This window comes from Kribbella sp. NPDC048837 (assembly GCF_055586945.1).
The window spans coordinates 1-54,879 of record NZ_JBVJHF010000002.1 but is presented as its reverse complement, the minus strand read 5'-3'; the positions used below and the strand labels follow the sequence as shown (position 1 = coordinate 54,879).

General features: G+C 68.6%; 56 protein-coding genes, 2 tRNA genes, 1 pseudogene and 1 riboswitch (1 of these 60 only partly in view). Of the genes and pseudogenes, 23 read left to right on the top strand and 36 right to left on the bottom strand.

All coding sequences use genetic code 11. The features are described 5' to 3' along the window. The 8 genes from ACZ6O0_RS08180 to ACZ6O0_RS08145 all read right to left on the bottom strand — a co-directional run. Positions 1–364: the 5' portion of a dihydrofolate reductase family protein gene (locus tag ACZ6O0_RS08180; protein ID WP_465764139.1), read on the bottom strand. The gene continues 200 nt to the left of window position 1, outside the view; the window shows 364 of its 564 coding nt (coding positions 1–364); it begins with the start codon at positions 362–364; its stop codon lies beyond the left edge, outside the window. Between the two features lie 160 nt (positions 365–524). Continuing rightward, positions 525–655: transfer RNA gene (locus tag ACZ6O0_RS08175), tRNA-OTHER, on the bottom strand. 73 nt (positions 656–728) lie between these two features. Beyond that, positions 729–1,664, bottom strand: coding sequence for a hypothetical protein (locus ACZ6O0_RS08170; RefSeq protein WP_465764138.1), 936 nt, complete (start codon positions 1,662–1,664; stop codon positions 729–731). Then, a complete protein-coding gene (locus ACZ6O0_RS08165; protein ID WP_465764137.1) occupies positions 1,664–2,422 on the bottom strand; it encodes a hypothetical protein in 759 nt (252 codons plus the stop codon). Before ACZ6O0_RS08165 ends, ACZ6O0_RS08170 begins: the two co-directional genes overlap by 1 nt. 7 nt (positions 2,423–2,429) lie before the next feature. After that, complete coding sequence (locus ACZ6O0_RS08160; RefSeq protein ID WP_465764136.1) at positions 2,430–3,194, bottom strand: TIGR04255 family protein; 765 nt, start codon at positions 3,192–3,194, stop codon at positions 2,430–2,432. 115 nt (positions 3,195–3,309) lie between these two features. Next, positions 3,310–3,555 (bottom strand): hypothetical protein, encoded by a 246-nt coding sequence (locus ACZ6O0_RS08155; RefSeq protein ID WP_465764135.1) that lies wholly within the window; start codon positions 3,553–3,555, stop codon positions 3,310–3,312. A 1,014-nt stretch (positions 3,556–4,569) separates the two neighbouring features. Then, a complete protein-coding gene (locus ACZ6O0_RS08150; protein ID WP_465764134.1) occupies positions 4,570–5,673 on the bottom strand; it encodes a hypothetical protein in 1,104 nt (367 codons plus the stop codon). Between the two features lie 208 nt (positions 5,674–5,881). Then, a tRNA-Ser gene (locus ACZ6O0_RS08145) sits at positions 5,882–5,970 on the bottom strand. A gap of 292 nt (positions 5,971–6,262) precedes the next feature. Between ACZ6O0_RS08145 and ACZ6O0_RS08140 the strand changes: the two genes are divergently transcribed. From ACZ6O0_RS08140 to ACZ6O0_RS08130, 3 genes are all read left to right on the top strand, one after another. Next, positions 6,263–7,498, top strand: a complete 1,236-nt coding sequence (locus tag ACZ6O0_RS08140; RefSeq protein ID WP_465764133.1) for an MFS transporter — start codon at positions 6,263–6,265, stop codon at positions 7,496–7,498. Between the two features lie 74 nt (positions 7,499–7,572). Beyond that, positions 7,573–8,790, top strand: coding sequence for an MFS transporter (locus tag ACZ6O0_RS08135; RefSeq protein WP_465764132.1), 1,218 nt, complete (start codon positions 7,573–7,575; stop codon positions 8,788–8,790). 262 nt (positions 8,791–9,052) lie between these two features. After that, positions 9,053–9,649, top strand: coding sequence for a gamma carbonic anhydrase family protein (locus ACZ6O0_RS08130; protein WP_465764131.1), 597 nt, complete (start codon positions 9,053–9,055; stop codon positions 9,647–9,649). 83 nt (positions 9,650–9,732) lie between these two features. Here ACZ6O0_RS08130 and ACZ6O0_RS08125 read toward each other — a convergent pair whose 3' ends face one another. The 6 genes and pseudogenes from ACZ6O0_RS08125 to ACZ6O0_RS08100 all read right to left on the bottom strand — a co-directional run bounded on the left by ACZ6O0_RS08125 (position 9,733) and on the right by ACZ6O0_RS08100 (position 15,423). Then, entirely contained in the window at positions 9,733–10,248 is a 516-nt protein-coding gene (locus ACZ6O0_RS08125) for a sucrase ferredoxin (protein ID WP_465765568.1), read from the bottom strand. A gap of 571 nt (positions 10,249–10,819) precedes the next feature. Next, entirely contained in the window at positions 10,820–12,067 is a 1,248-nt protein-coding gene (locus ACZ6O0_RS08120; RefSeq protein WP_465764130.1) for a cupin domain-containing protein, read from the bottom strand. Beyond that, on the bottom strand, positions 12,030–12,380 hold the full coding sequence (locus ACZ6O0_RS08115; protein ID WP_465764129.1) for a hypothetical protein: 351 nt from the start codon (positions 12,378–12,380) through the stop codon (positions 12,030–12,032). The genes ACZ6O0_RS08120 and ACZ6O0_RS08115 overlap by 38 nt, the downstream gene beginning before the upstream one ends. A 3-nt stretch (positions 12,381–12,383) precedes the next feature. Next, complete coding sequence (locus tag ACZ6O0_RS08110) at positions 12,384–12,743, bottom strand: hypothetical protein (RefSeq protein ID WP_465764128.1); 360 nt, start codon at positions 12,741–12,743, stop codon at positions 12,384–12,386. Positions 12,744–13,782: 1,039 nt separating this feature from the next. Further along, a pseudogene (gene cobC, locus ACZ6O0_RS08105) lies at positions 13,783–14,559 on the bottom strand (Rv2231c family pyridoxal phosphate-dependent protein CobC); the annotation flags it as partial. 72 nt (positions 14,560–14,631) lie between these two features. Then, positions 14,632–15,423: a carbon-nitrogen hydrolase family protein gene (locus tag ACZ6O0_RS08100; RefSeq protein WP_465764127.1), complete on the bottom strand. Its 792-nt coding sequence runs from the start codon at positions 15,421–15,423 to the stop codon at positions 14,632–14,634. Positions 15,424–15,475: 52 nt separating this feature from the next. Between ACZ6O0_RS08100 and mobA the strand changes: the two genes are divergently transcribed. From mobA to ACZ6O0_RS08085, 3 genes are read left to right on the top strand one after another with little or no spacing between them, the layout of a single operon-like run. Continuing rightward, positions 15,476–16,015, top strand: a complete 540-nt coding sequence (gene mobA / locus ACZ6O0_RS08095) for a molybdenum cofactor guanylyltransferase (RefSeq protein WP_465764126.1) — start codon at positions 15,476–15,478, stop codon at positions 16,013–16,015. Positions 16,016–16,047: 32 nt separating this feature from the next. Then, the gene (locus tag ACZ6O0_RS08090) at positions 16,048–16,929 is read left to right on the top strand and encodes a phosphotransferase family protein (protein ID WP_465764125.1); all 882 of its coding nucleotides are present in this window, start codon (positions 16,048–16,050) and stop codon (positions 16,927–16,929) included. Positions 16,930–16,945: 16 nt separating this feature from the next. Beyond that, positions 16,946–17,923 (top strand): NAD(P)H-quinone oxidoreductase, encoded by a 978-nt coding sequence (locus tag ACZ6O0_RS08085; RefSeq protein ID WP_465764124.1) that lies wholly within the window; start codon positions 16,946–16,948, stop codon positions 17,921–17,923. Here the strand turns inward: ACZ6O0_RS08085 and ACZ6O0_RS08080 are convergent. Then, a complete protein-coding gene (locus tag ACZ6O0_RS08080) occupies positions 17,920–18,336 on the bottom strand; it encodes a VOC family protein (RefSeq protein WP_465764123.1) in 417 nt (138 codons plus the stop codon). The genes ACZ6O0_RS08085 and ACZ6O0_RS08080 overlap by 4 nt on opposite strands. 74 nt (positions 18,337–18,410) lie before the next feature. Here ACZ6O0_RS08080 and ACZ6O0_RS08075 point away from each other — a divergent pair, with 74 nt between their 5' ends. The 3 genes from ACZ6O0_RS08075 (at position 18,411) to ACZ6O0_RS08065 (ending at position 20,493) form a co-directional block, all read left to right on the top strand. After that, complete coding sequence (locus ACZ6O0_RS08075) at positions 18,411–18,983, top strand: TetR/AcrR family transcriptional regulator (RefSeq protein WP_465764122.1); 573 nt, start codon at positions 18,411–18,413, stop codon at positions 18,981–18,983. Between the two features lie 302 nt (positions 18,984–19,285). Continuing rightward, on the top strand, positions 19,286–19,816 hold the full coding sequence (locus ACZ6O0_RS08070; protein WP_465764121.1) for a CGNR zinc finger domain-containing protein: 531 nt from the start codon (positions 19,286–19,288) through the stop codon (positions 19,814–19,816). Between the two features lie 53 nt (positions 19,817–19,869). Then, positions 19,870–20,493 (top strand): bacterial proteasome activator family protein, encoded by a 624-nt coding sequence (locus tag ACZ6O0_RS08065; RefSeq protein WP_465764120.1) that lies wholly within the window; start codon positions 19,870–19,872, stop codon positions 20,491–20,493. Between the two features lie 4 nt (positions 20,494–20,497). Here the strand turns inward: ACZ6O0_RS08065 and ACZ6O0_RS08060 are convergent, their stop codons facing one another. Next, positions 20,498–21,316, bottom strand: coding sequence for an HAD-IIB family hydrolase (locus ACZ6O0_RS08060; protein ID WP_465764119.1), 819 nt, complete (start codon positions 21,314–21,316; stop codon positions 20,498–20,500). Positions 21,317–21,885: 569 nt separating this feature from the next. On the opposite strand from ACZ6O0_RS08060, the gene ACZ6O0_RS08055 reads away from it, so the two are divergent. Beyond that, positions 21,886–22,443, top strand: coding sequence for a WhiB family transcriptional regulator (locus ACZ6O0_RS08055; RefSeq protein WP_465764118.1), 558 nt, complete (start codon positions 21,886–21,888; stop codon positions 22,441–22,443). Positions 22,444–22,579: 136 nt separating this feature from the next. Here the strand turns inward: ACZ6O0_RS08055 and ACZ6O0_RS08050 are convergent, their stop codons facing one another. Together ACZ6O0_RS08050 and serS are read right to left on the bottom strand one after the other, a co-directional pair. Further along, positions 22,580–23,374 carry an HAD family hydrolase gene (locus tag ACZ6O0_RS08050; protein WP_465764117.1) on the bottom strand — a complete coding sequence of 265 codons (795 nt, stop codon included), beginning with the start codon at positions 23,372–23,374 and terminating at the stop codon, positions 22,580–22,582. Next, positions 23,371–24,645: a serine--tRNA ligase gene (serS, locus tag ACZ6O0_RS08045; protein WP_465764116.1), complete on the bottom strand. Its 1,275-nt coding sequence runs from the start codon at positions 24,643–24,645 to the stop codon at positions 23,371–23,373. Before serS ends, ACZ6O0_RS08050 begins: the two co-directional genes overlap by 4 nt. 252 nt (positions 24,646–24,897) lie before the next feature. On the opposite strand from serS, the gene ACZ6O0_RS08040 reads away from it, so the two are divergent. Next, a complete protein-coding gene (locus ACZ6O0_RS08040) occupies positions 24,898–26,490 on the top strand; it encodes a bifunctional phosphatase PAP2/diacylglycerol kinase family protein (RefSeq protein WP_465764115.1) in 1,593 nt (530 codons plus the stop codon). 17 nt (positions 26,491–26,507) lie between these two features. Here ACZ6O0_RS08040 and ACZ6O0_RS08035 read toward each other — a convergent pair whose 3' ends face one another. Further along, on the bottom strand, positions 26,508–26,996 hold the full coding sequence (locus tag ACZ6O0_RS08035) for a DUF4446 family protein (RefSeq protein WP_465764114.1): 489 nt from the start codon (positions 26,994–26,996) through the stop codon (positions 26,508–26,510). Between the two features lie 111 nt (positions 26,997–27,107). Here ACZ6O0_RS08035 and larB point away from each other — a divergent pair, with 111 nt between their 5' ends. Further along, positions 27,108–27,827 (top strand): nickel pincer cofactor biosynthesis protein LarB, encoded by a 720-nt coding sequence (gene larB, locus ACZ6O0_RS08030; RefSeq protein ID WP_465764113.1) that lies wholly within the window; start codon positions 27,108–27,110, stop codon positions 27,825–27,827. Continuing rightward, positions 27,824–29,065 (top strand): nickel pincer cofactor biosynthesis protein LarC, encoded by a 1,242-nt coding sequence (gene larC, locus ACZ6O0_RS08025; RefSeq protein WP_465764112.1) that lies wholly within the window; start codon positions 27,824–27,826, stop codon positions 29,063–29,065. The genes larB and larC overlap by 4 nt, the downstream gene beginning before the upstream one ends. On the opposite strand, the gene ACZ6O0_RS08020 is transcribed toward larC, so the two are convergent. From ACZ6O0_RS08020 to ACZ6O0_RS08010, 3 genes are all read right to left on the bottom strand, one after another. Then, positions 29,062–30,621, bottom strand: coding sequence for an MptA/MptB family glycosyltransferase (locus ACZ6O0_RS08020; protein WP_465764111.1), 1,560 nt, complete (start codon positions 30,619–30,621; stop codon positions 29,062–29,064). The genes larC and ACZ6O0_RS08020 overlap by 4 nt on opposite strands. Beyond that, the gene (locus ACZ6O0_RS08015; RefSeq protein WP_465764110.1) at positions 30,618–31,409 is read right to left on the bottom strand and encodes a glycosyltransferase family 2 protein; all 792 of its coding nucleotides are present in this window, start codon (positions 31,407–31,409) and stop codon (positions 30,618–30,620) included. Before ACZ6O0_RS08015 ends, ACZ6O0_RS08020 begins: the two co-directional genes overlap by 4 nt. Positions 31,410–31,492: 83 nt before the next feature. Next, positions 31,493–32,083 (bottom strand): dihydrofolate reductase family protein, encoded by a 591-nt coding sequence (locus ACZ6O0_RS08010; RefSeq protein ID WP_465764109.1) that lies wholly within the window; start codon positions 32,081–32,083, stop codon positions 31,493–31,495. A gap of 246 nt (positions 32,084–32,329) precedes the next feature. Between ACZ6O0_RS08010 and ACZ6O0_RS08005 the strand changes: the two genes are divergently transcribed. Continuing rightward, the gene (locus tag ACZ6O0_RS08005; RefSeq protein ID WP_465764108.1) at positions 32,330–33,538 is read left to right on the top strand and encodes an arginine deiminase; all 1,209 of its coding nucleotides are present in this window, start codon (positions 32,330–32,332) and stop codon (positions 33,536–33,538) included. Positions 33,539–33,778: 240 nt separating this feature from the next. Here the strand turns inward: ACZ6O0_RS08005 and ACZ6O0_RS08000 are convergent, their stop codons facing one another. From ACZ6O0_RS08000 to ACZ6O0_RS07990, 3 genes are all read right to left on the bottom strand, one after another. Continuing rightward, complete coding sequence (locus tag ACZ6O0_RS08000) at positions 33,779–34,759, bottom strand: DUF5926 family protein (RefSeq protein WP_465764107.1); 981 nt, start codon at positions 34,757–34,759, stop codon at positions 33,779–33,781. Positions 34,760–34,810: 51 nt separating this feature from the next. Continuing rightward, a complete protein-coding gene (locus tag ACZ6O0_RS07995; protein ID WP_465764106.1) occupies positions 34,811–35,200 on the bottom strand; it encodes an ATP-binding protein in 390 nt (129 codons plus the stop codon). A gap of 305 nt (positions 35,201–35,505) precedes the next feature. Next, positions 35,506–36,378 carry a glycerophosphodiester phosphodiesterase gene (locus tag ACZ6O0_RS07990; protein WP_465764105.1) on the bottom strand — a complete coding sequence of 291 codons (873 nt, stop codon included), beginning with the start codon at positions 36,376–36,378 and terminating at the stop codon, positions 35,506–35,508. Positions 36,379–36,476: 98 nt separating this feature from the next. Here ACZ6O0_RS07990 and ACZ6O0_RS07985 point away from each other — a divergent pair, with 98 nt between their 5' ends. Further along, complete coding sequence (locus ACZ6O0_RS07985) at positions 36,477–37,454, top strand: zinc-binding alcohol dehydrogenase family protein (RefSeq protein ID WP_465764104.1); 978 nt, start codon at positions 36,477–36,479, stop codon at positions 37,452–37,454. Between the two features lie 42 nt (positions 37,455–37,496). Here ACZ6O0_RS07985 and ACZ6O0_RS07980 read toward each other — a convergent pair whose 3' ends face one another. From ACZ6O0_RS07980 to ACZ6O0_RS07960, 5 genes are read right to left on the bottom strand one after another with little or no spacing between them, the layout of a single operon-like run. Next, positions 37,497–38,834 (bottom strand): LLM class flavin-dependent oxidoreductase, encoded by a 1,338-nt coding sequence (locus tag ACZ6O0_RS07980; RefSeq protein WP_465764103.1) that lies wholly within the window; start codon positions 38,832–38,834, stop codon positions 37,497–37,499. After that, a complete protein-coding gene (locus ACZ6O0_RS07975; RefSeq protein WP_465764102.1) occupies positions 38,831–39,547 on the bottom strand; it encodes an ABC transporter ATP-binding protein in 717 nt (238 codons plus the stop codon). The genes ACZ6O0_RS07980 and ACZ6O0_RS07975 overlap by 4 nt, the downstream gene beginning before the upstream one ends. Next, positions 39,523–40,362 (bottom strand): ABC transporter permease, encoded by an 840-nt coding sequence (locus ACZ6O0_RS07970; RefSeq protein WP_465764101.1) that lies wholly within the window; start codon positions 40,360–40,362, stop codon positions 39,523–39,525. The genes ACZ6O0_RS07975 and ACZ6O0_RS07970 overlap by 25 nt, the downstream gene beginning before the upstream one ends. Beyond that, positions 40,359–41,414 (bottom strand): ABC transporter substrate-binding protein, encoded by a 1,056-nt coding sequence (locus ACZ6O0_RS07965; RefSeq protein ID WP_465764100.1) that lies wholly within the window; start codon positions 41,412–41,414, stop codon positions 40,359–40,361. Before ACZ6O0_RS07965 ends, ACZ6O0_RS07970 begins: the two co-directional genes overlap by 4 nt. Further along, positions 41,407–41,976 (bottom strand): flavin reductase family protein, encoded by a 570-nt coding sequence (locus tag ACZ6O0_RS07960; RefSeq protein WP_465764099.1) that lies wholly within the window; start codon positions 41,974–41,976, stop codon positions 41,407–41,409. The genes ACZ6O0_RS07965 and ACZ6O0_RS07960 overlap by 8 nt, the downstream gene beginning before the upstream one ends. Before the next feature lie 313 nt (positions 41,977–42,289). Here ACZ6O0_RS07960 and ACZ6O0_RS07955 point away from each other — a divergent pair, with 313 nt between their 5' ends. Further along, complete coding sequence (locus ACZ6O0_RS07955) at positions 42,290–42,781, top strand: RNA polymerase sigma factor (RefSeq protein WP_465764098.1); 492 nt, start codon at positions 42,290–42,292, stop codon at positions 42,779–42,781. After that, on the top strand, positions 42,778–43,344 hold the full coding sequence (locus ACZ6O0_RS07950) for a methylated-DNA--[protein]-cysteine S-methyltransferase (protein ID WP_465764097.1): 567 nt from the start codon (positions 42,778–42,780) through the stop codon (positions 43,342–43,344). Before ACZ6O0_RS07955 ends, ACZ6O0_RS07950 begins: the two co-directional genes overlap by 4 nt. A gap of 156 nt (positions 43,345–43,500) precedes the next feature. On the opposite strand, the gene ACZ6O0_RS07945 is transcribed toward ACZ6O0_RS07950, so the two are convergent. Together ACZ6O0_RS07945 and ACZ6O0_RS07940 are read right to left on the bottom strand one after the other, a co-directional pair. Then, entirely contained in the window at positions 43,501–44,181 is a 681-nt protein-coding gene (locus ACZ6O0_RS07945) for a class I SAM-dependent methyltransferase (RefSeq protein ID WP_465764096.1), read from the bottom strand. Positions 44,182–44,198: 17 nt separating this feature from the next. Continuing rightward, a complete protein-coding gene (locus tag ACZ6O0_RS07940; protein WP_465764095.1) occupies positions 44,199–44,816 on the bottom strand; it encodes a hypothetical protein in 618 nt (205 codons plus the stop codon). Between the two features lie 86 nt (positions 44,817–44,902). Here ACZ6O0_RS07940 and ACZ6O0_RS07935 point away from each other — a divergent pair, with 86 nt between their 5' ends. The 5 genes from ACZ6O0_RS07935 to ACZ6O0_RS07915 are packed head-to-tail and all read left to right on the top strand — an operon-like array spanning position 44,903 to position 49,695. Beyond that, positions 44,903–46,831, top strand: a complete 1,929-nt coding sequence (locus tag ACZ6O0_RS07935; RefSeq protein WP_465764094.1) for a thiamine pyrophosphate-binding protein — start codon at positions 44,903–44,905, stop codon at positions 46,829–46,831. A gap of 8 nt (positions 46,832–46,839) precedes the next feature. Beyond that, positions 46,840–47,544: a flavodoxin family protein gene (locus tag ACZ6O0_RS07930; protein ID WP_465764093.1), complete on the top strand. Its 705-nt coding sequence runs from the start codon at positions 46,840–46,842 to the stop codon at positions 47,542–47,544. A gap of 29 nt (positions 47,545–47,573) precedes the next feature. Continuing rightward, positions 47,574–48,212, top strand: a complete 639-nt coding sequence (locus tag ACZ6O0_RS07925) for an RNA polymerase sigma factor (RefSeq protein WP_465764092.1) — start codon at positions 47,574–47,576, stop codon at positions 48,210–48,212. Further along, positions 48,209–48,439, top strand: coding sequence for an anti-sigma factor family protein (locus ACZ6O0_RS07920; protein ID WP_465764091.1), 231 nt, complete (start codon positions 48,209–48,211; stop codon positions 48,437–48,439). The genes ACZ6O0_RS07925 and ACZ6O0_RS07920 overlap by 4 nt, the downstream gene beginning before the upstream one ends. Before the next feature lie 38 nt (positions 48,440–48,477). Beyond that, entirely contained in the window at positions 48,478–49,695 is a 1,218-nt protein-coding gene (locus ACZ6O0_RS07915; protein WP_465764090.1) for a cation:proton antiporter, read from the top strand. Here the strand turns inward: ACZ6O0_RS07915 and ACZ6O0_RS07910 are convergent. From ACZ6O0_RS07910 to ACZ6O0_RS07895, 4 genes are all read right to left on the bottom strand, one after another. Then, the gene (locus tag ACZ6O0_RS07910; protein WP_465764089.1) at positions 49,637–50,962 is read right to left on the bottom strand and encodes a purine-cytosine permease family protein; all 1,326 of its coding nucleotides are present in this window, start codon (positions 50,960–50,962) and stop codon (positions 49,637–49,639) included. The genes ACZ6O0_RS07915 and ACZ6O0_RS07910 overlap by 59 nt on opposite strands. Continuing rightward, positions 50,956–51,071: riboswitch (TPP riboswitch) on the bottom strand. It overlaps the preceding gene by 7 nt. A 20-nt stretch (positions 51,072–51,091) precedes the next feature. Further along, positions 51,092–51,754 carry an alpha/beta fold hydrolase gene (locus ACZ6O0_RS07905; protein ID WP_465764088.1) on the bottom strand — a complete coding sequence of 221 codons (663 nt, stop codon included), beginning with the start codon at positions 51,752–51,754 and terminating at the stop codon, positions 51,092–51,094. Next, on the bottom strand, positions 51,751–52,590 hold the full coding sequence (locus ACZ6O0_RS07900) for a hypothetical protein (protein WP_465764087.1): 840 nt from the start codon (positions 52,588–52,590) through the stop codon (positions 51,751–51,753). Before ACZ6O0_RS07900 ends, ACZ6O0_RS07905 begins: the two co-directional genes overlap by 4 nt. Before the next feature lie 46 nt (positions 52,591–52,636). Beyond that, positions 52,637–53,500: a DUF3152 domain-containing protein gene (locus ACZ6O0_RS07895; protein WP_465764086.1), complete on the bottom strand. Its 864-nt coding sequence runs from the start codon at positions 53,498–53,500 to the stop codon at positions 52,637–52,639. A gap of 149 nt (positions 53,501–53,649) precedes the next feature. Between ACZ6O0_RS07895 and ACZ6O0_RS07890 the strand changes: the two genes are divergently transcribed. Continuing rightward, on the top strand, positions 53,650–54,603 hold the full coding sequence (locus tag ACZ6O0_RS07890) for a hypothetical protein (protein ID WP_465764085.1): 954 nt from the start codon (positions 53,650–53,652) through the stop codon (positions 54,601–54,603). Positions 54,604–54,879 lie beyond the last annotated feature (276 nt).

The following is a 54,879-nucleotide window of genomic DNA, read 5'->3' as shown; positions in this document are numbered from 1 at the left end:
TCATCGGCTCGCCGTCGTCGGCCTTGAGTCGGGTGATCTCCGCTACGGCGTCGCCGGTGACCAGGCGGGTGTTCCAGTCGACCTTGTCGATCGTCGAGGAGAACACCACCTTCGGCGTGTCCCGCCAGTTCCGCGCGAACTCGATCTGCGCCGGGGTGGCGTCGGGCTGCTGGTCGCCGGTCGGCCAGTGCGAACTCATCGCCTCCCACAGCCTGCGCCCGTACATGAACAGCCCGATCGCCAACTCCTGGTCGAGCCACCACTGAAACAGCTCGTCGCTCGGCGCGCCCCAGCCGATGTCGTCGCCGGGCGCGGCGACGTAGCCGTCCAGGGTCAGGTTCATGCCGTAGATCAGTTTCCGCATGGCGCCATGCCTTTCTGCCAGTCCGGCGGCCTTTCTCCGGCTGCCCGTCACCCCTACTACGAACGCCTCACTCCGGATCCGACAGGTCATCGGCAGAAATCTCACGAGGCGTCCCCGTCAGCGCCTATCCGGCAGTGGCGCTTGGTGGAGACCGCCTGAGCGGAGGGTGTGGGATTCGAACCCACGATGACGGTCACCCGCCATACCGGTTTTCAAGACCAAGTGATGTCATGGGGCGCAACTGGCCGGTGACCTGCGCAAACTCTGGACAGGCAGACGTGGTGACCCTCCACGCAGGCCCAAATAGGGCCTGTCCGGCCCGCGGTGGCATCCGACTCCCTCGGCCGGCGCCTCCAACAACCTCTCACGCGGGGCTGATGCGATCGAGGGGAAGCCTCTTGAACTGCCTGTACTCCTTGACGTTCATCTGGCCGGAGTCGAACGACTGCAGTGGCAGGAGAGTGATACCAGCATCTCCCGCCGGCCCGACCGCTTCGGTCCACCAGGCCTGCCACCAGTCGACCACATCCGACGACAAGAGTGAATCGTGGACGAGGGCGACCTGGACGGTCCGCGGGTCTAGGTGGCTATCCATTCTCACGCATACTTCAACGTCCAAATCCATCTGGGAGTACAGCAGTTCGTCGGTCTTCTGCAACTCCCGGAGGCGAATCACCAACGGCTTTTGAACAACGTCGCAAAAGAGGTCAGAGAAGGCGGGCCGCGACCGCCTCATTGCGAGGCGATCGCCGAACGCTCTTCGATCCTCTTCATCCACATGGCCAGCATATGTATTCAGGACTCCGAGGAGACCCTTCTCAACAGGAATCTCGATTCGCAGATCCGCAACCCAAAAACCTGGTTGGACTGCAGGCAAATGCCAGAGCCACTTGTTTCCACCGCGCTTCGACACTAGTTTCCGCTGGCCACTGTTGAGCGCGTCCGTCATTTCGAAGACCGGTGCGACCTGAATCCATGGGTGATTGGGTTCGCCTGCGCTTTCGATGATGTCACAGGTCTGCGAAGTAATCACATAGCGGCGGGGAGCCTGCGTGGACTCAGAGAGGACGACGACAGCCTGACCCAGCTCGTCAGCGTAGTCATGAGTTCGCTGCCAAACAGGGGCTTGGGGGCACGCGTGATAGACGAGCGGCAAGGGCCCATCGAGAGTCAGCGAATCGATCACATCGCCTTGTCTGATACTTGTGAGCTTTTCGAGCAACCCCGCCGGCCAGCCCTCTTTATCGGACAGGCCGGCGGTGATGGTCATCACCTCAGGCACTGGCACGTCATCGACCATCAGCCACGCCTCACCGGCTTCGGACTGACGCGAATCGGAGGCTTTCGACTCCGATTGGGCGGTTCAACTGCGGGCTCCTCTATGTCGTCCTCCAACGCCAGTTCAGCGAACTGACTCAGCCTTGGTGGCGTCACGAAGAGGAACTCTGACGCGCTACTTACGAGTTCTCCGATTCGTTCCTGATCACCGAGCATCTCGACAACGCTCGCGGGTTCGACAGCTTCTCCACCGGCCTGGATTGCAATCCATTGACGCGCATTATCAATGCCTATCCTGTCGATGACAGAACTTACAAGTGAGTGCACACCCAACAGATGCCGCACCGTTGCAGGGTAAGCACCTTTTGTGGCCCAGTTCGAGATGTTCCTCCGGGTGAATCCGCCAATCCTGGCAACGTCGACTCGGGTGACCCCTAGCCACTCAACCAAGTCCGTAACAACGCGCAGGATCTCAGATCCGGGTATCACCTTTGGACGCCCGGAATCCGGCTCCGAGTCAATCGCGACTTGAGCGACCAGCCAAGCTTCAGAAGAGTATCTCGCCGAGGTTGGCCGCATTATCTCTCTATGGATCACTTTCGCAGCGACCGGAGTCGCGGGGTCTGATCCATTCATCAGCGAGGCTACCGCGCTCAAAGTCGACAGGAATTTCCACCTAAGAGGGGGGACCCGTTCGGATTCGAAACTGGTACCTGGAGCGATGAAAAGCCCGAAATCATCATCGGAGGCGACGGTCGGCTGCCAATAAGCCGTGCTCATACTGAGCCTACGCGTCCGATTCGAGCGATTTCAGGTACTCGGGCCGTAGGCAGGCTTGAAAGATCTGCAGCGCAACAGTGTGCAGTCTCTCTACGTCTTTCATCACGGTTTCCCCCTCAAAGCGTCGACCACCCTCGCGGGCGCAGTCGGTGTCGATCAGGTACTCCCGACCGGTCCCCTCCGGCTGAACCCCATGCCGCAGCATGACGCTGAACTCACCGTCGCGCAACTGCACGATTGATTGCGAGAACGTAACAAGCGGCCCCAGTTTCGGGTGCTTTAGCACGCCGGCCAGATCGCCATCTAGCCGCTGCGTCCAATCGACAACACTGGCGAGTCCCTCCGTGTCGAGTTGGTCGATGAAGCGGAGACCGAGACGCTGCTCGATCTTCGGGCTAACCTCTGCCGCAACCACTTGCACGAGTTCGCCGAGCCGCTCACAGAATTCTGTCCAACCCGTGTAGCCGGTGCATTCGAGCGCAAAGAAGTTTGGCAGGAGCGCGACTGTCCATAACCCATCCGAGCTACGTAGGCGGTACCCATGCTGGGGCTCACCAGAGGTCTTGACGCCATCGGGGCCGACGTTGACCGCCAGGTCATGCACCGTGTGAGGCTCGATGACCTGATACCGCTCCTTGATCGCCGCATGTACCGCGAACCAAGGGGCCGGGTCTGTGGAGTCGATGGCTTCGTGCCGCAGCTGGCACACCACGAACTGCAAGGGAGCTCGTGCTAGCTGCGCATGCGACGGGGGAGGAAGGTCTTCGAACATGCGGCTCCTTTTTGGTGATGTGGGCATCTTGTGGGAAACTGTCCTCTTTCACTACGGTACCGTCAAGCGCCCAGCGCCTCCTGCGCTGGGCGGGTCGTCGGTGGCCCTAGGAGGCCTAGGCGCGCAGGAATGCCTCGATCCGCTCTAAGGCCTTCGCTTCCTGGCCGTCGACGATCTTGGCGTAGATCCGCAACTGCACCTCCAGCGAGTGTCCTGCCCACTCTGCGACCTGTTTCGGGTCGACTCCGCTGGCGAGCCATGACGAGACTGCGGCGTGCCTTAGGTCATATGGCCGCTGAGCCAGTCGTGACGACTTGGCGATCTCGGCTCCGAGCACATCTTGGCGGACTTGCTGCCACATAGCTTGGACCGATCGCCGCCTTTGTAGCGATCACGCTGAGCGTTCGTGGGGGGTGACGGTGACGAGTTGCACCGACACACGCGAGGTGTCCGGGCGGATCGAGGCTTAACGGTGTCGAAACCTGCGCTGGCGATGATGGCTGTTCACAGCTGCATGCCTCCGGCAGGGATGCGATCCGAGCGCGAACACACAATCAACAGACGTCCGCACCATCGTGACGGATGTGCTCGTGTGCGACAGCATTGAGCCAAGACTTCCGAAATGGGCGAGGAAGTCCGTGAGCCCGGGGAGGGCTCCGCATGGTTGAGCCTGACAGCACAAACCCGAGCCGTAGCACGCTCATGCAGCGCGTCGGTGACGCTCTCAAGCAGCATGAGGACGTGGGTGCGGTAGTTGGCGCGGCGATCGGCGTCGTTGGGTGGTCCTCGCTGTATGGGCGCTAGTTAATAGCTACGACCAGTTGGCAGCGAGTCGCGAGGAGTTGAGAACTAGCAATCAGCTCGCCTGGGACTACGACGGAGGTTCGCAATGCAGCGACTATCGCGGAGAGGTCCTTGATCTCTGGAAGGAACATTTGACAGCCGGCCAGATTCGCGCGTGGTTCTCCGACGAAGAAGGTGGACAGCACAACCCATATGCGGACACCGGAGATAATCTCGCCATTGATGACCTCGAGAGATCCTGCGGATCGATCGAAATGTTGCTATCGAACCTGCCGAAAGTGCCCCGCTCGGGATAAGTGGGGAGGCCAGCGCGCCCTAGCGCCAGGAGCCGTCTGGAGACCCCGTTGGAGCCGCCTTGCTATCGAGCGTCCGATCGCGGGTCTGATGGTGTGTGGACGACAGTCGCAGAGATTTGGCGTCATCTGATTGGGGTGTAACGGCTACTGTCTCTTTAATTCCACGAAGTCGCCGGGCCGGCGCAATTCCTCATGTTCCAGCCCACGCGACTCGGGTGATGATGGGCTGGAACATAAGAGGAATCCGTTCGGCAAACTGGGCCACGAAGATACCGCTACCCTGAGATCGACGGCGGGATCTGGCCACGCCGTAGAAGCGCTCGGCCGGCGGCAAGCGTGCTGTGGATTTGCTGTGCTGTGATGGGAATCGAGTCTTCGCCACTACGCCGCACGATGCTGATGTACCCGCCTTCTACCTTGCCGTCAACGACGGCTCCGTGCACGAGGAACGGCTTCAACTCTTCTTCCTGAGGTGGCATGGATACGACAACGAGGCCTTGGCCCGCGCCGGTCCGGACCGGCTGAATCTTGAGGCCGGCGGGGAAGGGAAAGAGCCGGTTCTCGATGGCCTGGCGATAGCGGCGGACGGTCACGGTGTCGACAGGAACAGGGTGTATGGACTTGATGAGCTCACCACCTGGAATGCTCTTGGTGGCCATCCCGATGACGACGATGCCGCCTTCCTCAGCGTTTGCGAATCGACTCACCGCTTGGGCAAGCGAAATCTGGCCCCTGGGCGAGGACAGATTGTAATGCTCTGCCTTGACGTCGAGCCACGGCCCTTCGGGTTGGCCGATGAGGAGATCTGCGCGGCCACCAAGGATGAGGTCGACCACGGTGTCGCGCGTGAGGTGACCTGTAATGGCAGCATCGAACAGCGTCTTCACGCTGTCGGCGGCGTTGTAGAACCGCTCCAGGGATTTTCCTCGCGTCGGCATTGTGAGTTGGGCTGCGTGAAAGTAGGGAGCGGAAGGGCGATTGTCGTCGGCCTGGACACCGGCCAGCCTCGCCTTAAGACGACGAAGAAGTGGTTCGACCAGCGGAGCGAGCAGGGTGCGAAACTGTGCGTCGTCGTCGAAGTATTCGTCACTTACGAGGCTGCAGCTAACTGCGAGGCGGCCGTCATCGAGCAGGATGAACGAGATGTCGTCAACGACGGCGTGTTTGGGCTCGTACTGGTCCTCAGGAGCAAGGTCAATGCACACATTCGCTGGATCGGCGTCCTCCCGCCGTGCCTTACGCAGGGCGCGGGCTAGATCGGTCGCTGTCGCCACCGCGAGGTCGTTGCGCTTGATGATCAGCGAGTAGGCCCCGTCCCAACGGCGTCGCTCGCCACCGAAGAACCACTCGTCGCGGTCATATCGGACAGTGTCAGTCACAATGAGCAGCCTTCCACAATCGGCCCAGCGCGATGATGTGTGAGGCTCGCAGCCGGGATCAGGGCCGCACTGACGCAGGCCCGCACAGGGCCCGAACAGCCGTTTCAGCCGGACCCTGCCGAACATGGCCGGACACCGAGGCAGGTCGGCCCTAGCGCGCTCCTGCGACGTTTCCGCAGGTCAGGTACCGCCTTCGATAGGTAACAGGCGGAGGGTGTGGGATTCGAACCCACGATGACGGTCACCCGCCATACCGGTTTTCAAGACCAGCGCACTCGGCCGCTATGCGAACCCTCCTGACGGCTGTGCCGCCGAGCGTCGAGGATAGCGCAGGGCAGTGGGGTGGAAGTCGAGTGCGGGGGCGGGTGGCGGCCGGTATGGTCGCGGCACAGGCGGACGGGCCGCCTGGGGTACGGACGGAGGTGAGCGCAATGTCTCGGTCGTTCGAGGACGTGGCACACACCGTCCGGTCGGCGCGCTGACCAGCGGCTGACCGGGCCATCCGGCCGGCTGTGGTGCAGCCGACCGGGTCCCGCCGGCGTCACGCCGGCAGTTCCGGTTGTTCCGTCGTGCCCTCTGGAGCTCACGCATGCGTTCTCTCGGTACGTACCTGCTGCCGTCCGCACTCGGATCCGACTTCCGCAAGATCTGGCCGGCCTCGATCATCTCCAACCTCGGCGACGGCGCCATGCTCGCCGCCGGCCCGCTCCTCGTCGCCTCGATCACGAGCGAACCGGCCGCCGTCGGCGCGGCCGCCTTCGTCCAGCAGCTGCCATGGCTGCTGTTCGCCCTGTTCAGCGGCGCACTGGTCGACCGGCTCGACCGCCGGCTGATGGTGGTTGCAGCAGACCTCTTTCGCGCCACGGTGCTCGCCGCACTCGGCGCCGCCGTACTGCTCGACGCATCGCCCCTGTGGGCGATCTATCTGTCGCTCTTCCTACTCGGTACGGCGGAAACCCTCGCCGACAACGCATCCAGTGCGTTGCTCGTGAGCGCCGTACCCAAAGCACACCTCGGTCGGGCCAACGCGCGCCTATTCGCCAGTGGGACCGTTCTGCAGCAGCTAGGCGGTCCACCGCTCGGCGCACTGCTGTTCGCAGTCGGGGCCGGGGTGCCACTGGTCTTCGATGCGATCACCTTCGCCGCTGCGGCCGCCCTGATCGCGCGGGTCGCCGTACGTCCGCCCATGCCTGAGCAATCGGGTACGGCGCTCTGGACCGAAGTGCGCGAGGGAGTCCGCTGGCTCTGGCACCACGCCGGCGTACGGACGTTGGCGTGCTCGATCCTGGTCATGAACATCACCTTCTGCGCGGCCTTCGCGACCTGGGTGCTGTTCGCCCGGGAGCGGCTCGGTCTGAGTGAGACGCAGTTCGGACTGCTCATCTCAGTCGGCGCAATCGGAGCTGTCCTCGGCATGCCGGCGTACCACCTGCTAGAACCGCGAGTCGGCTCACTGACTCTGCTGCGCGCCGGTCTGGTGATCGAGACGACGGTCCACCTGATCTTGGCGCTCACCCGGAGCCCGTGGGTCGCCGGCGCGACCATGGCGGTGTTCGGCGTCCACGCGGTGGTGTGGGGCATCGTGTCGACTACAGCTCGGCAGTTGGCGACGCCGGAGCCGCTGATGGGGCGAGTGAACAGCGTCTACTTGCTGGCCTCGGTCGGCGGGGCCGCGATCGGCTCGGCACTGGGCGGCGTACTCGCGCAGCGGTACGGACTGGCCGCGCCGTTCGCCGTTGCGTTCGTGGCGATGGTGCTGATGACAGCGGTCGCCTGGCGGCCACTTCGAAACGTCTCGGTACGCCGGGTGCCCGCAGCGGACTGAAATCGGTTGGAGCGGCTCGGAGAACGATTGCTATGTTCGTTGACGCCGAGCCGATGCGATGGGAGAGCACTGTCATGCCCACAGCCACATCCCTCGGTCTCCCGAAGGTGCGCGGGCGCGTACCACTCCTGGTCGCGCTGGCCATCGACTCGTTCGGCGGCGGGTGCGCCGGGCCGCTTCTGCTGCTCTACTTCGTCAGGGTCGCCGACGTACCACTCGGCAAGGCGGGGCTGGTGCTGACGGTCGCGACTCTCTTCTCCATCGCCGCACCGGCCGCGGTGGGTCAGGTAATCGACAGCGTGGGGCCGCGCAACCTGGTGATCGGCGCGCAGTTCGCCCAGGGCCTCGCGTTCACCGGCTTCTTCTTCGGCCGGTCGCTCTGGCTCCTCTTCCTCTGCGCGCTCGTGATGACGACCGGACAGCGGGCGTTCTGGTCCGCGATCTTCAGTCTGCTGGCTGACGTCGCGGACAAGGGCGACCGCGACAGATGGTTCGCCCTCGGCGGCATGATGCAGGCAGGAGGGTTCGCCCTCGGCGGTCTGGCGGCCGGCGCACTGCTGGCCATCGGTGGCGACACACCGTTCCTGATCGCGATGGCCCTCGACGCGATGACGTTCTTCGTGGCCGGTCTGCTTCTACTGCGGTTGCATCCGTCGCACCACGAGCAGACCAAGCACGACACCGGACCGGCTCCACTCCTGCGCGAGGACAAGCCGTTCCTGGTGCTGATCGCCGCTAACACCCTGCTGGCCCTCTGCATGATGATGTTCGGTGTCGGACTGCCTGTGTACATCGCTGAGGCACTGCCCGTATCCAAGTGGCTGGTCGGCGTCCTGTTGGCCGCGACCAGTGTGGTCCTGGCGACCGGCCAGACACTGGTCATACGGCACACCGAGCGTCGTCGTCGTACGAACGTGATGGCCATGTCTGGCGTGGCCTGGGCGGCGTGGGGCCTGCTGATGGCGTCGTTGCTGCACCTGCCGGGGGCGCTGGTGGTGCCTGTGCTCGTGCTGGCCACGGCCTTCTTCGCGTTCGCCGACGTACTGCATGCTGCGACCAACAACGCGCTGTCGGCCGCAGTGGCGCCGGTGGTCGGACGCGGGAAGTATTTGTCCTACTGGCAGTACAGCTTCACGTTCGCGAGTGTGCTGGCGCCTGCGTTCTTCGCGCAGCTCTTCGAGGTGCACCACGAGCTTCCGTGGCTGGCCGTGAGTGCTGTGGCCCTGGTGGCCAGCGTGACGATGCTCGCGCTGGGACGGGTGATCCCGCAGAGCACCGCTCAGCACGCCTGACCCACACCCTCAGGGGCAGGTTTGCCCAGTAAATCTGACGTGTCAGGATGCGTTGCGCACTGTCGAACATCTGTTCTAATGTTTTCCCAGTTCGCGGTTCTCCACCCCGGATCGTCCGGTCGACCGAGCCTCCCACCTTCGATGTGGACGGCCGCCGGGCGCCGCCGCCCGGGTTGTGAGGACCCGGGCTGTGGAGAACCCTTCACCTATCGGGTACAGCTGAGGAAAGACGAGGTGATGATCGACGGAAGGACAGCGACACATGCTGCTGGAACACCGCGGCCGCCGACCGGTCGTGCCTGAATCCGCTTACGTCGCCCCATCGGCCGTGCTCTGCGGAGCCGTCGTGCTGGCCGAGGGCAGCCGAGTCCTGCACGGTGCGGTGCTGACGGCGGAGAACGGCGAGGTCCGTCTCGGTGAGAACAGTGTGGTGATGGAGAACGCCCTGGTGCGCGGCCGGGCCGACCATCCCGCCCTGCTCGGCGACGCGGTCCTGGTAGGTCCCCATGCACACGTGAACGGCGCCACGGTCGAGGACGAAGTCTTCATCGCCACGGGCGCCGCGTTGTTCCCCGGTTCTGTCGCCGGCGCAGGCGCGGAGCTACGGATCAACAGCGTGCTGCACGTGAACTCGCGCCTGGAACCTGGCGCGGTCCTCCCGATCGGATGGATCGCGGCCGGCGACCCGGCCCAGCTCTTCTCGCCTGACCGGCACGAAGAGCTCTGGCAACTCCAGCGCGAACTGGACTTCCCCGGCACCGTGTACGGCGTACCCCGCGGCACGCCGATGCGCGACATCATGTCCCGCCAATCGACCTACTACGGCGCCCACCAGTCCGATCGCCTCCTCGAGTCGTGATCGCTGATCTCTGCTGCTCGACCCTGTGATCGCTGGGCGTGTTCCGTGATCGCTCGGCGCGTTCTTCGGCCAGGCGGTCGCCATCAACCGGTGGTGAGGTTGCGCAGTTCGAAGCGGCGTACTTGGGCAGGTGCCGTGCCCGCGCACGTCAGGCGGGCGTCGATGGTGTCGAGGTGGACCGACAGCTCGACGGTGATCGGGCCAGTGGTGGAAGCGAGCGTCACCAGCCAGCGGTGATTGGGAAGCTCCTGAACTGCTAGAGGACGGAGGTTGTCGACGGCAAGTGGTTGGCCGGCCGCACGCGCGAAGTGCTGCGCTGCTTGAACTGGTGGTGTGAACGCACCCGATCCACGGAGGAGATCGGGTACGACGGTGCCCTCGTCGTACCGCTTGGCGAGTTCGACGGCGCGGGTCACCGACACATGCCCGTAGAACAGCCCATGCGGCAGTACGACGACATTTGCCGCGAACCTGTCGCCGCCGATGTGACTGCATTCCCAGGTCCGGTCAGGGTAAGCAGCCGCCAACGCCGCAGCCACCGGCCGCCCCCGCACGGCACAACACGCGTCATGCCGCCCATGCGTGCACACCAAATACACCGGCTCGTGACTGACCGTCCCCCGGTCCGCACCCGCAAGCACATCCAGCACATGCTCATCCGCAGGCAACTCCCCCCACCGAACCGACTCCCGCCCCGGCCGGCAATCCACCACCCCCCACCGCCGCGCCGCCCCCCGATCCACCCGCCCAAACCGCCGAACCAACACCGCCCGAATCCCCAGTTCCCGACAAACCCGAGCAACCTCCACCCCCAACCCACCCGCACCCCAGACCGCCCCCACAGCACCTCCCGCGCCGACACCCCCAGCACTCCCCACGCCTGCGTACCCGATGCCGGGGCCTATCGCCTCGGCGCTCCCCTCGCGGGCAGCCTCACCGCGGGCGTTTCCTGTGCGGGGACGTTCCACGCCGAGGGCGGTTAGGGCGTTGCGGGGCCATGGCTGGTGGGACTCGATGAGGAGCCAGCGGGTGGCTGGTGGGGCGGAGGCGACGAGGGAGTCGCCGCGGAGGTCTGCCAGGGCGGCGCAGCCCGTCTCCGGTCGGTAGCCGCCTTCAGTACCCGCCACGCCTACTCACCTTAGTGATGCCCGCCCAGCCAGTCCGGGATGTTCACGAGGTGGTCGCGACCAGGACCGCCTCGGTGAGGAGGCGGCGTACTAGGACTAGTTGGTCGGGTTCGTCGAGGCCGGGGAGGGCGCCTACTTTGCAGTCGGTGCCGGAGCACAGTTCGGTGACCGCGTCGGCGGTGACGGCTGGCAGCGTGATGGTGCGGTCTGGGAGTTGGAGGACTACGGGGTCGCCGGGGATTACTCGGCAGCGGAGGCCGGTGCGGAGGCGGACCGTCGTACCGACTGCCAGGGAAGTGATGGAGGCTGCGTGGGCGAGGGGGGACAGCGGGGCTGGGCGGTTGCCGGACCAGGTGCGGCGTCTGAGGCGGGCGGCGAGGGCGTCGGGGGTCGCCGATTGGATCTGGCGGATGAAGAGGTCGGCCACCTCGGGGAGCACCTTGCTCAGCTGGTCTGGATCGCCTGGGTCGAAGCCGAGGGGTAGAGCGGTCCGGAGCGATGCCTCGTCGGCGGCCAGCGCGGCTAGCTCTTGCACGAGGAGGTAGCGCGTCAGGGTGTGCAGTCCGATGGTCAGATGTGCACTGACTCCGCCGAGCGCTTTGGCTGAGTGGAGGAATCCGCGTGGCACGTAGAGGGCGTCGCCCGGTCGGAGCACGTCGTCGATCACTGGGGACTTGTCGCGCGCGGCCGCGGCTACTGCCTTCGAGTGGTCGGTCCAAGGCTGGTTGCGCAGCGGGTCGACGTGGACCGGCTCGTGTACGGTCCAGTGCTTCTCGCCCGCTACCTGCAGGACAAAGACGTCGTGTACGTCGTAGTGCGCCGAGAAGCCCTGTGACTCGGCCGGAGTGATGTACGCGTTGATCTGGACCGGATGACCTGCGTCGGCCGAGAGTTGGGTCGCGAAGTCGACCAGGGCCGGCCAGGTGCGGTGTAGAGCTTGCAGTACGACGGTGTGGCCGCTGGCGAACAGCGAGGCCACCTTGTCGTCGCGGATCTGGTCCGCGATGTCCGCGCCGACACCGCCCGGCCCGGTGAACTGTCCGTCGCCGATGACCGCGCCGTTCTTGGCGATCCGCAGGAACGGGGTCCGGAGGCCGCGGCGGGACAGGAGCTCGTCGGCGGCTTCCAGGGTGAACAGGTCGTCGTACGGCGCGGGGAGGTCCGGGCCGTGGGACAGCAGAGCGCGCGTACCCCAGTAGGAGTTCGCGAACTCGTCCAGATCACCCGCTACGCAGCGCCGGAGAGCCGGGCGCTCATCCGGCAGCGGCCCGGCTCCCGGCACCGTACTCACCAACTCCCAGCGCCCCCGCCCGCTCCACCATCAGCACCACCGTCGGTCGCATTCGCGTCGGCGCCACCGTCCGCAGGACCCTCACCGCCGGCACCACCATCGGCCCCACCGTCCGCGCCGCCATCACTCGCGCCCGGGTTAGCCCCACCATCCGCCGGCCCTTCACCACCGGCACCGCCATCTGCACCTCCATCGGCTCCGCCGTCAGTGCCACCAGGAGTCGCACCGCCGTCGGCTGGGCCTTCGCCACCGCCATAGCCACCCGCACCACCGTCGGCGCCACCATCTGTGCCGCCCGCTGTCGCGCCACCATCCGCTAGGCCTTCACCGGCGCCGCCGTCTGCACCACCGTCGGCACCGCCATCCGTGCCGCCGGGAGTTGCGCCGCCATCCGCTGGACCCTCGCCGGCGCCGCCGTCTGCTCCGCCGTCAGTGCCGCCCGGGGTCGCGCCGCCGTCCGCTGGGCCTTCACCGGCGCCGCCATCTGCGCCACCGTCAGCACCGCCATCCGTGCCGCCCGGAGTTGCGCCGCCATCCGCTGGGCCTTCACCGGCACCTCCGTCTGCACCACCGTCGGCGCCGCCGTCGGTGCCGCCTGGGTTCGCGCCGCCGTCGGCTGGGCCTTCGCCGCCGGGCGAGCCTCCGTATCCGCCGGCGCTGCCGTCGGCTCCGCCATCCGTCCCACCCACGGTCGCGCCGCCGTCCGCGAGACCCTCTCCGCCGTCGGATGAGGTGTTGATGTCTTCGTCGTTCAGACCCATCGTGCTGCTCCCTTTTCGCGAATGGCCAGGAAGAGTGCCGGGCAAGGAGCAGGGCACTCGGGACCATCCTGTGCGCAAAGTGGGGGTGGACTAAACCCCTCAGGGATTACAGCGCCAACTCGGTTCTACGGCGAACGTCGCACGACCTCGATCGCGGCCGCGAAGCCGCGCCGCGGGCGGTCAGGACGTGAGATCGCGCCACACCTTCGCGAAGCTGTCAGTGACGTCCTCGGGCCGGACCGCGATCCGCAGCCAGTCCGGTCCGAGCCCCGGGAACGTGTCCCCGCGCCGGACCGCGAATCCACGCTCTCGCAGGGATTCCCGCAGTACGGCGCCACCCGCGACCCGCACAAGCACGAACGGCCCCCGCGGCACGCCATACGTCGCGACCGGTATCGCGACCCGGGACCCGCCTGACCCCTCGACCCCGGATCCGGCAGGGTCTCCACGCCCAGAGGAGCCCAGGACCCCAGACCCTGCAAAGCCGCCGACCTCGGATCCGGCCGAGCCCTCGACACCGGCCGCGGCAGAACCCGCGCTCCTCGAGCCGGCAAAGCCCTCACCGTCCAAGCGTTCGATCCCGGACTCGGCAGAGCCGCCGACGTCGGATCCCACGGAGCCCAGGATCCCGGATCCGGTCGAGCCAACGATCCCGGACCCGGTCGAACCTCCGAGCCCAGACCCGGACGCGCGCACGGAGCCGGAGCCGGAGCCAGAGCCAGAGCCAGAGCCGGCAAAGCCTCCGCCCGCGGACCCGATCGAGCCGCCGATCCCGGATCCGGTCGAGCCGATGATCTCGTGTCCGGACGAGTCCCGGACCCCAGACCCGGACGAGGCCGGGAACCCGAACCCGGTCGAGGCCGGGAATCCGGACCAGGTCGAGGCCGGGAACCCCGATCCGGTTGGGGCTCCGAGGCTGGGGCCGGTTGGACGCCAGAGTCCCAGGCTCTCGAGTAGGTGGGCGCGGTGGCGGTCGATCTCCAGGGCTGCTTGGGCCGCCTCGGCTGCGGCTTGTTTGTTGCTGCAGGCAATTGCTGCGGCGAGGGCAGGTGTGGACACGGGCCAGTGCGGCTGGACGGCGGCCAGCTGCTCGATCAGGCCCGGCGCCGCGAGCACATACCCGACCCGCAGCCCGGCAAGCCCCCACGTCTTCGTCAGACTCCGGATCACCACCAGCCCGGGGATCGACGCGCCCGCGAGCGACTCAGGTTCACCCGGCACCGCGTCCATGAACGCCTCGTCGACGACCAGGACCCGGTCCGGACGGGCGAGCTCCCGCAGGTCGTCGGCGCGATGCAGGACCGACGTCGGGTTGGTCGGATTGCCGATCACCACGAGATCGGCGTCCCCCGGCACCGCCCGCGGATCGAGGACGAACCCGTCCTCGGGACGCAGGATCACCCGGTCGACCACATGCCCGGCCGACCGGAGCGCCGCCTCGGGTTCGGTGAACTGTGGATGAACCACCACCGCATGCCGCGGCCGGAACGCCCTCGCGATCAGTACGAACGCCTCCGCCGCACCCGCGGTCAGCAGGACCCGATCGGGCGCGACCCGGTGCCGCGCGGCGATCGCGGCGACGGCCGCGTCCTGCCGTGGGTACGCCGCCAGGTCCGTCAGGCTGCTCGTGATCTCCTCGATCAGCCACGGCGGCGGTGTCCCCGCCCGAACGTTGACGGCGAGATCGACCAGACCGTCGCCGACCTCGAGGTCGCCGTGATGCTCCAGATCAAACCCATCCAGCACCCCTGGAGGCTAGCGGCTCCGGCCGGATTCCGGACCAGGAAGTCCGCGCAGTGGTCGTCAGCGCGGGGTCACCGTGTAGCGGCGGTTCTGGAGGGAAGGGTTGCGCTTGCGTACGTCGGCCAGCCGCTCCACCGAGATCTCCGCGACCGCATGCCCGTCCGACTCACCCACGGACGCCACTGCGATCCCCTGCGGATCGATGACCTGACTGAGACCGCAGTACTTCTTCCCGTTCTGCGCAGCGGCCGCCACATATGACGTGTTCTCCACCGCGCGAGCAGTGAGCAGTGTGGTCCAGTGGTGCTCCTTCAACGGCCCACGAACCCACGCCGCCGGAACGACGAGCACCTGCGCACCAGCGTCGATCAACGCACGCGACAGCTCAGGAAAGCGCAGGTCGTAGCAAGTCATCAGCCCCAGCGACACGTCGCCGACCTTGACGACCACCGGCGCCACGTCGCCTGACGTCAGCTGATCCGACTCCTTGTACCCGAAGGCGTCGTACAGATGGATCTTGCGGTACGCACCGAGCAGCGACCCGTCCGCACCGACGGCCAGCAGCGTGTTGTACGGACGGTGCTGGTCACAACTGCGCTCGAACATCCCGGCCACGATCGCCACGCCGTGCTCGACCGCGGACTTCCGCAGCGTGTCGACGAACTCCCCGTCCAGCGCCTCCGCGGCCTCCGCCACCGAGCCGCCTTCGACGGCGAAGTCGGACATCATCGCTTCCGGGAGTACGACGAGGTCCGGCCGGCTCTGCGCCGCGTCGGCGACGAGACGCGTCACCAGGTCGCGGTTGGCGGCCTTGTCGTCACTGCTGGCGGTCTGCACCACGGCGATCTTCACTTCTCCATGGTGCCGCAAAGAGCCGGTCTGGTGCCGATGGGAGACTGCCTTCGTGGAGTTCGACGCGCTGGTGCTCGCTGGGGGTGGGTCGACCCGGTTCGGCGGGGTGGACAAGGCGATGCTGGTGCTCGACGGCGTCACGCTGCTCGACCGAGTGCTGACGGCAACCGGTGACGCGGCGTCGACCGTGGTGGTCGGCCGGGTCCGCACGACCTGCCGCCCGGTCGCCTGGACCGTCGAGGATCCACCGGCCGGTGGTCCGGTGGCGGGGATCGCGGCCGGGCTGACCCAGGGCAGCGCGCCGGTCGTCGTCCTGCTGAGTTGCGACCTGCCCTGGCTGACGAAGGACGACGTCGCACAGTTGCTCGACGGACTCGGTGACCACGACGGCCACGGGCTGCGGGACACGGATGGCCGCGAACAGCGGCTCGCGGCCGCGTACCGCCGTACGGCGCTCACCGAAGCGATTCGGCAGATCGGGGATCCCCGCGACAAGTCGGTACGCCGCCTGCTCGCGGGACTCGATCTCGCCTGGTCCGCCCCCACCCGAGCCGGCGACGACGTCGACACCTGGTCAGATCTGGATGACTGAAAACCGGTGGACACCCCTCCTAGCGTGAGGCTGTGGATATCGCGGAGATGGTGGCCAAGGCGGCGCCGGGGAGCGAAGTCACCGAAGTCGTCCAACGGACCGGCGGCCAGCTGAGCACAGTCTTCGAGGTACGGCGAGCGGACGCCGACCCGCTGATCGTGAAGGTGTACGCGCCGGAGTGGGCCTGGAAGCAGGCCAAGGAAGTCCACGTCTACCGGCTGCTGGCCTCGGAACTGAACGGCTCGATCCCCCGCGTGATCCACGCCGACGAGCAGGACTCGTTCACAGTCCTGACGAAGCTCGACGGCGTACCGCTGTCGGAGCACGAGCCGCCTGACTGGCGAACGACGTACGCCGAGCTCGGGGAACTGCTCGCCCGCGTGCATCGCATCCCGCAGCCGGCGTACGGGTATCTGACCGATCGGATCCTCGATCCGTTGCCGGACAACGACCAGTACATGCGCAGGCAGTTCGCCAAGAAGCTCGGTGAGTTCGAGCAGCTCGGCGGAGACCAGGCACTGCGCGAGAAGATCGGCAAGTTCGCTGACACCCACCAAGGATTGCTGGCGAACAACGAAGCACCCGTCCTGTGTCACAACGATTTCCACGAGGGCAACGTGCTCGTGGATCCGGCGACCGGTCGGGTGACCGGATTCATCGACGTCGAGAACGCGATCGCCGCCGACCCGCTGATCGACCTCGCGAAGACCGTGTCGTACTCGATCCGCGGCAACGCCGACAAGCTCGCCGGCCTGATCGACGGGTACGGCGTCCTCCCGGCCGACTGGGAAGACCGGCTCGCGCTGTACCGCGTCTACCACTCGCTCGAACTATGGGACTGGTTCGCGTCGATAGGCGAGACCACTCACCTCGACAGCATCGCCGCGGAGCTGGCTGAGCTGGTCAACGGCTGACGGTACGGTGGGCAGCATGCGAGCTGTCGTATGTGAGGGTGCCGGTGGGGTCGAGGTTCTGACGGTCGGCGAGATCGAGGATCCGCGGCCGGCCGTCGACGAGGTCGTCATCGACGTGGTCGCCGCTGGGGTGAACCGGGCCGATCTGCTGCAGCGGCAAGGGTTCTATCCACCGCCGCCCGGCGCACCGGGGACGATCGGGCTCGAGGTGTCCGGCACGATCTCCGCGGTCGGTGCCGAGGTCGAGGGCTGGTCCGTCGGCGACGAGTGCTGCGCGCTGCTCGCCGGTGGTGGCTACGCCGAGAAGGTCGCCGTACCGGCTCCGCAGGTGATGCCGGTGCCGGAGGGGCTCGACCTGGTCAGTGCCGCGGCGCTGCCCGAGGTGGTCGCCACGGTGTGGTCGAACGTGTTCATGACCGCGCATCTCAAAGCAGGCGAGACGCTGCTCGTGCACGGCGGCTCGTCCGGGATCGGCTCGATGGCGATCCAGCTCGGGGTCGCGCACGGCGCGCGGGTGCTGACCACGGTCGGCAGCAAGGACAAGATGGAGTTCTGCACCCGGCTCGGCGCGGATGTCGCGATCAACTACAAGGAAGCCGAGTGGGCGTCGGTGGTCCAGGAGGCGACCCGTAAGGCCGGGGCCGACGTGATCCTCGACATCATCGGCGCGAAGTACCTGACCGACAACGTGAAGACGCTCGCGTACGACGGTCGCCTGGTGGTGATCGGGATGCAGGGTGGCACGAAGGGCGAGCTGGATCTCGGCCGGCTGATGAGCCGCCGCGGCTCGATCACCGGCACCGGCCTGCGAGTCCGCTCGGTCCAGGACAAGGGCCGCATCCTCGCCGAGGTCGTCGGCCACGTCTGGCCGCTGATCGCCGAGAAGAAGGTCCACCCGATCGTCCACGCCACCTACCCTCTCGCCGAGGTGGCCCGCGCCCACCAGGACCTCGAGGAATCCACCCACCTCGGCAAGATCCTCCTGACCCTCTAGGCGGACGGCAGGTTGGCGGCCAGCCAGTCCGGGTCGGGCTCGACCAGTTGGATGACATCGAGCCAGGTGCCTGCTGGGTCGCGGACGAAGAAGTGGCGCTGGCCGAAGACCTCGGTGACCGGCTCGGTCTCCAAGGCGACGCCGGCTTCGGTGAGCGCGGCGGCAACCTTGTCCACGTCGTCGACGATGAAGCCGAAGAGGGTAGAGCTCTCCTGAGCAGCGGACACCGCGGCCGGGACCGTCGCGTGGCCGCGCTCGCAGATGGCCAGCTCCCAGTCCGCTTCGCCCCGGCGCAGGGTGATGAACCAGCCGAGGTCGATGGCGATCCGCAGGTCGAAGTACTGCTGGTAGAAGGCGGCGACCTCTGCCGTGCGGTCGGTGACCACGGTCGCGCCGAATGCCGCAGGTTGCATACGGTTCTCCTAATCACTACAGGTGTCGTTGTTGTGTACGACAGTTGTAGTGGATCCCTGCTAGCCTTGTCAACATGCCCAGCAACCCCGAACGCCGGACCCAACTCGCCGACGCCGGCCTCGCGGTCCTCGCGGAGGCCGGCGCCCGCGGCCTGACCCACCGCGCCGTCGACGCCGCCGCCGGCCTCCCCGCCGGCACCGCGTCCAACTACTTCCGTACGCGCGACGCCCTGCTCGGTGCCCTCGGTGAGCGCATCTTCGAGCGGCTCGCGCCTGACCAGGCGGTGATCGAGCCACTCGCCGAGCGAGCGCCGAGCCTCGACCTGATGACCGACTACGTCCGCTACATCGTCGAGCGACTGCTCGGCCGCCCGGAACTCTCCCTCGCCCTGCTCGAACTCCGCCTCGAAGCCGCCCGCCGGCCGGGTCTGCACGAGATCCTGTCCCGCACGATCAGGCAGGGCTTCGACGCCGACGTCGCCTTCAACGCGAACGCCGGCCTGCCGGGCGGCGCCGAAGAGATCCGCCTGCTGCACTTCGCCATCGACGGCCTGGTCCTCGACCAGCTCACCCCCGGCACCGGCCGCCCGTACGACGTCGACGCCGTCACCACCCGGCTGGTCAAGCGCCTGGTCCGCGAGGACTAGACCGGCCCCTTGACCGCCGCATACCGACCAGCGGCGAAGTACTTGTCGACGGCAACGATCTGATGTCGCTGAACCGCAACGCGGTTGCCGCCCTGCGCCGGCGAAGGATCGGCTAACCGGCCTGCGCGATCTCTGGGTAGGCAACGGCGTACGGCGGTGTGCTTGTGACTCGCCATTGACCGCAGGCACACCGCTGGTACACGACCAGGCCTTCGCTCACCTGATGGGAGGACACCGCGTTCCAGCGGTGCCGATGGACTTCGTTTCCGGCTGTCATGGGTCCATCGTGATGTAATGGCATTATGCATCTCAACCCTTACGGCGCGGACGCGGTCCTGCTCGCGGTCAACCTGGCCACCCGTCCCGCGACCACGCCCGAGGAGCTGGCCGAGCGCTGCGAGGAGAGTGGTGTCGAGAGCCGCCTGGTCCGTGAGCGCCGCGTCACCGCCGCAGACCTGGCGGCCGTCCGCGTCGCCCTCGACGAGTGGCTCGCGGTCGTGGACGCGACCGACGAGCAGACGCGGGTCGACCTGATCAACGCGATGCTGGCCAAGTACACCGAGCATCCGCGCCTCACCAACCACGCCGGCGACGGCTGGCACATGCACTATCGGCCCGACAAGGTCCCGGTCGGCCGGCTGGTCGCGACGCTGATCAGCACGGGGACCGCGCTGCACCTGGCCGGCCGTGGCATCACCCGGCTCGGACGCTGCGCGGCAGACGGCTGCAACACCGTGTACGCCGACCTCTCGCGCACCGGCCGGCAGCGGTACTGCAGTCCCGCCTGCGCGAACCGGGACGCGGTCCGGCGCCATCGCGCGCGGACCGCCTGAGTTGTCCACAACCGTCCGTTCGGGGGTGCGCACGACCGATCTAGGATGGGCAAATGACCGAGAGCAGCAGCGAGAGCCAGGCAGTGCCGATGGCCGGTGCGCGGACCGAGGACGGCAAGGTGCTGATCGTCGGGCCGGACGGAATGGCCGTCGAGGGGCCGCCGCGCTCCGAGCGTGACCGTGACGAGCACGACGAGCAGGACGAACCGCGCTCGGTGACCGAGCTGGTCGAGCAGCCGGCCAAGGTAATGCGGGTCGCCAACATGATCCGCAACCTGCTCGAGGAAGTGAAGTCCGCTCCGCTCGACGAAGCGTCGCGGCAGCGGCTGAAGGCGATCCACGAGGCGTCGATCAAGGAGCTCGAGACCGGCCTCGCGCCCGAGCTGGTCGAAGAGCTCGAACGCCTCAGCCTCGACTTCACCGACGACACCACGCCGACCGAGGCCGAGCTGCGGATCGCGCAGGCCCAGCTGGTCGGCTGGCTGGAAGGCTTGTTCCACGGCATCCAGACCGCGCTGTTCGCCCAGCAGATGGCGGCCCGCCAGCAGCTGGAGCAGATGCGGCGCGCACTCCCCGGTGGCCAGCAGCTGCCGGCCGAGGACGACGTCCCCGGCTTCCCCGGTGCACCGCAGGCGGGCAACACCGACGGTCCGGGCAGCGGCGGGATGTACCTGTAGTCCCTTAATTCAAAGGCTGAAACAACTCTTCGAGGACGGCGGCGACGCCGTCCTCGTCGTTTGCCGGGCACACGACGTCGACCACTGCCAGTACGTCGGCGTGCGCGTTGGCCACGCCGTACGACGTCCCCGCCCAGGCCAGCATGGGCAGATCGTTGACGGAGTCACCGAACGCGATCGTCTCGGCGGCCGAAATCCCTTGGTCCGCAGCGAAATCGGCCAGCATCGCGGCCTTGGAGACACCGCTGGCCGAGATCTCCACCAGACTGTGACCACCGCTGTGACTCGCGGTCACCCGATCGCCGACGACCGGCCCGATGCGGGCGAGAAGTTCGTCGGAGTGCCAGCTGGGATGGCGGACCAGCAGCTTGGCGGCCGGCTCGGACAGCAGGACATCGATGGCCGCGACCAGCGTGTCGTCCGGCTTCGGCCAGCGGTTCAGGTAATTCGGTTCCTGTCCGTAGCGGTCCGGTCGCTCGATGGCGAACTCCACCTCGGGAATCTCCGTACGGATCGCCCGCGCCACCTCGAGGGCGACCGTCGGGTCGATCAACCGGGTCCGGATCGCCTTGCGGCGCACGACGTCGTACAGAATGGCGCCGTTGGCAACTATCGCGACACCGTGGTCGCCGACCAGGTCAGCCAGATCGTGCAGCCAGCGAGGTGGCCGCGCGGTGACCATCACGAAAACACTTCCGGCGTGCTGGGCCGCGAGCACCACGGCACGGGTGCGCTTCGACACCGTTCCGTCGCTGCGGACCAGCGTTCCGTCGAGATCGGTGGCGATCAGGCGGGGAGGGCGAGGGCTGTCGGTGGCGGTCACCCGGCTACCGTATCCGGAGGTTTCATTACTCCTCCCGGCACGTCCGGCGCAAGCCATCGGACCTCGGTTTCAGACGTTTCTGACTTATCTGATTGAGCTTTTGACAACGTCATCAGACCGTTACGGCAGGATGCTGCAAAGGCAGCAAGTTCCCCTGCGCAGCCCGGTTTGCGCGTGATTTCATGCGTTGGTCTGGCGGGGAACCGGGGGCGATTCGGCCGCGTCGTAAGCCTGTTCTGGATCAGCGCGACTGATGCAGCCCCACCAACCCTCAACAACACACAAACGCCGTCAAACCGTTGCGGAATTGGCTGCAACCAAATCCGCGGTAGCGGCGTCAACAGTTATGGATCGGTGCGTCCCGCGCCCGGGACGACACGGTGGGTCCGGCAACAGTTCGCCGGTCCATCAGCTAGTGGATCCGTAGGGCCGAACGTCGTTCGCCGTTCGTTCACACGGGTCCTGATACTTGGGGAGCCTTGATGACCGTCAACAGCGCCAATCTAGCGGGGCCGGGGGGCAATAGCTCCCGAGCGGCTGTCGACACATCTTCCACCAGGGAAGGGGCGATGACCGGCTGCATCGCTCGTTCGGACATTTTCCAGCACCGCCTGATGGAAGAGCCGCCGCCCGCGTCCGCCACCCGTCGCACCCGGGAGCGGTACGAGCAACTGGTGCGCGAGGCGAAGGCATTGTGCGCTTCGTGCCCGCTGTTCACCGACTGCTTGTACAGCGCCGTCGCCGAGCACGACGTGAGTGGCTTCGTCGCCGGAACCACCGCCGCACAACGGCGTTCGATCCGTAACCTGCTCGACGTCGAGGTCCAGGCCGACGACTTCGACCAGCTCGCCGGTGCCCGCGGCACCCGCCGGCCGGTCAGCCACGAGGAGGTCCTGCGGCTGCGCACGCAGTACCCGAACGACAGCCTGGAGTCCCTGGCGATGCGGCTGGGATGCTCGCTGTCGACGGTCAAGCGGCACCTGCGCCGCGCCCGCCGCGGACAGAGCCCGGTCGCCAAGACGCCGCGGCCGCGCCCGGAGGTCAACGCCGTCCTCGACGCGTTCGACACGGTGATCGACCACCAGCACAGCCGGCCCCGCCGGACCGGCAGCAGCCGGGTCGCCTGATCCGATACTCGGCCCGCCAGCGGACTATCGGAAGAAGGGCCCGGAATCTCTGTACACACAGGGATTCCGGGCCCTTCGCTTGCCTACGGCAATTTCAGGTTGTCAAGCCTTTCGATGCTGACCGAAAGGCCTGGCCTCAGAACCAGCGGTTGAGGACGGCCGCGACGCCGTCGTCCTGGACCGACTTGGTCACCTCGTCGGCGGCGGCCTTGACCTCGTCCGGCGCCGACCCCATCGAGATCCCGCGACCGGCGTAGGTCAGCATCTCGATGTCGTTGCGTCCGTCCCCAATCGCGAGCAGGCCGGACGGGTCGAGGTCGTACTGCGCCAGGGCGACCTTCAGCCCGGTCGACTTGTCCACACCCTCGGGCGCGATGTCGAGCCAGGCGGTCCAGCCGACGAAGTAGCTCACGCCGTGCAGACCGAGGCGCTCGGCCAGCCGGACGAAGTCGGCCTCGGACTGCTCCGGGTCCCGGATGATCAACCGGGTCACGGGCTCCGGCGCGAGCTCGTCGTCGTTGACCACCCGGATCATCGCACCGGTGCCGAGATCACCGTCCGGGAACGGCGCGGTGACCAGGTAGCTGCCGTCGTGCTCCTCGACCGCCATCCGGGCGTTCGGGGCGTACTTGCGCACCGAGGCGATCACCGTCGTCGGATCGAACGTCCGCTCGTCCACGACCTTGCCGTCCGGGAACCGCATCGTCCGCGCGCCGTTGCTACAGACAACGAATCCGCCGGCCGGCAGGCCGAACCGCTCGGCCACCGGCTTGGTGGTCGACCAGGCCCGGCCGGTCGCCAGGATCACCGGCACCTGGGCGGCGGTCCGCCGGACCGCGTCGATGACCGCCGGCGAAATCCCTTCGTCGTGGTCGATCAGCGTTCCATCGATGTCCAGGGCAACGGCCGTCGGCCGCGGTCCGTCCGTCATCGACCGACCGGTTCGAGGACCTCGCGGCCGCCGAGGAACGGGCGGAGGGCGGTCGGCACCCGGACGGAGCCGTCGGCCAGCTGGTGCGTCTCCAGGATGGCGACGATCCAGCGGGTGGTGGCCAGCGTCCCGTTCAGCGTCGCGACCGGCTGCGTCTTCCCGTCGGCGTCCCGGTGCCGGATGTTCAGCCGGCGGGCCTGGAAGTCGGTGCAGTTCGACGTCGAGGTCAGCTCCCGGTACCGGCCCTGCGTCGGCACCCAGGCCTCGCAGTCGAACTTCCGGTACGCCGAGATGCCGAGGTCACCGGTCGCGGTGTCGATCACCCGGTAGCACAGCTCCATCTTGTCGAGCATCTCCTTCTCCCAGCCGAGCAGCCGCTGGTGCTCGGCGGCGGCCTCGTCCAGGCTGCAGTAGGAGAACATCTCGACCTTGTCGAACTGGTGGACGCGGATGATCCCGCGGGTGTCCTTCCCGTGCGACCCGGCCTCCTTGCGGTAGCAGGACGACCAGCCGGCGTACCGGATCGGGCCGTTGGACAGGTCGAGGATCTCGTCCATGTGGTAGCCGGCCAGGGCGACCTCCGACGTACCGGTCAGGTACAGCTCGGGGTCCTCGAGCCGGTAGACGTCGTCGTGGGCCGACAGGTAGCCGGTGCCGCCCATCACCTCGGGCTTGACCAGGGTCGGCGTGATCATCGGGGTGAAGCCGGCCTCGACCGCCTGCTGGATCGCCAGCTGCAGCATGCCCAGCTGGAGCAGCATGCCGGCGCCCTTGAGGAAGTAGAACCGCGAGCCGCTGATCTTCGCGCCGCGTTCCATGTCGATCGCGCCGAGCAGCTCGCCCAGCTCGAGGTGGTCGCGCGGCTCGAAGCCCTCGGCGGCGAAGTCGCGCGGCTTGCCGACCTCCTCGACCACGACGAAGTCGTCCTCGCCGCCGACCGGGGCCTCGTCGGAGACCAGGTTCGGCAGCGCGCGGGCGAGCTCGTCGAAGCGGTTCCCGGCCTCGTTCGCGGCGGCCTCGTTCGCCTTCACCTCGGCGGCCAGGGTCTTGGTCCGGTCCAGCAGCGCGGTGCGCTCGTCGCCCTTGGCCTGGGCGACCTGCTTGCCGAGCGACTTCTGCTCGGCCCGGAGCGCCTCGAAGGCGGAGATGGACGATCGACGCTCACTGTCGGCCACCAGGATCTGGTCGACCAGGTCCGCACTCTCACCGCGCTTGGTCAGGGCCGCGCGCACGACATCGGGGTTCTCACGGAGCAGTTTCGCGTCAATCACACCCCGAGGGTATCGGGGCGTGTCACGGACGGCGAAGTCTATTCGGGATGATGTGGTGTGCTTCATCGAGAGTCGATGGTGCATTCAGCGGTGGTCCAGGCGTTCGCTGGCAAGGCGGAGGAGGAGCGCGATGCGGAGCATCGCGCGACGACGACAACGCCGCCAGCAGGCGTCTGGGGCGCCGCTGGATGTGCCGGCGGCTCTCGATGAAGCACGACTGCAGGCGATCATCGAGGGGGATCTGAGCGGGTCATGAACCACCATCCACCCAGTCCGGTCGGCCGTGCGTTCACGGTCGTCCTGGGTGCGCTGCCGTTCGTGGTGATCACCCTGCTCGTCTTCCGGCACTGGCCGCCGCTGGAGCGCTGGGACGAGTCCGTCTCGGCCCGGGCCGCGGCGTACGGCGCCACCCACGAGAGCGTGATCGACTTCTGGCAGGTGGTCGGCGCGGTCGTCCTGCCGTGGACGTCACGGGCGGTGGTCGTCGTGGTGGCGGCGTACCTCTGGCACCGCCGGGCGCGGGTGCTGGCGTTCTGGCTGCTGGTGTCCGCCGGGGCCGAGCTCGCCCTGGTCCAGGCGGTCAGGTACATCTTCGAGCGGCCCCAGCCGGCCCAGGCGCTGGTCGACCCCGACGGCTGGTCGTACGTCTCGGGCCATGCGGCCGCCGCGTTCGTGATGGCCGGCGCACTGGGCGTCGTGCTGCCGTCGGTCCGGGGCTGGCGACGCCGGTTCCGGTTGCTGGTGATGCTGCCGACGATCGCGGTGGTGTGGATCGCGTCCGCCGACCGGATCGCGCTGAACGTGAACTACGTGTCGGACGTGCTCGGCGGGTGGGCGCTCGGCCTGGCGATCCTGACCGCCACGTCGATCGGGTTCGGTCTCCGGCCCGGGCTGCGCCGGCGGCGCCGCCGCACGCCGGCGGAGAGCGACGGTACGACGATCCCGCCGCGGGCCGCCGTGATCGTGAACCCGATCAAGGTCGGCGACGGCGTGGCGTTCCGGCGGAAGGTGACCCGGGCGCTCTCGGTCCGCGGGTACGACGACCCGTTGTGGCTGGAGACCCGCGTGGACGACGCCGGGAACGCGATGGCCAAGCGGGCGATCGAGAACGAGTCGGATCTGGTGCTGGTCGCCGGCGGTGACGGTACGGTCCGGGTGGTCTGCGCGGCGCTGGCGCACACCGGGATCCCGGTCGGAGTGATCCCGGCCGGCACCGGGAACCTGCTGGCCCGGAACCTGCACATCCCGCTCGACCTGGACGACGCGCTGGAGCGGATCCTGGACGGCCGGGACCGGCGGATCGACCTGGTCCGCGTGCGCGGCGACGAACTGGACACGGACCGGTTCGCGGTGATGGCCGGGCTCGGGCTGGACGCGGCGATCATCTCGGACGCGCCGCCGCATCTGAAGGCGCAGATCGGCTGGACGGCGTACCTGGTGTCGGCGGCGAAGAACATCAACCACCCGTCCGTGCGGGTGCGGCTCGCGCTGGACGACGCGGAGCCGATCGACCGGCGAGTCCGGACGGTCGTGATCGGCAACGTCGGGATGCTGCAGGCGAACATCCCGCTGCTGCCGGACGCGCGGCCGGACGACGGGCTGCTCGATGTCGTGGTGATCGCTCCGCGCCGGGTGACGCAGTGGCCGATCGTCGTCTGGCGGCTGCTGACCCGGACGAACCGGACGGACATGTACCTGGAGCGGTTCACCGGGCGGAAGGTGGAGATCACCGCGGCGGTCGACGTCCAGCGTCAGTTGGACGGCGACCCGATCGGCCCCGGCCGCCACCTGACCGCCGAGATCGAGCCCGGCGCACTCACCGCACGAGTCCCCAAGCGCCGCTAACCCACCCCTCCGCGCGATCAGTTGCTGGGCTTCTGCTCCGACTCTTTGCGGAGGGTCTCGATCGCCTCTTCTTCCTCGGGCGACAGCTTGGCCTCGCTCGCGAACGCCTTGATCTCCTTGGCGTACGTCCGCGCGTCGGCCCGGCTGTTGATCGACGTCAGCACGACCCCGTCACCCTTGTCGTCCAGCAGCGCCATCGACCACGACAACTTCCCGCCGGTGTCGCCGAACGCGTCGTAGCGGACCACCGCCAGGTGCTGCAGCGTCTCGCGCAGCTCCCCGCGGGTGACCTCGATCTCCTTGCCCAGTTTGCGGAGCTCGGAGCGGACCGTGCCGGGCTTGGCCTCCGGCTGCTGCGGCTCCGGCTCGGGCGCCGGTGCCGGCGGAACTCCGGCCGACTTGGACGTGCCGGTGTTCGCCCGCAGGGCCTGGATGGCGAACACCAGGGCGAGCACCGCCACGAACAGAGCGGCGATTCCGAATGCACCGGCTAACGACGAAGACACGCTCGGAAGCCTAAGGCATGAGCTGTTATGCCTGAGTATTCAGGTGACTGCGGAGAGTGCGCGGTGAGACCACACAACGTGTCATCCGCCCAGGCCACGTAGATTCTCGGCGTGACTCATTTGCCTGACCAAGGTCCCCAACCTGGTGTCCACGACCTGGGATACGCACGCCTCGACACCGATCGGCTCGAGCGCACCGGCGACGCCGAGGTGGTGTACGGCGCCGGCAAGACGCCCAGCCAGGTGGTCGAACTGCTGCGCACACTGCACACCACTCACCCCGGTCACGCCGTACTGGCGACCCGGCTGACGGTCGAGGCCCAGGAGGCGGTCGCCGCAGCCCTGCCCACCGCGGTGGTCGATCCGGTCGGGCGTACGGCGGTCCTCGGTGCGGCGCCCGTACTGCGTGGGACCGTCGCCGTGGTCGCGGCGGGTACGTCGGACGCCCCGGTCGCGGCCGAGGCTGCGACGACGGCCGAGGTGTTCGGGGCGAACGTCGACCGGATCACCGACGTGGGCGTCGCCGGGCTGCACCGGGTGATGGGGGTGCGGGAGCGCCTCGACGCGGCGGACTGCCTGATCGTCGTGGCCGGCATGGAGGGTGCGCTGCCGAGCGTGGTCGGCGGACTCGTCGGCGTACCGCTGGTCGCCGTACCGACGTCGGTCGGGTACGGCGCTTCGTTCGGTGGGCTGGCCGCGTTGCTGGCGATGCTCAACTCATGCGCGCCGGGGGTGTCCGTGGTGAACATCGACAACGGCTTCGGTGCCGGCGTGTTCGCGGCCCGGGTGGCCCGTCGCTCCGCGCCTCGTGAGTCCAAGGAGACGCAGTGAGAATCGCCTGGATCGATTGCTCGGCCGGCGCCTCGGGCGACATGCTGCTCGGCGCATTCCTCGACGCCGGGGCTGACGTCGGCGTGGTCAACGCGGCCGTCGCGGCGGTGGATCCTTCGCTGTCCGTGAGCGTCGAGCGCGCCATGCGCCATCAGATCGCCGCCACCAAGGCCACGGTCGAGGTGCACGGAACACCGCACCCGGAGAGCGTCCTCGACAGCGGCCATGGTCATGGCCACGGCCACGGTCATGAGCACGGTCATCCGCCGACCCGGGCCTGGGCGGACGTGCGTCGCCTGCTGGAGGAGGCCAATCTGGCCGAGGCGGTCCGGGATCGCGCCCTGGACACGTTCGCCCGGCTGGCGCGGGCCGAGGCCTCGGCGCACGGGGTCGAACCTGACGCCGTGCACTTCCACGAAGTCGGCGCGCTGGACGCGATCGCGGACATCGTCGGCGTGGCCGCGGCCTCTGTCGCGCTGGACATCGACCGGATCGTCGTCTCGACGATCGCCCTCGGCGGCGGCACCCAGGTCCGCGGCCAGCACGGCGGCATCCCGATCCCGGGTCCCGCCGTACTCCACCTGCTCTCCGAGGCCGAGGCTCCGGTCACCGGCGGCGCCGCGGCGTACGAGATGACCACGCCGACCGGGGCGGCCCTGCTGGCGTCGCTCGCCGACGACTTCGGGCTGCTCCCGCCGATGCGGATCGAGCAGACCGGCGTGGGCGCGGGCGGGCGGGACCCGGTCGAGGTGCCGAACATCGTGCGCGTGGTGCTGGGTGAGTCGATCGAGGAGTCGTCCACCGAACTCGTGTACGAGACCAACGTCGACGACCTGGATCCGCGGATCTGGCCGCAGGTGCTGGCCCGGCTGATGGAGGCCGGCGCGGCCGACGCGTGGCTGACCCCGATCCTGATGAAGAAGGGCCGCCCCGCGCACACCCTGTCGGTCCTGGTCGGCAGCGCGAACGCCGAAGTGGTCCGCTCGGTCATCCTGGCCGAGACGTCCGCGATCGGCCTGCGGGAGTTCGGCATCCGCAAGCACGCCGCGGACCGGGAGTTCGCCTCGGTCGACGTCGACGGCCAGCGCATCCACGTGAAGATCGCCCGGTACGGCGGTCAGGTGGTCAACGTGCAGCCGGAGTACGACGACGTGGCCGCCGCGGCCGCCGCCCTGAAGAAGCCGGTCAAGACCGTCCTCGCCAAGGCGATCGCGGCCGGGCACGACCTCTGGGGCTAGCGGGCCTCGGCCTTCTGCGGAAGGGTCTTCTGTTTGCGGCGGGGCCAGTCGTACGGCCACCACTGGGCTCCGCCGCGACGGGCCCAGACGATCAGGCCGATCAGGACCGCGAGCTCGACGGCCGGGCAGATGGTGTCGCGGAGCCGCGCGCTGAACCACTCGAGGGAGTCGGACAGGCTCGCGGCGACCTGGCGTGCGTTCGGATCCCGGCCGGGGACGTACGCGATCGCGAGCATCGTCGTCCGGACCACCATCAGCCCGTCGACCTTCGAGGCGGCCACCGCGGCCAGCGCGACCCAGGCGATCAGGTCGTACCAGGGCAGTGAGTACATCGCGGTGAGGATCCAGGCGATCGCGTAGATCGCGGTGTAGCGGATCGCGGCCGGCGTCGGGTCGTCCGGATGCGTCTGCGGCACGATCGACTTCGGGAACACCTGCGTCAGCAGGATCGCGACCACGATCAGGCCGACCCACGCGAGGATCGCCAGGACGGTGCGCACCAACCCGTTCGGCAGGAACAGGGTGAAGAAGCTCAGCAGGACCTTGTGCGGCGTGCCGGTGGAGATGAACGAAGTCTGCGAGCGCGCCTGCTGGAACGCCTGCAGGCCGACCACGGCGTACAGACCGCCCATGGCGAGCGCACCGCCGCCGCAGAAGATCGCGGCCTTGCGCCGATCCGCGCGCAGCGACCACAGCATCGCCACACCGACCAGGCCGATGGACAGCTTGGTGCAGCCCGCGACGCCGATCAGGATGCCGGCCAAGAACACGTGCCGCCGGAACAGCACGAGCCCGATCACCGCGAACATCACCGCGATCGCGTCGTTGTGCGCCCCGGCCAGGACCGTCCACAGGATCAGCGGGTTCGCCAGGCCGAGCATGATCACGCGGCGCCGGTTCGGCAGGTTGGGACCGACGAGCTTGAGCAGCAGCAGCCCGGTGACGACGAGGCTGATCGCGACCGACAGTTGCAGCATCCACACGGTCAGCTGCATCGAGTCGCCGCCGATCAGCGACGCGATCCACTGGATCCACGTGGCGATCGGGCCGTACACACTCTTGGCGCCCTGCCACGGCCGCTCGGTCGCCGCGATCACCGGGTCGTAGCCGAGCCGGATCGTGTCCGCCGGGGCGGTCGTGTACGGATTGCCGCCGAGCGACATGATCCGGCCGTACGCCGCGTAGATCAGCACGTCGCCGGAGGCCATCGGCGGGACCAGCGTGATGGCCGCCGTCGTACCGATGCCGAGGGCAACCAATCGGTCGACCCGCGGGGCCCAGCCGTGCTTGAGCGCCTTGGTGGCCAGGAACACGCCGTACCCGCCGAGCAGGATGGCGACGTAGATCATCACCGTGACGAGCCAGTCGTTCGGCTTGCTGTCGAACCAGTACGACGGGAGCCAGGCGTGCCGGTTGGTCAGGGTCAGCACGACCACGGACGGGCCGAGCAGGCCGGCCGCGACGATCAGCGCCGCGCAGGCGAGGTAGAGCGCGACCGCACGACGCCCGAACCGGTCGCCCAACTGCCGGTCGGTGGTGGTTTCGCTGGTGCTCATTGCGACGATTTCCGCGGGAACAGGCTCCGCAACGACGGACCGCCACTGTCCACGGGCAGGGCGCTGCGCGCGGCGAGGGCGCGACGGACGTGCAGATACTGCTTGGCGCGGTGGAGCTGGCCGCGCAGATCCGTGCCGGTGGCCCGGTGCCGGACCTCGATCGGCACCTCGACGATGCGGAAGCCCTTGCGCCCGAGATCGATGCTCAGCGCGGTCTCGACCCCGAACCCGGCCGCCAGCGGCACGGCGGAGTCGAACGCGGCCCGGGTCAGGCAGCGCTGCCCCGACAGCGGCTGCTCCGGCGCCCAGCCGGTCGCCTCCTCGATCCCGGCGCGAGCCAGCCGGACGACGAACCCGTGCCCGCCGGCCTTCGAGCCGTCGGCCCGCACCTGCGCCGGCAGCGTGCCGATGGTCATGTCGGCCTGACCGGTCTGCACCGGCTCGATCAGCGGCGCCGCGGCCGTCGCGGAGTCGGTCAGGTCGGCGTCGAGGAACAGCAGGTGCCGCGGCCGGGCGCCGTCCCGCTGCGCGACCGCCGCCGCCCCGGTCTCCATCGCCGCCGCCTTCCCCCGGTTCCGGTCGTGGCGGACGACGACTGCCCCGGCGCGCTCGGCGGCTTGCGCCGTCCGGTCCGCGGAGCCGTCGTCGACGACCACGACCAGGTCCACCCCGATGATCTTGTGCACCGCGTCCACCGTGGCCGCGATCCGCTCCGCCTCGTCCTTCGCCGGGATCACACAGGCGACGGCACGCTGATAAGGCTCGGATGGCAGATCATGACCGGACACAGCACCGCAGCCTAGTTCCTTCCCAGCCGATCGACCGCGTCAGATCCCGGCTGCTGTGGATATCTCGTTCTTTCGTACGACCGTCAGGAGCGGACGCGGTCGAAGAGCAGGCAGACCGCGCCGGACTCGGTCGGGGTCGAGTCGGCCAGCCGCCACGACGACCCCGGCAGACCGTCCTCGAACAGCCGCGCTCCGCCACCGACCAGCTCGGGCGCGAGCGTGATGCTCAGCTCGTCGACCTCGTCCGCGGCCAGCAGCGCCTTGATCACGCTGGAGCTCGCCAGGACGACGATGTCGCCGCCGTCCTCGGTCCGCAGCTGCTTGACGACGTCGGCCGGGTCGGCGTCGACGATCCGCGAGTTCTGCCAGGGAGCCTCGGTCAGCGTCGAGGAGAAGACCACCTTCTCGGTGTCGGTCATCCACTTCGACACCGCCCGGTCCTGCGGCGCCGCGTTCACGTCGTCCGCGACCGCCGGCCAGAAGCCGCCGAAGCCCTCGTAGTTCTTCCGCCCCAGCAGGATCGTCGTGGCCGGCGCGGTCACCCGGATCATGTGGTCCCGGGCCGCCTCGGTGATCGCGTGCGGAACGATCCAGCTCATGTCGTAGTCCCCGCCGGCCCCGTTCACCCGGCCGTCCAGCGAAAGCATGATGTTGGCCGTCACCTTGCGCGTCATCTCACTACCTCTTCCGGTTCCAGGTCGCCCTCGTGGCGTCCTCACACCGGAAATCCTGTGCCCTCCGGGGACGCCGAACATCTGCCACCTGGCCGATATCCGCGACCCCCTGGCCGATCATCTCAGGGACCAGGGATATTGTCGGACAATCAGACAGAAGGCCTGACGTCTGCCGCAGAGGCGGTGGGCTGCCGTAGCTTGGTTGGCAGACGGACGCAGTGTGGCTTTCGTGGAGAGGGTGGGCTCATGACCGAGGCGCAGGCAGTCGGCACGTACGGCGTCGACAGTGAGGTCGGACCGCTGCGGACGGTGATGTTGCACCGGCCGGGCAACGAGCTCCGCCGACTCACTCCGCGGAACAACGACAAGCTGCTGTTCGACGGCATCCCGTGGGTCGGCCGTGCCCAGGACGAGCACGACGCGTTCGCCCAGGCGCTCCGGGACCGCGACGTCGAGGTGCTGTACCTCGGCGAGCTGCTCACCGCGGCGCTCAACGATCCCGCGGCACGCGCTCAAGCGGTCGCCGGCGCCACCGAGGACCTCCGGCTCGGCGACACCCTGCGCGAGTACCTGCGAGCCTCGCTCGGCGACCTCGATCCGGCGCAGCTCGCCGAGGCTCTGATGGCCGGCGTACGGAACGACGAGGTCCGCGCGGGCGGGCTGGTCACGTCGCTGCTGGCGCACGAGGACTTCCTGATCGACCCCCTGCCGAACCTGCTGTTCACCCGCGACTCCAGCCTCTGGATCCGGGACTCGGTCGCGGTCACCTCGCTCGCGATGCCGGCCCGGGTGCGCGAGACCCAGCTGACCGAGCTGATCTACACGTTCCATCCGCGGTTCGCCGGCGCCGACAAGGTGTACGGCCACCAGCTCGAGCACGTCGAAGGCGGTGACGTCCTCGCGCTCGGCCCCGGCGTACTGGCCGTGGGGGTCGGCGAGCGGACGACGCCGGCGGGCGTGGAACGGCTGGCCCGGCGGGTGTTCGCGAAGGACCTGGCCCACACCGTACTCGCGGTGCCGATCGCTCAGCAGCGCGCGACGATGCACCTCGACACCGTCTGCACGATGGTCGACGTCGACGCCGTACTGATGTATCCGAACATGGCCGAGGAGATGCGCGCGCTCGCGGTCACCACCGACGGCGATCAGCTGCACGTCGCGGAGCCCGAGCCGTTCCTGGTCGCGGCCGCGAAGGCGCTCGGGATCGACACGCTGCGCCGGATCGACACCGGCCTGGACCCGGTCACCGCCGAGCGCGAGCAGTGGGACGACGGGAACAACACCCTCGCCCTGGCGCCGCGCGTGTGCATCGCGTACGAGCGGACCGTGGAGACCAACGCACGCCTCGAGGAGTCCGGGATCGACGTCATCCAGATCTCCGGTTCCGAGCTGGGTTCCGGCCGCGGCGGTCCGCGCTGCATGTCGTGCCCGATCCTCCGCGCGCCGGTCGGGTGAGCCCAGCGACACGCGCAGTGAAATCGGGGCTTGTGGTGGGCACCCATCATGAGTACTCTTCATGCCTAGGCCCAGGCCCTGTTGCTCCCCCGTCAGCAGGACTTGGGCCGTCCACGTTCCCGGGCCCGGTCGAGGCAGATCCCCTGCCTCCCGGCCTAGACCACTAAGTAAATCACCGCAGAGGTCCACACACGCGACCGCCCGGGTGCCTCGTGCACCCGGGCGGTCGGTGTTCGTGGTCTAGCGGATGGTGAGCTGGCGGCTGGACAGGCCGGCCTTGGCGGCGCGCTCCTCCGTGGTGAGCGGCGCCTCGGTGGCGAGGGCCTTCTCCAGGGCGACGGCGAAGTCCGCGGCGGGCTTCTCGACGTCGGCGGCCTCGGTCCCGGCGGGGAGCTCCCAGACGGGAGCCAGGACGCCGAGGGCACGGAAGGAGCCGATCAGGCGGCTGCCTTCGATCAGGGCGGACGAGCCGGCGGCATGCAGCCGGGCCAGGGCGTCGAGCAGGGTGTCCTCGCTGTGCGGCATCACCCAGCGCAGGTAGCGGCGGTCACCGATCTGCGTCCAGTACGCGCCCTCGACGGACTCCAGCCGCACGGTCGGGGCAGCAGCCGCGTTCGCGCGCTCCAGACCCGCGGCGACCTCTCCGGTCGGGTCCTCGACGTTCTCGCCGACCCAGAAGTCGAAGCCCTCGTGCACCTTCACCTCGATCGGCTTCGAGGTGTCGATCAGGTCCTGCAGCCGCGGACCTTCCTTCATCAGGTCGCCGAGCTGGATCGGGTTGCCCGGCTCGGTCTGCAGCGCGGCGGTGATCGCGTGGCCGAGGTCGCGGCTCGGGTCACCCGACGACGCGTGCGTCTGCAGGCCGATCCAGATCGTCTCGTCGTCGCGGACCAGGCCCGGCATCGCCATCGGCAGCAGGGTGACCAGGTTGACCACCTTGCCCGCGGCGTCCGCACCCGCCTCGGCGGTCAGCACGACCTCTGCCGTACCGGACGGGACGATCTCGCGGAACGCGATCAGGTCACACTCCGACGGCAGGCCCTCGAACGGCCGCACCACGAAGGTGTCCGCCGCCTGCGCCCGCTCCCGGCCGTGGCACTGCTTGAACCGCTTGCCCGAGCCGCACGGGCACGGTTCCCGCTGGCCGACGTTCACCAGGTCGGCCGGGTCGAGGGTGACGGTCGTCGTGTTCTTCGCGCGCTGCCGCGACTTCTTTCCCATAACCCCGCAGTCTGGCAGCCGACCACACCCGACGGCCAACCCGCCCGACGGTCAGTTCGGGATGATGGCGTGGACGGTGCGGTGCTTGGCGGCGGTGCGGACGTCCCAGGTCGAGGTGAGGATGTCGACGATCGCCAGGCCGCGGCCGCCGATCGACTCGGGGTGGGTGTCGTTGATCCGCTGCGGCTCGGTGTCGCCGCGGCCGTCGGTCACCTCGACGTGGATGCCGGCCTTGTCGATCCACCAGGCCGCGCGGACCTCGCCGGCGGGCAGCGGCGGGGCGTACCGGATCGCGTTCGAGAGCAGCTCGGAGAGCACGAGCTGGGCGTCGTCAGAGGCGGTGTCGGCGACCCGGTAGCGCTTCAGGTATGCGGCCAGACGGCGCCGGGAGTCGGCTACCGCGGACACGTCGTGCGGCAGTACGACGTCCACAACGCTCACGTCGGCAGGCAAGGTCGCAGAGGACAAGCAGGGTCTCCTCGATGATCGGTACAGCCACCATCACATCTGCCCAGCTTCCGGCCCGGGAAAACCACTGCAGTAATTCCGTTACATAGCTGTCCGTGGATCACGCCTAAACGCGGAGAAACCGAGACGAAATCGACAGAAATGAACGTTGCAATAACGGCACGCATTCACTCCGCTACGTATCCGCACCGCGTGACACACACCACACAAAACGCACCCGATGTGTCACAAACTTCTCCGGTCCGTACGACGTCCTACCGCTCCGGCCCGCCCTGGGACTACCGGCGGTCGCGGCGCCGGGGCGGGTAGGTGACCGTCGGAACCGGGGGCCTGGCGGGTTCGGCCAGCACCTTCAGCGCGGCCTCGGGCCGGTCACTGATGATCGCGTCGACGCCGATGTCGCGGCAGTGCCGGATGTCCGCATCGGCGTTGACGGTCCAGACATGGACCTGGTGACCGTGCTTGTGCGCGCGATCGACGTACTCCGGGTGCGCGGTGACGATCTCCAGACTCGGACCGGCGTACGAGACCCCGGTCGGCAGCGAACCGTCGCGGAAGCGCAGTGGAACGCGGTCCATCAGCAGGACGGTCCGCAGGCCGGGCGCGAGCACGCGCATCCGGCGGAGGGACAGCCAGGAGAAGCTCATCACCCGGACCGGGGACTCGGTGCCCACCTTCGGATGCGCCCAGCCGTAGCGGTCGAGGGCCTCGATCAGCCGGCGCTCGACGAGTCCGGCGTACCGGGTCGGGTGCTTGGTCTCGATCGCCAGCTCGACCGGCCGGCCGGCGTCCCGGACGGTGGCCAGGAGCTCGTCGAGCGTGAGCACCTTCCGCATGTCGGGACTCGGCAGCTCGGCCTCGTCGTCGAGCTCCGCCCACGGGGTCTTCCAGGAACCCCAGTCGAACGACTCGAGCTCTTCAAGGCTCATCGTGGACAGCACACCGTGCCCGTTGGAGGTGCGCTCGATCCGGCGGTCGTGGACACAGACCAGATGTCCGTCCGCGGTGAGCCGGATGTCGCACTCGAGACCGTCGGCTCCCGCGTCGACCGCCCGGCGGTACGCCGCCAGCGTGTGCTCGGGACTGATCTCGCTAGCGCCACGGTGAGCTACGACGCTTGGGCTCCGCCGTCCAAGGAAGCTCTGTCCCATATGGACAACTCTGTCACGCACGCCGGTGAGGAAGTCACGGAGGCACGCCGTTGGTTGGAAAACGGTTTCTCATCATCCGGCCGAGCGAGGATGGGCGCATGGAGATGCGGGCGATCGTGCTGGACGGTCCGGGCGAACCGGAGGACATGCGGGTACGACGGGTCCCTGTCCCGGAGCCCTCGGCCGGGTGGGTCCGGATCAAGGTGGAGGCGTTCGGGCTGAACCGGTCGGAGTACCACCTGCGCGCCGGGTTCGCGACGAACGCGCGGTTCCCGGTGATCCCGGGGATCGAGGCGGCCGGGACCGTCGACGCGGCGCCGGGTGGCGAGTTCGAGCCGGGCCGACAGGTGGTGGCGATGATGGGCGGGATGGGCCGCGAGTTCGACGGCGGGTACGCCGAGTACACCGTCGTACCGGCGTCGTCGGTCATCCCGGTGACGACGGACCTCGACTGGGCCACGCTCGGTGCGCTGCCGGAGATGCTGCAGACGGCCCACGGCTCACTGCACACCGGCCTGGCGATCCAGCCCGGGCAGACGTTGCTCGTCCGCGGCGGTACGTCGTCCGTCGGGGTGGCGGCGGCCGTCCTGGCGAAGGAGCACGGGCTCACCGTGTTCTCGACGACGCGGAATCCCCGGCGGACCGAGGTGTTGCGCGAACTCGGTGTCGATCACCCGATCGTTGACGATGGCAACGTTGCGGAGAAGGTCCGGGAAATCCTGCCCGGCGGGGTGAATGCTGCCCTCGAACTCGTCGGCACAAATGTCCTGCCGGACACCCTGAAGGCGACCGCGATCCACGGCACGGTGTGTTTCACCGGAATGCTCAGCGACAACTGGACGATCCCCGACTTCTACCCGATCGGCTATCTCCCGAACGGCGTCCGGCTGGCGGCGTACGGCGGCGAGAGCAGCGACCTCCCGGCCGCCGCCTTCCAGCAGTACGTCGACCTGGTCGCGGCCGGCAAACTCCCGATCCGCGTCGACCGGGTCTTCACGATGGACGAGATCGGCGCGGCCCACCGGATCATGCAGGACGGCCAGGCCGTGGGAAAGCTGGTCGTCCGGGTCAACTGATCTCGGGCCGGCCCTGCCACCTGACAGGGCCGGCCAGAGGGATCAGGCGGTCGCCTCCTGCAGCGCCGTACTGCGGCCTGCCGGGCGAGCCAGGCCGTAGTGGTCGCGCAGGGTCGTGCCGGTGTACTCGGTCCGGAACAGACCGCGCGCCTGGAGGATCGGGATGACCTCGTCGACGAACGTGGTCAGGCCGGAGGGGAGGACCGGCGGCATGATGTTGAAGCCGTCGGCGGCATCGGACTCGAACCAGTGCTGGATCGCGTCCGCCACCTGTTCCGGCGTCCCCGTGAAGGTGCGGTGACCGCGGCCGCCGCCGAGCCGGCCGATCAGCTCGCGGACCGTCAGCTTCTCGCGCCGGGCGAGCGTGACGATCAGCGTGTAGCGGCTCTTGGCCCCCTCGATCTCGTCCTCGTCGGGGAGGTCGGCGGGCAACTGCTCGTCGAACGGCAGGTCCTCCGGCCTGACCTTCAGCGTCTTCGCCAGTTGCAGCCGCGCGTAGTCGGGCCGGATCAGGGAGTCCAGCTCACGTTCGAGCCGCTGCGCCTCCTCGACCGTCCCACCGATGACCGGCACGATGCCCGGCAGGATCTTCACCGAGGACGGATCGCGGCCGAGCGCCGCGGCCCGCGCCTTCAGATCCTGGTAGAAGTCCTGCGCGTCCCCGAGCGTCTGCTGCGCCGTGAAGACCGCCTCGGCGTACCGCGCCGCCAGGCCCTTGCCGTCCTCGGACGACCCGGCCTGGACGATCAGCGGGTGCCCCTGCGGCGACCGTGGGAGGTTCAGCGGACCGCGCACCTGGAAGTGCCGCCCGATGTGGTCGATCGGCACCACCCGGTCGTTCACGGCCCACACGCCGGATTCCTTGTCGGCAACCGCCGCGTCGTCCTGCCACGAGTCCCACAGCTTGTACGCGACCTCGAGGAACTCCGCGGCACGCTCGTACCGCTCGGCATGTGCCGGCTGGTCCGCGAGGTTGAAGTTGCGAGCCGCCTCCGGGCCGGCCGTGGTGACGACGTTCCACCCCGCGCGCCCGCCACTCACGTGGTCGACGCTGGCGAACCGCCGGGCCAGGTTGAACGGCTCGTTGTACGTCGTCGACGCGGTGGCGATCAGCCCGATCCGCGAGGTCGCCGCCGCCAGCGCGGTCAGCAGCACGGTGGGCTCCAGCGTCCCGGCCGGCCGCCGGCCCACGTCGCCGATCAGTACCGGCGAGTCCGCGAAGAACACCGAGTCGAACTTGCCGCGCTCCGCGGTCCGGGCCAGTCCCTGATAGTGCGCCACCGAGGTGTTGGCGAACGGGTCGCTCTCCGGCAACCGCCACGAGGCCTCGTGATGCCCCGTGCTCATCAGGAACGCGTTCAGATGCAACTGCCTGCTCACAGCGAAACCCCCAATGCGTCGAGAAGCCGCGACCGGACCGCGGCGAATCCTGGATCGGCCGGACTGCGCGGCGCGCTCAACTCGATCTGCTCCTCGGCGACGAGCTTGCCCTCGTCGAGCACGATCACCCGGTCCGCCAGCACGATCGCCTCGTCGACGTCATGCGTGACCAGCAGTACGGCGGGCTGGTGCGCGGCGCACAACTTCCGCAGCAGCACGTGCATCTTCAACCGGGTCAGCGCATCCAGTGCCCCGAACGGCTCGTCCGCGAGCAGCAGCTCCGGCTCCCGCACCAACGACCGTGCCAGCGCGACCCGCTGCTGCTCACCGCCGGACAACTCGTTCGGCCAGGCCTTCTCGCGCCCGGCGAGCCCGACCTCGTCGAGACTCTGCCGGCCACGCTCGTACGCACCCGGCAACCCGAGCACGACGTTGTCCAACACCTTTGCCCATGGCAACAACCGCGAGTCCTGGAAGACGACGGACACATTGGCCGGTACGACGAGCTCCCCGGACCCGGCCACGTCGGAGTCCAGCCCGGCCAGTGCCCGCAGCAGCGTGCTCTTCCCGGATCCACTCTTGCCCAGCAGCGCCACGAACTCACCGGGCGCGATCTCCAGGTCCACTCCGTCGAGGACAGCGCGGTCGTCGTACCGGCGGACCAGGTCGCGGACCTGGACCGCGGCGGTCAGGAGGCCAGCGTGCGGCGCCATGAGAGGGCCCTCCTCTGGATCAGGCGGACGGCTCCGTCGGACAGCAGGCCGAGCGCGCCGTACAGGACCAGGCCGACGATGATGATGTCGGTCTGCCCGTACGTGCGGGCCAGTTCCATCATGTAGCCGATGCCGCTGGTGGAGTTGATCTGCTCGACGACGACCAGCGAGAGCCAGGCGCCGGTCACCGCGAACCGCAGGCCGAGCAGGAATCCGGGCAACGCGCCCGGGAGGACCACCCGGCGGATGAAGTCCCAGCGGGACAGTCCGACGGTCTGCGCGAGCTCGACGTACCGGCTGTCGATCGTGCGGAGGCCGTTGTGGGTGTGGATGTAGATCGGCACGAACACCCCGAGCAGGATGGTGACGACCTTCATCGACTCGCCGATGCCGAGCCAGAGGATCAGCAGCGGCAGCAGCGCCAGCGACGGGATCGCCCGCTTGATCTGGATCGGCCCGTCCAGGATCGCCTCGCCCAGCCGGGACAGTCCGGACAGCAGCGCGAGTACGATGCCCAGCACGATGCCGAGCGCGAGTCCGATCAGGGCCCGCTGGGTGGAGGTCCACAGGTTCGACTGCAGGCGGCCGTCCGCGATCAGGTCACCCGCGGTGGTCACCACGGTCCACGGCGCGGACAGCACCCGCTGGTCGATCCAGCCGGTGGCCGATCCGATGCTCCAGATCACCAGCAGCAGAACGGGTCCGATCGCGGATCCGAACCTGATCGGCTTCCCCAGTCCGAGCCGGGGACGGCGTACGGCGGTGGTCCCGGTGGCTTCCCGGGTCCGCAGCCCGGGCAGGGTGGTCGCACTCATTTGGTGGCTCCCTTGATCGCATCGGCCGCGACGGTCTGGAAGCGCAGGTCGTACAGGTCCTTGGCCTGGATCACCTTGTTGCCGGTCTCCTTGGCGAGCAGCTCGATGGTCTCCTGCTGCCGCTGGATCGCGTCACTCCAGTCCGCGCTGATGTCCGGGTGACCGGCGTTGTCGACCAGCCACTGACCGTCGGCCTCGGTGAGCCCCTGGTCCTTCACGTAGTACCCCTGGATCCACTCCTTGGGGTGCTTGTCGATCCAGTCCTGCGCGACACCCCACGCGGCGACGTACGCGCGGATCGCGGCCGCCTTGCCCGGGTCCTCCAGGGACTCGGTGAGGACGTAGAGGTGGCCGGCGTCGTCGCGCAGCCCGTGGTCGATCGTGCCGGCCCCGTCCTTGCCGTACTTGGCCAGGTAGCGCTTGATCTGTACGCCGCCGATCGGGGCGACGTCGACCTGCTTGGCGGCCAGCGCGTTCGAGTACACGTCGCCGGTGCTCGGCAGCTCGACCAGCTTCACGTCCTCCTTGGTCAGGCCGGCCTTCTTCAGCACCTTGAGGACGAGCGCGCCCTGGGCCTGACCGGGGCTGTAGGCGATCTTCTTGCCGCGCAGGTCGCCGAGCGTCTTCACGTTCACGCCGGGCGCGATGCCGATCTTGTAGATCGGGTGCTCGAGCGGCTCCTGGCGGAACTTCGAGGCGACGATCTTCACGTGCAGACCGGTCCAGGTCGCGTGGATCGGCGGGATCTCGGCGACCGAGCCGACGTCGAGCGCGTGCGCCCGGAACGCCTCGGTGGTCTGCGGACCGCCGCTCAGATTGGCGAACTGGACGAACTTCGACACCTTGTCGATCTGGCCGGACAACTTCAGCGCCACCTCGGTGGCCGGGTCGCCGACGACGATCTTGGTGCCGTCCGGGACGGTGGTCGGCAGGGCGGCGTCGAGCGAGAGCTTGGCGGAGCCGCTGCCGGCGTCCGCGGCACCACCGCAGCCCGCCACCAGGGCGGCGGTCGCGAGGGCGGCGGCGATAACGGCGTACTTGGTCCTAGACATGGTGTGCTTTCGGGTCAGAGGTGGCGGTGACGTAGCGGCCGTCGTGGTACAGCAACGGGTCGTGCTCACGTCGTTCGGTATGGGTGGCGAGGCGGGCGACGACCAGGTAGTGGTCGCCCACGGCGAAGCGGTGCTCGACCTGCGCGCGCAGGTAGCTCGGCGCCTCGTCGAGGGCCGGCTCGCCGGTGCGCAGGCGGGACCAGCGGGTCGGCTCGGCGAACCGGTCGATGCCACTGGTGGCGAACCGGCCGGCGATGGCCTGCTGGTCGGCGGACAGGAAGTTGATCACCAGGCTGTCCGCGACGCTGACGGTCGGCCAGCTGGACGCGCTGGTGGCGATCGCGAACGAGACCAGCGGCGGCAGCAGGCTGACCGAGACCAGTGAGGTCGCGGTGAACCCGACCGGCCCGTGGCCGGCGTCCGCGGTGATCACCACGACACCGGCGGCGTGGCGACGGAACACGGACCGGAACACGTCAGCGTCGACGATCCGCTCCTCGAGGCGGTCCGGGACGACGGACAAGGGCGGACGATCGGACGGGTTGATCGCAGGGACTGACATGTCTCTCCCTCGGGTACGGGGCAGGGACGACCGGCGGAGGGCAGCAGGAAGCACCACAGCCGGGCGGGGTGTGGAGGCGGTGGTCAGACAGGCCTCGTACGGCGGAAGTCCGCCGGGGCAACGCGATACGGCGCGGGTGTCACCGACAGGTGGCGCTCGCCGTCCGCAGCAGATCGATGACGCGACGGCGGGTGAGCAAGGTCGTCGTCATGTCAGCAATCTTCTCATCAATGTCCACAGAGTAACTAGACAATCTCGGAATCCGGACCGGGCACCCTCACATCGGCCGAACCCGATGCGTTCTACTGACGTGATGGCTCGGGAGAAGGTCGAACTGCCGCCGTTCCAGGCACTCGTCGACGCGCACTGGCGGGACGTGGCGCGGCTGGCGCGCGCCCTGGCCGGGCCGGTGGACGGCGACGACGTGGCCCAGCGCGCCTGGGAGAAGGCGTTCGCGGCCTACCCGGGCCTGACCTCGGCGAAGAACCTGCGCAGCTGGCTGCTGACCATCACGTCGCGGTGCGCGACCGACCTGCACCGCGCCCGCAAACCCCAGCGCCCGCTCGACGAGGCCCCGCCGGTCGCGGTCGACGGCCCGGACGCCGCCGAGTGGCCGGATCCCGACCTCTGGCGAGCCGTCAACGAACTGCCCGAACGCCAGCGCTTCGCCATCACGCTGAAATACATCGGCGACCTGGACCACCACGGCGTGGCCGCCGCCCTCGACACCACGCCCGCCGCGTCACGACGGCTCGTCAGCGACGCGCTCGCGGCCTTGCGCACCAAACTCGGAGTAAACGCATGAATGACCTCGAGAGCCGGCTCACCCGGTTCACCACCCCAGACCTGAAACCACCGATCCTTCCGGACGCCGACGTCGCCTACACCCTGCACGACACCCCGATCGGCACGCTGCTGCTCGCGGTCGCGAACGGCCGGGTCGTGGCCAGCTCGTTCGGCGACGAGGAGTCCATCACCAACCGGCTCGCCCGGGCCGTGTCCCCGCGCGTACTGCGGCAGCCCCGCGCGCTGGACGACGTACGGCGGCAACTGGACGAGTACCTCGACGGCCGCCGGCACACGTTCGACCTGGAGGTCGATCTCGCCCTGGCAACCCCGTTCCAGCGGCTCGTGCTGGGCGATCTGCCGGTCCACACCAGCTACGGCCGGACCACGACGTACGGCGCGCTCGCCGGCGAGATCCACAAGCCGAAGGCGGCCCGGGCTGTCGGTACTGCGCTCGGCGCGAACCCGGTGTGCGTCGTCCTGCCGTGCCACCGGGTGATCGGCTCGACCGGCGCGCTCACCGGGTACGCCGGCGGCCTCGAGGCGAAGCGATTCCTGCTGAATCTTGAAGCAAAAAGCTGAGTTTTCCCGGGCTCCGGAGAATTGATTTACACTCGGAGAACAAAGGAGCAGATCCCCAATGTGGAGTGGGGATCTGCTTCTTGTTTTCCCTTGCCTGCAAGGGATGCGGCCCGGTGAATTGTTCCGGAGAAGAATTCAGGTCAAGAGACTGACGCGTCAGTCAGTGGCCGGCTGGTGGATCTCCAGGATGAGCCGGCGGCGCCCGCCCCACTCGCGCTTGTACACCTTGTAGTCCTCGATCCCGGCGGCCGCGCAGAGCCGGCCGTAGCTGATCTCGTCGTGGATGAAGTGCACGCTGCTGGTGCCGAAGTGCTCGGTGGTGACGATCCGATGCTCCGGGCCCTGGCGCATCCCGTTGGCGATCTCGGCCGCCGTCGCCGGCCCCCAGGCCGGGCCCTCGATGATCGCCACACCACCCGGCTTCAGCACCCGGGAGATCTCACAGATCGTGGAGATCTGCTCGTCCTCGGCGAACAGCTCGTGGAACGCCGTCCACAGGCAGATCACCGCGTCGAACGAGTCCCACTTGTACGGCAGGTCGGTCATCGAGCCGATCGCCCAGTCGATCGACAGCTCCTCCTCGGCCGCCTTCGCCTGACCGGCCTCGACCAGGTTCGGCGAGATGTCGAGCGCGCGGACGACCTTGCCGGCCCTGCGCAACGGCAGCGCGATCCGGCCGTACCCGCAGCACAGGTCGAGCACCGACTCACGCCCGACCAGCAACTCCTCCACGGCCTTCACGGTCGCCGCGTCCCGCTCAGGCGTCGTACGCGCGGCCAATCCGTCGGCCCCGAGCTCCGCGTACTCGGCCCGGCTGCGCAGTGCGGAATTCAGCATGGCCCAAAGTATCCCGGTTACTCCGGGTCAGTGACCAGCGCTCTCCCCCTCCGGAAGAACTCGAGCACATCGGCCAGTTCGGCCATCGGGCGCGCGGCACCGAACGAGGCGTTCCAGAACTCACCGGTGCGCGGTGTCCAGGGGCCGACGTACGCGTAGGGCTCGGGGATGGTGTCGTCACCCGGCGAGATCCCGTAGTTGACCTCGCCGAGGCTGATGCCGATGTCGAAATGCTCGGGCCAGAGGATGGGCTCCTCGTCCGGCGCCAACGACCGGAGCGCGGCCTCACCGCGGGTGAAGGCGTCCACCAGCACCCGGGCGGCCACCGGGTCGATCTCGATCCGCTCATCCGGATCGATCACCGGACCACCGGCGTACACGTCGTCGAGCCGCCTGGCCTCCACACCGGCCGCAGCAGCCAGCTCGGCGTAACTACCGGCCAGCGGGAACGACCCGGCCGGGGCGACGAGCACATCACCCTCGACCCGGAGATCCGGCGCGACGACCGTCCCGAACCCACCGGGCAACACACGCAACTTGATCTCCCCGGACTCCCGGTACTGCGGCCCGGCCAGCACCAACTCGGCGACACCGTGCAGGGACCGCCGGGTTACGGCGAGCGAACGTTCATCCATGGCTGCAGTCTCCTCCTGTAACGCCAGGCCCTTGTCCGGCACTGATCCTTCGAACGGTCCGTGTCGCACAGGGCGGGAGACGTTACATGTCGGAGAAGTGGCACCGGGTGGACGAGGTCGACGTACCCGCGGACGGGCGGGTGCGCAGTGTGGTCGTGGACGGCCGGAGCGTCGCGCTGGCCCGATGCGGCGCCCGGCTGGGCGCGCTGGAGAACCGGTGCCCGCACCAGGGCGGTCCGCTCGGCGAGGGTTCGATCGAGAAGGGGCTGCTGCGGTGCCCGTGGCACGGGTACGACTACGACCCGATCACCGGTCAGCCGCCGGAGGGCTTCTCCGACGGCGTCACGGCGTACCCGGTGGACGAGCGGGACGACGGTGTCTACGTGCAACTGCCCGCTCCGGCCCAGCCGATCCGGACGGTCGCCGACGTACTGGTCGAGACTTTGGTTGCCCATGGCATCAGTCATGTCTTCGGCATGGTCGGCCACTCGAACCTCGGGTTCGCCGAGGCGATGCGGCGGGCGGAGGAACGCGGCGAGCTGACGTACGTCGGCATCCGGCACGAGGGCGCCGCCGCTTTCGCCGCCAGCGCGTACGGCAAGCTGACCGGCCGCCCGGCCGCCTGCTTCGCCATCGCCGGCCCTGGATCCACCAACCTGCTCACCGGCCTGTACGACGCCAAACTCGACAAGTCGCCCGTGCTCGCCATCTCGGGTCAGGTGCCGTCCAAGGTCCTCGGCCGGGGCGCCTTCCAGGACCTCGACCTGACCGCGGTCTTCAAGGACGTCGCGGTCTCCAGCACGGCGGTCCAGGCCGGTAGCGATCATGCCGAGCTGGCGGCACTGGCGGTCAAGCACGCGATCGACGGCCGTGGCGTCGCCCATCTCGTGCTGCCCGACGAGGTGCAGGTCCTGCCGTCCGAAGCGGCCGCGCAGGATTCGGCCGGCCGGTTGTCGCGACGGAAGATCCGGCCCGACGAGGACACGCTGACCCGGGCCGCGGCCCTGATCCGCGACGCCCGGCGGCCGGTACTGATCGTCGGCCACGGTGCCCGGAACGCGAAGGACGAGGTCCGGGAGTTCGCGGAGCGGTTGCACGCACCGGTCCTGACCACCTTCAAGGCGAAGGGCTTGGTGCCCGACACGCACCCACTCGGCGCCGGGGTGCTCGGTCGCAGCGGTACGCCGGTCGCCAGCTGGCTGATGAACGAGTCGGATCTGCTGATCGTGGTCGGCGCCTCCTTCGCCAACCACACCGGCATCGCGGCGTACAAGCCGATCGTGCAGATCGACGACGACCACACCGCGATCGGCCGGTTCGACGCCGTCACCGTGGACGTCCTCGGCGACGCCGGCCTCGCGCTGACCACGCTGACCGGGATGCTCGCCGACCCGAAGGCCGAGGACCAGCGGCCGGACGTCGCCGAGCGGTGGGCGATCTGGCGCGCGGAGAAGGCCCGCCGGGTCCAGGACGATCGCGGCCGCGGGGTCTCGGCGGCCGCGGTGTTCGACGCGCTCGGCAGGCACCTGCCCGCCGACGCGGTCGTGACCGTTGACGTCGGCAACCATGCGTACTCGCTCGGCCGGTACCTGGAGTCGAAGGGCCAGCCGGTGCTGATGTCCGGCTACCTCGGCTCGATCGGCTTCGGCTACCCGGCCGCCCTCGGCGCCTGGGCCGCCGCTCCGGAAAGACCGATCGTCGCGGTCACCGGCGACGGCGGGTTCGGCCAGTACGCCACCGAGCTGACCACCGCGGTGAAGTACGGCATCCCGATCAAGCACGTCCTGCTGGACAACCACTCGCTCGGCAAGATCAGCAAGGAACAACTCGCCGCCGACTACCCGGTCTGGCACACCTCGCTGCGGAACCCCGACTGGGCGGCGTACGCCGAACTCTGCGGCGCGACCGGGTTGCGCGTCACCCGCCGCGACGACCTCGACGACGCGATGACCGAGCTCTTCACCACCACCGGACCGGCCCTGCTCTGCATCGAGCAGGACGCCGAACTGCTCTAGGAGAAACCATGCCCGAGTACGACGACCTCCGCGCGCTGTACCTGAACTGCACCCTGAAACGGTCGCCCGCGGTCAGCCACACCGAGGGACTGATCGACGTGAGCCGGAAGATCCTGGAGAAACAAGGCGTCCAGGTCGACGTGGTGCGCGCGATCGACCACGACATCGCCACCGGCGTCTGGCCGGACATGACCGAGCACGGCTGGGCCACGGACGCGTGGCCGGCGATCCAGGAGCAGGTGATGGCGGCCGACATCCTGGTCATCGCCGGGCCGATCTGGCTGGGCGACAACAGCTCGGTCACCAAGCGGGTGATCGAACGCTTGTACGGCAACTCGTCGATCCTCAACGATCACGGGCAGTACGCGTACTACGGCCGCGTCGGGGGCTGCCTGATCACCGGCAACGAGGACGGGGTGAAGCACTGCGCGATGAACATCCTGTACTCGCTGCAGCACCTCGGCTACACGATCCCGCCGCAGGCCGACGCCGGCTGGATCGGCGAGGCCGGCCCGGGTCCGTCGTACCTGGACATGGACTCCGGCGGCCCGGAGAACGACTTCACCAACCGGAACACGACGTTCATGACCTGGAACCTGTTGCACCTGGCAAGGATGCTGAAGGATCTGGGCGGCGTTCCGGCCTACGGCAACCAGCGCTCCGAGTGGGACGCCGGCTGCCGCTTCGACTTCGAGAACCCGGAGTACCGCTGATCGGCGCGCTGCTGCTGTACCGTCGGCGTGTGGGGGCGGTACTGCCGACGGACGACGTCCTCGTCGCCGGGCTGCGGGCCGGGGACGAGGAGACGTTCGCGTGCCTGCTGAACGGCTGGTCGGGCTCGATGCTGCGGCTGGCCCGGTCGTTCGTGTCGACCGCGGCCAGCGCCGAGGAGGTCGTCCAGGACACCTGGCTGGCCGTGTTCCAGGGCATCGAGCGGTTCGAGGGCCGGTCCTCGCTGCAGACCTGGGTCTACCGGATCCTGGTCAACATCGCGCGCAAGTGCGGTGCCCGCGAGCAACGGACGGTGCCGTGGGCCAGCCTGGTCGAGGACGGCGAGCCGACCGTGGACCCGAGCCGGTTCCGCGGCGCCCACGACCAGCACCCGGGCGGCTGGCTGGCCTTTCCGGAGCGCTGGCCGACCACCGAGAGCGAGGTACTCGCGCACGAGGTGCGGGCCGGCGTCGCCGCGGCGATCGAGCGCCTGCCGGTCCGGCAGCAGGTGGTGCTGACGTTGCGGGACATCGACGGACAAACGGCGGAGGATGTCTGCGCACTACTGGACATCTCGATGGCCAACCAGCGGGTCCTGCTGCATCGTGCGCGCGCAGCGGTCCGCGGCCACCTCGAGCACTACTTCACCACCACCGGAGCTGAGTCATGACGTGCGCCGAACTGGTCGAGCTCGTCACCGCCTTCCTCGACGGTGCACTGGACCCCGAGACGGAGCAGCGCTTCGTCGAGCATCTCGCGCTCTGCGACGGCTGCGAGATCTACGTCGACCAGATGCGCCGTACGATCGCCGAAGTCGGCCGGGTGGAGCCCGAGACACTGTCTGACGAGACGCGCGACGGCCTTCTGCAGGCCTTCCGCTCGTTCCCCCGCGACTGACCTGTAACGCCCGGGTGCTCCGGCGGCACTGATCCGATATGCCGGATGTGGAGTTCACCAATCTGTTCGTCGTCGTAGTGATCGCGCTGCTCGCGCCACTGCTCCTCGGCCTGGCCCCGCGTCTTCGCGTTCCGGCCGTCGTACTGGAGATCGTGGCCGGCGTCGTCGTCGGTCCGCACGGTCTCGGCCTGGTGGACGTCGACCTGCCGCTGCAGATCATTGCCCTGCTGGGACTGGCGTTCCTGCTCTTCCTGGCCGGGCTGGAGATCGACATCCACCAACTGCGCGGACAGATCCTGCGGCTCGCCGTCCTCGGCTACCTGGTGACCCTTGCGCTGGGAGGTGTCGCGGGGGCCGCGTTCTCAGCAGCCGGCTGGGTGCACAGCGCGCTCCTGCTCGCCGTGACGCTCTCGGCGACCTCGTTGGGTCTGGTGGTGCCGGTGCTCAAGGACGCGGGCCGCGCCGACGGCGCGGTCGGTCGGTTCACCATCGCGGCGGCCTCGGTGGCCGATTTCGCCGCGGTTCTCGTGCTGTCGTTGGTGTTCTCGACCGAAGGCGGGAGCCCCGGCGAGCGGTTGATCATGGTCGGACTGTTCGCGCTGCTCGTCGTCGTGACCGGCTTCGTCGTCGCGACGGCCGGGCGGTCGCAGCGGATCGGCGGCGTACTGCTGCGGCTCCAGGACACCACGGCGGAGATCCGGGTCCGGGCGGCCGTCGTACTGCTGGTCGCCTTCGTCGCCTTGGCCGAACAGTTCGGGCTGGAGACGATCCTCGGCGCGTTCCTGGCCGGGGCGGTCGTCGGGCTGGTCGATCGCGATGCGAGCTCGCATCCACGCTTCCGGATCAAGCTGGAGGCGCTCGGGTACGGCTTCCTCATCCCGGTGTTCTTCGTGACCAGCGGGCTGCGGCTCGACCTGCGGGGGCTGCTCGACGACCCGGGCGCACTCGTCCGCGTCCCGCTGTTCCTGATCGCGTTGCTCGTCGTGCGCGGCGTACCGGCGTACCTGGCGGTGCGCACCCTCGGTCCCCGGCAGACCGCGGCCGCGGGGTTGCTGCAGGCGACGTCGCTGCCGTTCATCGTCACCGCGACGCAGATCGGCGTGGCGACCGGGCTGATGGCTCCGGTCACCGCCGCCGCTCTGGTCTGCGCCGGACTGCTGTCCGTGCTGGTGTTCCCGGCGGTCGCGCTCGTACTGCTCAGGCAGCCTGCCGACGTCCGATCCGGCCGAGGAGCACCGCGGCCAGCATCGAGATGATGATCGAGGTGTACGTCGCGCCGAGCCAGCCGGGGACCGGTTGGTTGTTGAAGAGTTTCTGCTGGAGGTCGAGCCAGAACGGGGACCAGCCGGAGACAGTTCCGGGGTTCACGAGCTGGTAGGTGACGAAGCCGATCAGCCACGCGACCGTGGGCTGCCAGCGGAAGCGCGCCGTATCGGAGACGTCCCAGTTCATCTTGCTGACCACGAAGAAGTCGGCGATCGCGACCGCGAACAGCGGGACGAAGACCGAGCCGATCAGGTAGAGGAACTGCGTGTAGTTGCCCAGGTCAACCATCAGCGCCAGACCGGTGGCGAGCACGCCGATCGCGACCGAGATCCACCGGCGGTCGATGTGGCCGACCAGGTTGTGCGCGGCCATCGTGGTCGAGTAGACGTTCGCGTACGCCTCGTCGACCTCGTCCACCAGCAGGACGAACAGCGCGATCGCGCCGGCCGGCAGCGTGACGAGCGCGGTGATCACGTCCTCGCTGTTGGTCTGCAGCGTCGCGACCGCGAACACACCGAGCGCGTAGTACAGGATCGCGGCGATCCCGTAGCCGAGTGACGAGCCGGCGAAGGCGGCCTTGTTGGTGCGCGAGTGCCGGGTGTAGTCGGCGGCCAGCGGCGCGAACGACACCACGCCCGCTGTAGCCAGGTCGACAGCCGGCCAGAAGCCGAACACGCTGTCCTGCGGCAGAGCGTGCACCGGCTTGCTGAGCACCTGCACGAACAGGTACACCGACGCGATCAGCACCAGCCAGACCATGAACTTTCGCAGCAGCTTCACACTGCCGAGCGGCCGGACCGCCATCGCCGTCGCGATCACCCCGGCCAGTAGGACGAACAGCCAGCGCCACCGCTCACTGGTCACCGCAACCGCGGCCTGCGAGATGACGATGATCTCCATGGTCGCCCAGCCGACGTTCTGGGCGATGTTCAGTACGGTCGGCGCCACCGAGCCCCGCCGGCCGAACAGTCCGCGCAGACACGCCATCGCCGGAGCACCGGTCTGCGAACCGAACACCGCGGCGCCGCCGAGCACGAGCGCACCGATTCCGCAGCCGACGACCACCGCGAGCAGCCCTTGCCACAGTGAGCCCGTGTACGCCGCCACGAGTGCACCGGTCACCGGGCCGAACAGCGAGATGCCGAAGTTCCCCCAGAGGGTGAACTGGTCCAGGAACCCGAGGGTCCGCGGGGCATCCGTGGTCAGGACCAGCGGCGCCTCGGTCTGGCTTTCAGGACGAACAGCAGTACTGGTCATGATGACCCGCTCCCTACGCCGGCATTACCCGGTCAGGTTCAGGCGGTCGGCGACCCAGCTGTCGCCCTCTCAGCCCGCGCGATCGGTGCGAGCTCCCGCAGAGGTTGTTAGCGCGTCAACGATACCGCTTCAGTCGCTGTCCGGTGCCACGGCGGCTCGCTCTATGAGAGCGGCCACCTCCGGACCGTTGGTCAGCACCGGCATGTGCGAGCCGGTCTCCAGGGTCCGGGCCTCGCCGTGACTCAGCTCGGCCAGCCGCTCGACCCAGTCGGCCGGCGAGATCAGATCGTGTCTGCCACGCACGATGACCACCGGCACCCGCACCTGGGCGATGACCGCGGCCAGGTCGTGGTGCCGGGCCGCTTCCGCGGCGCGCGCGATCGTGGAGAGCGTCGTACGCGCGTACTGCGGAGTGACGACCCGGATCAGCCGGGGTGACTCCGGCACGGCCGAACCCAGCCAGCGGACCGTCCGGTCCACCCAGCTCGACATCCGGACATCTCCGGTCGGAGCCGCGAGTACCAGCGCGTGGACCACCTCGGGGTGGGTCACCGCGGTCTCGACCACGATCTGACAGCTGGCCGAGTGGCCGACGAGGACGGATGGCTCGCGGATCTTCTCGGCGAGGGCCACTCCGAGGGCGCGTGGGTGCAGATCCTCCCTGGCGCCGGCCGGTTCGCCGTACCCGGGCAGGGTGACCACGTGGTACGGCGTGGTCAGATACTCGATCGTCTTGGCATACGACTCCGGCCCGAGGCCGAGGCCGGGGACCAGGACGATGGGTACGTTCACTCCCAGGGCGCTTTGGTGGGCGGACCCTGGACCACCGGGTTGCGCACCTCGGGCTTCAGCTCGCGGTACCCGAGGGTCAGGCCGGCGGCGAGGATCAGCAGCCCGACACCGCCCCAGCCGTACGCCGTGGGCAGCCGGTCGACCGAGTCGTCGATGGCGCCCAGTCCGGTGGACAGGACCATGATCAGCCAGACCAGGATCGGGATCACGGACACCACGACCAGCAGCAGACCACCGAGCTCGATCGGGTCCGGTTGGCGTCCGGCCTTGCGGCGGGCGAGCACATCCCGGATCCACATCACCAGCGCGGCCGCGCCGACCACGATCAGCAGCAACTGCCCGATCGTGTCGATCACGTCGGTCCGGAGCGGGTGGTTGAGCGGTGAACCGGGGGCCTGGGAGATCTCGCGGAGGGAGACCCGCTGGACGGAGAGGACGAGCAGGCCGTAGATCGCTGCGATGAGTGCCGCGAGTCCGACCACACGGGCAGCGCGCGGGTCACGGGGTGCGACGGCCTGGTCCCGGCCGTACGTCGGGAGCTCGTGCTGCTGTGGATGCGCCGGCGTGCCGTACGGGCTGCCGGGGCGGTAGGTCGGTGGCTGGGTGTACATCGGGCCTTGGGGCTGGCCGGCGTACTGCTGTTGGGGCGGCGTGCCGTTGTCCGGGTGGGCGCCGTACGGCTGAGGCTGGGCGTAGGGGCCCGGCTGCGGGTCGGTGTGCGGGCCGGCGCCGTACGTGCCGCCGCCGTACGGCATCGGCGGGGCGTAGTGGTGCTCCTCGCCGGACCGCTCGGGCTCATCACCCCGGCCGTACGTCGGAAAATCCTGTGACGACATCGCTTCCTCCCCTCGCACTCAGCTTCTCACGAACGGGGGTTTGGGCTCAGGTCGCTTTGATGGTTGGCCAGGCATTCGGGAGGCAGCCGGCCAGGCCCTTGGTCTGCTGCATCATCACCGGCGCGGGGGTCTTCGCCTTGGTGCAGGTCGAGTGCCCGTGGCCCAGCGCGTGCCCGACCTCGTGGTTGACCAGGTAGCTCCGGTAGAGCGCGACATCACCGTTGTACGCCGGGATCGCGTACATCCACCGCTTGGCGTTCAGCACGACGCGGTCCTCGACCCGGCAGGACACCTCACCGCCGGTGTCGAGTGGCAGACACAACTTGTCGGTCAGCGCCGGCGTGGCCAGGATGATCCGCAGGTCCGCATCCACCTTGTCGGTCCGCTCGAAGCTCACCGGGTGCACCGCCTGCCACCCGCGCGGATCGGTCAGTGTCTTGTGGATGATCGCCGCGACCGCGGCCCCGTTCACCGACAGCCCTTGCTCGATCTCCACCCGGTACGTCAGCTTGTCCCGCACACCGTTGGCCTTGTTGAACCCCGGCACCACGGCCAGCTTCCCGGTCGACACCGTGACGTTCGGCTTCGACCCCTTCGGCTTCCGCGTCAAACTCGGTGCCGGCCGCAACGGAGTCGTGAACTTCTGCGTCGGCGTAGGAACCGGAGTCGGCGTACTCACCGGCACCTCGATCACCGGCGCCGGCACCGGAGCATCCACCCCCGCCACCACGTCGGCCGCCAGACTCCGCCGCTGGGTCACATCCGGATGCATCACCATCACAGTCCCCAACACCGCCAACGCAGTCACCGAGAACCACTGCGCCTTATAGGACTTCCGCCGGCTGTGCCGCCCACCCCGCCGCGTCCGCGCAGACACGTCCGCCTGCTGGCCGCTCCGCCGGGTGGTCATGGCAATCGACCCTACCGACTACCGGCCCCCCACGAAACCCCAGTTTCGTGCGTATCTCACAAACGAACCCAAGGCACTCCGCCCAGGGAGCCGTATCGGATCGAGCCTATGACTCGTGCTACAGCTCGTGATACAGAGAAGCCATGTCGATGGGGCGCTTGACCTTTGGTCGGCTGACTGATGCCTGGCACGGCGAAGCGGCGGACTTCACACCCTTGCTCGTCGATCGGCTCGATCAGCTCGGAGAGGCGATCGGAGTTGAGCTGACGGCGGTCGGCCAAGCCGAGGTGCTGACAGCTGGCGGCCGCCGCATCGACATCGTTGCGCAGGTCGAAGACGGCACCGAGTTCGTGATCGAGAACCAGTACGGAAGAGCCGACCACGATCACCTGACGCGCGGGCTCGCGTACGCCGTCGCCCGCCGCGCCCGCGGTCTCGTCGTCGTGGCCGAGGAACACCGGGACGAGTTCCGGGCGGTCGCCGAGTACCTGAATGACATGGCAACGCTGGACCAGGACCGCGGGATCAATGTGTGGCTGGTCGAGGCGCGGGCCGTCAAGGTCGACAACAGCCTCTGGGCTCCGTTGTTCACCGCGGTCATCGAGCCGAACGGGTTCACGGCGCGGGTCGAACAGACTCGGCAGCCCGGCAACCTGTCGAGCCTCGAGGAGTTCGAGAGTCTCTGCACTCTCCCCGACGTTCGGACTGCAGCGTTGCAGGTCGTCTCCGGGTGGGACGCGACCGGCCATCGACGCCGATTCGGACCGAACCACATCGTGCTCGAAGCGCAGGGTCCGTCCAAGAGCGGGGTACGAACGGTTGTCGCCGTCTACACGGACGGTCGGGTACTGGTGCCGTTCAGTTCGTACGGCGGCATGAACAGCGGCATCCCGGTCGACGCGCTGCAGACCGAGGAATTCCGGCGGCGAGCCGACAAGTTGTTCGGCTTCAACGGATCGGAACAGCAGGCGCGCACGGCAGCTGCCTGGCTGCGGCCCGACCGTGTCGGCGACCTGCTCGAGTTCTGCCGGGAGGTCGCCGATGCGTATTCCGCGCAACTGCTGGCCCGATCCGACGAGTCTCCCGGCACCACAGTGATCTGACGGCCGGCGACCAATTCGTCGGCGGCGGGTCGGCCGGACCACGGTGGTCTCGCAGGCGGACGCCGGCCCGGGTGGTTGATCGCGTGCGGCAGCGCGCAGGTCGTGGGCGGTAGCCGGCGAACACGCGGGGCGATGAGCGCGCAGGGAGACGTCGGGGTGGGTGGGAGCGCGCGTAGCGGGGGCGACGGAGACATCCCAGGGGGTTGGGGTGTCAAGCGGCGGTGGTTTGTGGGTGTTGGGGCCAGGCGGTGGTTTCGTTGTAGGGGGTGTGGGTTT

Excerpts from the sequence above, each read along its gene's own strand:
- ACZ6O0_RS07990 (WP_465764105.1), bottom strand. The coding sequence starts at position 36,378 with ATGGGACAGAGCTTCCTTGGACGGCGGAGCCCAAGCGTCGTAGCTCAC.
- ACZ6O0_RS07895 (WP_465764086.1), bottom strand. The coding sequence starts at position 53,500 with ATGACCACCCGGCGGAGCGGCCAGCAGGCGGACGTGTCTGCGCGGACG.
- ACZ6O0_RS07945 (WP_465764096.1), bottom strand. The coding sequence starts at position 44,181 with ATGCTGAATTCCGCACTGCGCAGCCGGGCCGAGTACGCGGAGCTCGGG.
- ACZ6O0_RS07930 (WP_465764093.1), top strand. The coding sequence starts at position 46,840 with ATGCCCGAGTACGACGACCTCCGCGCGCTGTACCTGAACTGCACCCTG.
- ACZ6O0_RS07975 (WP_465764102.1), bottom strand. The coding sequence starts at position 39,547 with ATGGCGCCGCACGCTGGCCTCCTGACCGCCGCGGTCCAGGTCCGCGAC.
- ACZ6O0_RS07950 (WP_465764097.1), top strand. The coding sequence starts at position 42,778 with ATGAATGACCTCGAGAGCCGGCTCACCCGGTTCACCACCCCAGACCTG.
- ACZ6O0_RS08115 (WP_465764129.1), bottom strand. The coding sequence starts at position 12,380 with ATGGTGGCGCGACAGCGGGCGGCACAGATGGTGGCGCCGACGGTGGTG.
- ACZ6O0_RS08155 (WP_465764135.1), bottom strand. The coding sequence starts at position 3,555 with ATGTGGCAGCAAGTCCGCCAAGATGTGCTCGGAGCCGAGATCGCCAAG.
- ACZ6O0_RS07940 (WP_465764095.1), bottom strand. The coding sequence starts at position 44,816 with ATGGATGAACGTTCGCTCGCCGTAACCCGGCGGTCCCTGCACGGTGTC.
- ACZ6O0_RS08135 (WP_465764132.1), top strand. The coding sequence starts at position 7,573 with ATGCCCACAGCCACATCCCTCGGTCTCCCGAAGGTGCGCGGGCGCGTA.
- ACZ6O0_RS07955 (WP_465764098.1), top strand. The coding sequence starts at position 42,290 with ATGGCTCGGGAGAAGGTCGAACTGCCGCCGTTCCAGGCACTCGTCGAC.
- ACZ6O0_RS07985 (WP_465764104.1), top strand. The coding sequence starts at position 36,477 with ATGGAGATGCGGGCGATCGTGCTGGACGGTCCGGGCGAACCGGAGGAC.
- ACZ6O0_RS08085 (WP_465764124.1), top strand. The coding sequence starts at position 16,946 with ATGCGAGCTGTCGTATGTGAGGGTGCCGGTGGGGTCGAGGTTCTGACG.
- ACZ6O0_RS08050 (WP_465764117.1), bottom strand. The coding sequence starts at position 23,374 with ATGACGGACGGACCGCGGCCGACGGCCGTTGCCCTGGACATCGATGGA.
- ACZ6O0_RS08070 (WP_465764121.1), top strand. The coding sequence starts at position 19,286 with ATGCATCTCAACCCTTACGGCGCGGACGCGGTCCTGCTCGCGGTCAAC.
- ACZ6O0_RS08110 (WP_465764128.1), bottom strand. The coding sequence starts at position 12,743 with ATGGCGGAGCCGACGGCAGCGCCGGCGGATACGGAGGCTCGCCCGGCG.
- ACZ6O0_RS08160 (WP_465764136.1), bottom strand. The coding sequence starts at position 3,194 with ATGTTCGAAGACCTTCCTCCCCCGTCGCATGCGCAGCTAGCACGAGCT.
- ACZ6O0_RS08040 (WP_465764115.1), top strand. The coding sequence starts at position 24,898 with ATGAACCACCATCCACCCAGTCCGGTCGGCCGTGCGTTCACGGTCGTC.
- ACZ6O0_RS07970 (WP_465764101.1), bottom strand. The coding sequence starts at position 40,362 with ATGAGTGCGACCACCCTGCCCGGGCTGCGGACCCGGGAAGCCACCGGG.
- ACZ6O0_RS07965 (WP_465764100.1), bottom strand. The coding sequence starts at position 41,414 with ATGTCTAGGACCAAGTACGCCGTTATCGCCGCCGCCCTCGCGACCGCC.
- ACZ6O0_RS07890 (WP_465764085.1), top strand. The coding sequence starts at position 53,650 with ATGGGGCGCTTGACCTTTGGTCGGCTGACTGATGCCTGGCACGGCGAA.
- ACZ6O0_RS07910 (WP_465764089.1), bottom strand. The coding sequence starts at position 50,962 with ATGACCAGTACTGCTGTTCGTCCTGAAAGCCAGACCGAGGCGCCGCTG.
- ACZ6O0_RS08080 (WP_465764123.1), bottom strand. The coding sequence starts at position 18,336 with ATGCAACCTGCGGCATTCGGCGCGACCGTGGTCACCGACCGCACGGCA.
- ACZ6O0_RS07900 (WP_465764087.1), bottom strand. The coding sequence starts at position 52,590 with ATGTCGTCACAGGATTTTCCGACGTACGGCCGGGGTGATGAGCCCGAG.
- ACZ6O0_RS08065 (WP_465764120.1), top strand. The coding sequence starts at position 19,870 with ATGACCGAGAGCAGCAGCGAGAGCCAGGCAGTGCCGATGGCCGGTGCG.
- ACZ6O0_RS08170 (WP_465764138.1), bottom strand. The coding sequence starts at position 1,664 with ATGGTCGATGACGTGCCAGTGCCTGAGGTGATGACCATCACCGCCGGC.
- ACZ6O0_RS08000 (WP_465764107.1), bottom strand. The coding sequence starts at position 34,759 with ATGGGAAAGAAGTCGCGGCAGCGCGCGAAGAACACGACGACCGTCACC.
- ACZ6O0_RS07960 (WP_465764099.1), bottom strand. The coding sequence starts at position 41,976 with ATGTCAGTCCCTGCGATCAACCCGTCCGATCGTCCGCCCTTGTCCGTC.
- ACZ6O0_RS08140 (WP_465764133.1), top strand. The coding sequence starts at position 6,263 with ATGCGTTCTCTCGGTACGTACCTGCTGCCGTCCGCACTCGGATCCGAC.
- ACZ6O0_RS08020 (WP_465764111.1), bottom strand. The coding sequence starts at position 30,621 with ATGAGCACCAGCGAAACCACCACCGACCGGCAGTTGGGCGACCGGTTC.
- ACZ6O0_RS08010 (WP_465764109.1), bottom strand. The coding sequence starts at position 32,083 with ATGACGCGCAAGGTGACGGCCAACATCATGCTTTCGCTGGACGGCCGG.
- ACZ6O0_RS08130 (WP_465764131.1), top strand. The coding sequence starts at position 9,053 with ATGCTGCTGGAACACCGCGGCCGCCGACCGGTCGTGCCTGAATCCGCT.
- ACZ6O0_RS08005 (WP_465764108.1), top strand. The coding sequence starts at position 32,330 with ATGACCGAGGCGCAGGCAGTCGGCACGTACGGCGTCGACAGTGAGGTC.
- ACZ6O0_RS07935 (WP_465764094.1), top strand. The coding sequence starts at position 44,903 with ATGTCGGAGAAGTGGCACCGGGTGGACGAGGTCGACGTACCCGCGGAC.
- ACZ6O0_RS08055 (WP_465764118.1), top strand. The coding sequence starts at position 21,886 with ATGACCGGCTGCATCGCTCGTTCGGACATTTTCCAGCACCGCCTGATG.
- ACZ6O0_RS07920 (WP_465764091.1), top strand. The coding sequence starts at position 48,209 with ATGACGTGCGCCGAACTGGTCGAGCTCGTCACCGCCTTCCTCGACGGT.
- ACZ6O0_RS08165 (WP_465764137.1), bottom strand. The coding sequence starts at position 2,422 with ATGAGCACGGCTTATTGGCAGCCGACCGTCGCCTCCGATGATGATTTC.
- ACZ6O0_RS07915 (WP_465764090.1), top strand. The coding sequence starts at position 48,478 with ATGCCGGATGTGGAGTTCACCAATCTGTTCGTCGTCGTAGTGATCGCG.
- ACZ6O0_RS08075 (WP_465764122.1), top strand. The coding sequence starts at position 18,411 with ATGCCCAGCAACCCCGAACGCCGGACCCAACTCGCCGACGCCGGCCTC.